The sequence below is a fragment of the Streptomyces sp. NPDC001617 genome, from assembly GCF_053596855.1.
Genome location: NZ_JBSFHA010000059.1, coordinates 1 through 57671 on the forward strand (window position 1 = coordinate 1; position 57671 = coordinate 57671).

The following is a 57671-nucleotide window of genomic DNA, read 5'->3' on the forward strand; positions in this document are numbered from 1 at the left end:
CTGGAACGAGAACCCGCAGCCCTTCACCTGGACTAAAACGGCCGACGAGATCCTCAACTCCCTCGCCGACTACCTCACCAAGGTCGGAACCACCGGCCAGAAAGCAGAGTAGAACTAACCCTCAGGATTTCTGGCGCAGCACACTAGTAGGGCTTGGTCAGGTGCGTTTGCCGGTGGCGTGTCCGGTTGAGGGGCTGTGTCGTTGACCGGTGTGTGGCACTTGGGGACTTGGATGAAGTCCGGTGCGGTCTGGAGGACTTCACGGCGGATGTGTTCGAGCCGTTCGCGCGGGCGGATCAGCGCCGGTGGGGCGGCGTCTATCTGCGGGGACTGCTGCTGGACGGGCAGCGGAAATCGGTGGAGCCGACGGCCGCCCGGGTGGGTGAGGACGGCAACCGCCAGGCCCTGGCCACTTCATCACCACCACGGCCAGGAGGCGATCGTCGCCCCGGTGGCCGCCACCTCCTGCGACGTCGACTCCGCGATCCTGGCCGGCCACGGCTTCATCGACCCGCCCTTCGCGCTGGGCCACGAGTGCGTGGCCCGGGTCGTCGAGACCGGCGACACCGTCACCACCGTCTCCCCCGGCGACCTCGTGGTCGTCCCCTGGTCCATCAACTGCGGCACCTGCGACAACTGCCGCACCGGACTGACCGCCCACTGCACGGCCGTACCGCCCATGGCCTTGTACGGCGCCCCCATCGGCGGCAGCTGGGGCGGACTCTTCTCCGACCTGGTCAGCGTCCCGTACGCGGACGCCATGCTCGTACCGCTACCGGACGGCCTCGACCCCGTCGCCATGGCCTCGGCCAGCGACAACTGGTCCCTGTCCGGGCGCCTGGTCGCACCCCACCTCAAGTCTCGCCCCGGCGCCCGGGTCATGGTCGTCGCACGCGGCAGCATCGGACTGTACGTCTGCGACATCGTCCGCGCGCTCGGCGCTTGGGACGTCCTCTACGTCGACCCGGACCCCGAACACCGCAAGCTCGCCCAGGGCTTCGGCGCCCGTACCGCCGAAACACTCGAACCCGTCCGGCACGGGTTCGACATCGCGGTGGAGGTGACGGGCCGCGTCGACCAGCTCGCACTGACCGTCAAGTGCCTTGCCCCGGAAGGCATCTGCGAGTCCGCGGGCAACCACTTCCGCCCCGGCGAGCTGCCCCTGCTCGACATGTACCTCACCGGCGTCACCCTGCGCGTCGCCCGCGACAACGTGCGCAATCACATCCCCGACGCCCTCGAACTCGCCGCCTCGGGAAAGGTGCCCCCCGAACGTGTCGTCTCCCACGTCCTCAACTGGAAGCAACTCCCCGACGCTCTGCCCGAGAAACACCTCAAGCCCGTTTTCGTACGGGACCTGTCACACGGAGAGGCCCGATGAACCTCCCCGGCACGACCAGCACAACCCCGAAACAACCGGAGGATGCCTCACTGGAACACCAGCGAGCGGCGATCGCCGCCCTCGGCCATGAACTGCGGACGCTGGAGATCACCGTGCGCACCGCGACCTCGGCCGAGGTCCTGCACCGCGTGGCGGGTGAAATCCGCAGGCTCCACGGGCAGTTGACCGGACGCCGCCGTACTCCCGCCGAGATCCCCCTGGAGGACGTGTTTCCCGGCGGCGTACGGATGTACAACCTGGCCACCGGACCCGGCAGCCCCGTCGCCCCACCGAGGCGGGTGACGGCGGCGTCGTCGGCCACTGCACCCTCGGCATCGTCCACGAAGGCCCTCCGGGCTTCGGCCACGGCGGCATGAGCGCCATGCTGCTGGACGAACTGATGCCCGCTCAGTTCTCGGCGGGGTTCACGTCGACGACCTTGCCCTTGGTGTCAGTCCTCAGGTATCCCCCCCGGCTGTACTTGTCGGAGAGGTAGACACCCAAGCCGAACTCGGGGTAGAAGGCGTTGGGCATCATCACCATGATGTACCGGCTCTCCGGGTCCTTGACGTTGAGCTTCTTGTCCGCCTCTTTCATCAGCGTGGGAACCTTGTCCCAGTTGAAGCGTTCAGGAGTGAACGGCTTGTCGAGGCTGGTCAGGCTGCCGTCGATGATGCCTTTCTCCACGCCTTTGCCCGGGCGGTAGGTGTAGCTCTCGTACGCGACGTTGCTGCCGTTGACCATCACTCTCGCCAACACGTAGTCCGAGTAGACGACGAAGTAGCCGAACCGCTTGCGGCCGGTCTCCTTCTCGATCGCCTTGATGGCGGTGCGGATGTTGTCCGGAGTGAGCATGTCCGTGTTCGCGGACTGTGTCGCGGAGTCCTGCGACTTCCGGGAGACGGGAGTGGCGCTCGGCGAGCTGGTCGCGGTGGAGGTCGAGCCGCCCGCGCCCGCCGAGTCGTTGCCGCCCAGCGGCAGCACCCACCACATCAGGGCGAGGACCCCGACGAGCGAGGTTCCCGAGAGGCTGAGCAGGACGGGTCGGGCGGGACCGCGTCGGCGGGGCCCGGTCGCGGGGGCGGTGGGCGCACCGGCCGGAGCGCCGCCGTAGGGGACGAAGGTGGGCGGGGAAGCGGGGTTTCCCGGGTGGGTCGTCGGGACGGACGGGGGCGCCGGCGGGGTCAGCTGGTACGACGTTGGCTCGTCCCGTGTGCTTGCGTGGCCGGTCGGATCCGCCTCGATCTCGGCCAGGCGGCGGTCGAGCACGGCGGCGGACAGGCGCGCCGCGGGGTCGCGTACGAGGACATCCATCAGGACCGCGCCCAGGGGGCCGGCTTGTGTCGGTGGCGGGACGTCCTCGTGGAGGACCGCGGCGAGGGTGGCCAGGGTGGTGCCCCGGCGCAATGGGTGGCGGCCCTCGACGGCGATATACAGCATCATCGCAAGGGACCACAGGTCGGAGGCGGCTCCGCCCTCGTTGCCGGTTATGCGCTCGGGTGCCATGAAGTCGGCCGTGCCGATGATGGAGCCGGTGGCGGTGAGGTTGGTCGTCTCGCGGATCGCGGCGATGCCGAAGTCGGTGAGGACGGGTCGCCCGTCGGGCCGGAGCAGGACGTTGGCGGGTTTGACGTCCCGGTGCTGGATGCCGGCGTCGTGCGCCGCGGTCAGCGCCGCGAGGACGCCGCGGCCGATCCGTGCGGCCTCGGCCGGGTGCATGGGTCCACGGGCCAGGCGGTCGGCCAGAGAGCCGCCGGCGACCAGCTCCATCACGAGCCACGGGTACGTGCCTTCGCCGCCATCGACGATGTGGTGGATGGTGACGACGTTCGGGTGGTCGATCCGGGCCAGGGCCCGAGCCTCGCGCAGGACGCGTTCGCGCAGCATCCGTGCGCTGTCGGGGTCGTACTCGGCGAGGTCCCGGTCGGGTGGGCGGACCTCCTTGACCGCCACGAAGCGGTGCAGAACCAGGTCCCTGGCTCGCCAGACCGTGCCCATCCCACCCCCGCCGAGGCGGGCCTCCAACTCGAAGCGCCCGTCGACGACTCGTCTGGCGGGACTTCCTTCTGCCTCACTCATGGGCGGGAGCTTAGTTGGCGCCGACGACATCGCTCTCCTGCCCCGCTACCGGACGCAACGGACTCCGTCCACCGGTGCGCATACGCCTCTCCCCCACTCGTCCGCGGTCCTTGGCGGGCATGTCGACCCAGGGCCGCGCGCGTCAGGAGACCCAGCAGTGTCGAGGGAAGGAGAAAGCGACTCGGCGCTGATCCGGCCGATGTGCAGCGCGGGGAATTGCTCCGCGTTGGCGCGTGTGAGCAGCAACAACGCACTGGGCGCTGAACGCGGACTCAGGAGCCAGCCGATCCGGTGAACTCGCCAGACCCGTTGGCCGGCGTGGTGGCGGGTCAGGTCCCTGGCGAACGCTCGGGAGGGCGTCGCCGGGCCGGCGTCCCGCACGGTCTGATCTCGTGTCAGTTCTCTTCCACGCAGCGGCTGTTCGTCGCCGCGGTGCCCGCGAACCGTGACCTGCAGCGCGTGGCTGCCGGGGATCCGGCGTCACTGCCCGACCGGATCGCGCACGGCTTCGTACGGCGGATGGAGACCGATGCCGTGGGCGATCCTCTCGTCGCTCTCGTGCGCAGTGCCGCGTGCGACGAGGGTGCCGCCACTCATCTGCTGGCCGCGATGCAGGAGCACAGCGTCGCCGTGTACCGATCGGTGCTCTCGCCCGACGCACCGGCAGCACCCGGTGACGCCATGGACGTTCGTGTGGAGCTGGTGGGGTCGTATCCGATCGGAGTGACCTTCAGCCGGTACATCGCGCGCACCGAACCGCTCGCCTCGATGCCGGCCGAGCAGCTCATCGAACACGTCACCCGCTAGCACGCATTCAAGGCAGCAACCACGCGCACGTGATGGGCGGGCTCGACCAAAGTGCCGGGCCCGCCCATTCCACGTCCGTTACCCAGCGGCAGGCGACTCGCCGGCCTTGTCGACCACGGCATGCTCCAACTCGGCGCTGCTGGAGAGCAGTGTGCCGGACTCTCCGTAGGACTCGTCCTTGGTGAGGTAGCTGCGGGAGCCGAGGAAGGCGTAGTCCTTCTTGTCGAAGACCCACTCGGTCCTGATGCCGTAACGGGTGTCGTCACGGGCGATGCCGAGGCCCTGGCGGCCGATGGCGTCGCGCGCCTTCGGGGCCGGGGTGACACCGGGGATCTTCGCCGCGGCCCGGTAGAGGGCGGCAGCGGTGCGGGGCGGCATCACCCCGCCGAGCAGCGAGCCGATCTGCTCGAACACCGCCTGGTCGCGCTCGCGGCCCTGGGCGTGGGGGGTCTTCGCGTACAGGTAGGTCAGCAGCTTGTCGGGGTCGGTGGGCAGGGAGCTGAGCCAGTGGTAGGTGGGCCGGTTGATGCCGGCCGCCGTGCCGTGAGTGTCGCCGAGTTCGGCGTTGATGGGGAAGGTCTCACCGTCTTCCCGGATCAGACCGAGCTTGAGCAGACGCCCCGGCTCCTGGGCGTTCCACACCTCACGGTCCGTCAGCGGGCCGAGTACGGCTTTCCCGGTGGTCAGGTCGGCGCCGCGGGTCTTCTCCTTGATATAGACGAACTGATCGTCCCGCACGGTGGGGGCAGGGTGTTCCCCGGCGGCGGCGGAGATCCGGTCGAGGAGGGCCGCGGCAGGCTGCATGTCCGTGGCCGCGCCGTGCGAGGCGGTGCCGGAGGACCCCGTGCCGCTGTCGGTCAGGGCGATTCCCGCGGTCAGTGCGCAGGCCAGGGCCAGCGCGGTCGCCGGCGCCAGGAGCGCGGGGCGCAGCAGTCGACGGGCCGGCCGGGTACGTACGGCCTGGTCGCGGTCGATGGTGTGCATCAGTAGTTCCTTGTGACGAAGGTGCTGCTCGCGCGGAACGTCCCAGTCGGCCGGGGGCGGTAGCAGGCGGGCGATCTCCTCGCGGTCGCCGCGCCGCTCCCGGGAAGTGGAGGTGGTCCTGTCCTTCATGTGAGCTCCTCCCGCACGGGCAGGGCCGCGATTGCGGCCGCACTTGTCATCTCTCCGCGGGCAGAGCCCGGTTCCAGGTTTTCTTCCGCGAGACGGGCGAGCCTCTTGCGGGCACGCGAGAGCCGGGAACGCACGGTCCCGACCGCGATGCCCAGAGCCTCGGCCGTCTGCTGGTAGTCCAGGCCGGCCCACACGCACAGGGCCAGCACCTCCCGCTCCTGGCGTCTGAGCCGGTCCAGGGCGACCTGAACGGCACGCAGGCGGCGGGCATCATCGATGCGTCCGGCCAGCTGGGGCGCGAAGTCCTCCACACTCGGCGGCGGGGGCTGACGCGCCAGGAACAGCTGGCGCCTGCGCAGGCTCCGCCGGGCGTTGTCCGCCTTGTGGGTGGCGATGCCCAGCAGCCAGGGCAGCAGGGAACCGCCGTCCTCCCGTACACGCGTGCGCGTGCGCCACGCGGCCAGGAACGTCTCGGACATGATCTCTTCGGCTGTCGACCAGTCGCCGGTCAGGCGCAACGCGTGGTTGTACACGGCGCGGGCGAACTCCTCGTACAGCTGGGCGAACGCCGCGCGGTCCCCCTCGCGCACGCGGCGGCGCACCTCGTTCTCTGAGTCCTTCACACCCTCTTCTCTCCACGAAGGGGGTGGAGTTCCTGTGGTCTGCGTCACCTGTCGGCACGACTGCTCAAGGGAATCGTGTCAGGCGGGCATCCCGCGCTCGGCACGGGCGTCGAGGCCAGGACACCCTCGCCGGTGGCGATATCGACCATCCGTCGGGTCGCACGCCTTGCAGCGGTGCCGGCCGCCGGTGCGGCGGCGCGATGAAGTGGGTCACCGCCGCCACGGACACACCCTGCTCCCCGAGGGAGTCGAGCGGCTCCGGGGTGAAGTGCCGTGCCGCGGACGGGAAGAGCGTGGCGCCGGGGGCGGGTGGCGATGGACGTCTGGTAGTACTCGGGATCCTCCGGGTCCTTGTCCTGGTAGTCGGGGTACGCGTTCTGGCCGGCTTGGGAGAGGAGGTCCATGCCTCGAGCACCGGGTCGCGGCCGTCGCAGCCGACTGGGAGCCCGTCAGGGTCCGGTGGCCCGTGTGCGGAAAGGTCGTCCGGTCCTGGCTCCAGGGACCGTCCGCGCCCTCGCCTCAGCGCAGCTTGTCCATGGCCTTGTAGTAGGCGCCTCCGAACGGCAGGAACCAGGCCGTGCCGTTGTAGAAGGGCACGGGGACCTTCGGGAAGCCGAGGCCGCGCAGTGGGTTGGCCTCCGGCTTGCCGTCCATCATCTCGGCGATCGCGCTGCCCATGTACGTGGCCATCTGGACGCCGTGTCCGCAGTAGCCCATGGAGTAGTACAGGCCGTTCGCCTCGCCGGCGTGTGGCAGGCGGTCCCAGGAGAACCCGACCATGCCGCCCCACACGTAGTCGATCCGCACATCGGACAGTTGCGGGAAGATCTCCGCCATCTCCCGCTTGAGGATGTCTCCGCTCTTGACGTCGGAGGTCGGGTTGGACGGCGCGAAGCGGGCCCGGCCGCCGAAGGCGAGACGGTGGTCGGGGGTGAGGCGGATGTAGTGGCCGATGTTCTTGGAGTCGACCACCAGGCGTGCGTTGGGGATGAGTTCGCGGGCGCGTGCCTCGCCGAGCGGCTCGGTGACGACGATGAAGCTGCCGACGTTGATCAGCCGCTTGCGGAACCACGGCATCGCCTTGTCCGTGTAGGCGTCGGTGGCGGCCATGACCTGCCGGGCGCGGATCGTGCCGTGCAGGGTCTCGACTAGGAAGCCGCCGTCCGGGAGGCGGGTGAGGCCGGTGGCCGCGTTGCGTTCGTGGATCTCCGCGCCGGCGCGTTCGGCGGCCTCCGCGAGGCCGTGGAGGTACTTGCCGACGTGCAGGCCGGCGCTGAGCGGGTCGAGCAGGGCACCGTGGTAATAGTCCGAGTCCAGCTCCGATTTCAGCTCGCCGCGGCTCAGGAGCCGGGTGTCGTGGCCGAAGTTTTCGGCCAGGTCGCGCTGGGTGGCCCGCATCGCCTCGAGGTGCTGCGGTTTGAAGGCCACACCGAGACGGCCCGCACGGTTGAAGTCGCAGTCGATCCGCTCCTTCTGTGTCAGCTCCTCCACGACGTCGACGGCCTCGCGGAAGGCGTCGTACAGCTCGCGGGCCCGCTCCTGGCCGAAGCGCCTGCGGGCCTCCCCGACACCGATGGTGATGCCCTGGGTGCACATGCTGCCGTTGCGGCCGGAGGCACCCGAGCCGACCTTGTCCTTCTCGACGAGGACGGTGCGGGCGCCCTTGCGGGCGGTGTGGTAGGCGGTGGAAAGGCCGGTGAGACCGCCGCCGACGACCACCACGTCCGCCTCCTCGGGAAGGTCCTTGCCGGACCGGTCGGGCAGGGCGGGAGCGGTGTCGAGCCAGTAGGGGATCTGCTTCATGCTGTGCGTCCTCTGCGTTCTCTGTCCGGTGTCGCGGTGGCGCCTTGTCGCTGTGTCGCCGTGGGTCAGCAGCCGAGCAGCGCCGGCAGGCCCGAGAGGTCGGGCAGTTCGTCGTAGGGCTGGTAGGCGGTGCTGCCGGGGCGGCCGTAGCGGTTGATCCACACCCGGCGCCTCAGGCCCAGGTCGCGGGTCGGGATCTGGTCGTACTCCCAGCCCTGGGCGGTGTGGACGACCTGGGACGGCTCGACGCCGATGACCTTGAGGGCGTGCTCGAAGGTCTGGCGGTCCGGCTTGTACGCGCCGGCCTGCTGGGCGGTGATGACGTGGTCGAACTCGACGCCGATGTTCTCGACGTTCCGCGCGATCAGGTTGTCGTCGGTGTTGGAGATGATGGCGATCTCGTACCTGCCCTTCAGCGCGCGCAGGGCGTCCGGAACCTCTGGGAAGGGGCCGAAGGTGGGGACGGCGTCGACGAGGGCGTCCCCGTCGGAGGTGCGGTACTCCAGGCCGTGCAGGCGCATGGCGTTGCGCAGGCTGGAGTGCAGTATCTCGTGGTAGGGGCGGTAGGCCTCCAGGACGGCCTGGAAACGCATGACGCGGAAGTCGTCGAGGAACTCCTGGACGTCCAGGTTGTCGAGGTCCAGCCGGTCAGAGAGGACCTTCAGGGTGGTGGGGCCGAGCTGGAAGTCGATGAGTGTGCCGTAGGCGTCGAAGGTGACGATCTCTCGCATGGGGGTTCTGCCTCGATTCACGGATTACCGGGGGCGTTGGCGTTGATGCCGGCGGGGGGGTGAGTGCCTCAGACGACGCGTTCGCCGGGGGTGACGATCGCGTCGAGTGCGGCCAGGTCGGTCGCGTCGGGGATCCAGTCGGCCGCCGCCGCGTTCGCGGTGACCTGCTCGGGGGTCATGGCGCCGCAGATGACGGAACCGACGGCGGGGAGTGCGGCGAGTGCGCCCACGGCTACCTGGAGGAGGGTGAGTCCGCGTTCGGTGCCGTACGCGGTGAGGGCCTCGACGCGGTCGAGGGCCGCCTCGGTGAGCCAGCCCTGCCGCCAGGAGAGCCGGCTGCCGGGCGGCGGGCGCTCGCCGCGCCGGTACTTGCCGCTGAGCAGGCCGTTGGCCAGCGGGTAGTACGGCAGCAGGCCGACGCCGTGGCGCAGACAGGCCGGGATCAGGTCCCGCTCCGCGGCTCGGTCGAGCAGGTGGTAGCGGGCCTGGGTGGAGACGAAGGCGTCGGTGAGTTGCTCGGCCGGGAGGTTGGAACAGCCGATGTAGCGGATCTTGCCCTCTGTCACCAGTTCCCGCAGTGCGGCCACCGTTTCCTCCAACGGGGTGACGCCGTCCGGCTCGTGGTACTGGTACAGGTCGATCCGGTCGGTGCCGAGGCGGCGCAGCGATGCCTCGACGGCGTGGCGGAGGTAGCCGCGGGAGCCGCGCGGTCCGTGCCGTTCGGCCTCCCCTCCTTCCGCGCGGGGGGACATCTCCATGCCGAACTTGGTGGCCAGGACGACATGGTCGCGGTGACCCTTGAGAGCGGCGCCGAGGAGGCGTTCGCCGTCGCCGCGCGAGCCACCGCGCTCGCCGGACCCGCCGTACATGTCGGCCGTGTCGAACAGGGTGATCCCGGCGTCGAGGGCGGCGTGGACGACCGCTTTCGTGGCGTCCTCGTCCAGGCGGGAGCCGAAGTTGTTGCCGCCGACGCCGACGACGGAGACGGTCGGGCCGCGATCGCCCAGCGTGCGGTACCTCATGACCGGGGGCTTCATGGGCGGGCCCTTCAGGGGCGGGTACGTCATGGCCGGTCTCCGAAGCCGATGCAGACGTTCTTGGTCTGCGTGTAGCTCGCGAGGGCCTCCAGGCCCTTCTCCCGGCCCCAGCCGCTGTGCTTGTAGCCGCCGAACGGCAGCTCGACGCCGGTGCCCACGCCGGTGGCGTTGACGTAGACCTGGCCGGCCCGGATGCCCTCGGCCAGGCGCATCGCCTTGTCGATGTCACGGGTCCAGACGTAGGAGGACAGGCCGTAGGGGCTGTCGTTGGCGATGTCGAGGGCCTCGTGCGCGTCGTCGAAGTCGAGGACGGTCACCACCGGGCCGAAGATCTCCTCACGGGCGCAGCGCGCCTGGTTGGTCAGGCCGGTGAGGACGGTCGGCTCGATGTAGTAGCCGTCGGCCATCTCCGGGTCGGCCGGCGCGCCGCCGCCGACGCGGACCGTCGCGCCCTCCTGCCGGGCCAGGTCGAGGTAGCCCAGTACCCGGTCGCGCTGCCGGGCGGCGACCAGCGGACCGATGTCCGGGTCGGACGGACCGGGACCGACCCGCAGGGCTGCGACCTTCTCCACCAGTCGGTCCAGGAACTCTTCGGCGCCGCGCTGGAGGAGCAGCCGGGTGCCCGCCGAACACATCTGTCCCGCGTTGCTGAACGAGGCACCCATGATGGCCTGGAGCGCCAGGTCGAAGTCGGCGTCGGCGAAGACGACGAAGGGCGACTTGCCGCCCAGCTCGGTGACGGAGGGCACCACGTTGGCGGCGGCCGCTTGGGCGACCTTGATGCCGGTCGGTACCGAGCCGGTGAAGGTGACCTGGTCGATGCCCGGGTGCCCGGCGAGGGCCGCGCCCGTCTCTCCGTCGCCGGGGACGACGTTCAGCACGCCCGGCGGCAGCCCGCACTCCAGCGCGATCCTGCCGATCTCCAGCGGGGTGAGCGGGGCCTCGGGCGACGGTTTGAGCACCACCGTGCAGCCCGCGGCCAGCGCCGGGGCGGAGCCCCTTGCGGTGTTCTGGAGGGGGTAGTTGAACGGGATGATCTGGCCGGAGACGCCGATCGGTTCGCGGACCGTGTAGTCGATCAGGCCGGGGCCGAGGGGGATCGTGGAGCCGCCGAGCTTGTCGGCGAAGCCCGCGTAGAACTCGAAGTAGCGGGCGGCGGCCTCGACATCGGCCTTCGCCTGGCTCAGCGGCTTGCCGGTGTCCCGTGACTCCAGGCAGGCCAGTCGCTCGCCCTCGCCGCGGATGGCGTCCGCGATGCGCAGGAGCAGCCGGCCCCGGTCGGCGGCGCGCATCCGGGCCCACTCGGGTGCGGTGAAGGCGGCTCGCGCGGCGGCCACCGCCTGGTCCACGTCGGCCGGGCCGGCCAGCGCCACCTGGGCGATGGCCGTCCCGTCGGACGGGTCGAGGACGGTGAAGGTACGTCCGTCGGCGGCCGGGACCCGCTTGCCGTCGATCAGCAGTTCCGTCGGTTCGGGTGCGCCGGTCACGGCCGGATCTCCCCCTGCACCTCACCGAAGATGACGACCTCGTCGCCCGGCCGGACCGTGCGGATCCGGCGTACCCAGAGCACGACGCCGTCCTGCGGGGCGCGGACCTCCTCCAGCGTGTTGCCGTAGTGGTCGACGACGTGGGCGATCAGGTCGCCCTCCTTGCAGTTCTCCCCCGGCTCGGCGTGCCCGACGAAGAAGCCGCCTGCGGCCGAGCGGGCGAAGGTGCCGGAGACGGTCGTGTAGGCGTCGCGCAGTGTCGCCTCGCCGTCGGTCATGCCGAGCTGCCGCATGATGTTGCGCACCGAGTCGATGTGCAGGGCGACGGTCTGCTCGCGGTAGGTGCCGCCGCCGGCCTCGATGGTGATGGCGGGCTTGCCCGCGGCGAGGGTGGGATGGCGGACCGTGCCGCCCCACTTGCCGCCCTTCCAGACCAGCTCGTGCCCGGCGGCCAGGGCGAGGTCCGTGGCCAGCTCCTCGTAGCCGCCCTGCAGGATGGCCAGCGGGGCGATCTCACCGAAGGTGCCGCCGGTGTGCAGGTCCACGAGCGCGTCGATGGCGGGCACGACCTGCTCGACGAAGGTGGCGGCCAGCCGCAGGGAGTACGAGCCGTCCGCGTCGCCGGGGAAGATCCGGTTGAGGTTCAGGTGGTCCAGGCCGCTGGTGCGGGCGGCCGCCTCGAAGGCCGGGGTGTTCATGCAGGGGATGCCGACGAGGGTGCCGCGCAGGGAGGCCGGGTCGGTCTCGGCGAGGACGCGGCGGATCGCCTCCTGGCCGTCGTACTCGTCGCCGTGCACACCCGCGTCGACGCACAGGACCGGGCCGTCCTGGGCACCGTTGACGACGATCAGGGGGATGCCGAGCTCCACACCGTAGGTGCTGGTGCCGACCGGGATGAGGCCCTGGGCGCGCTCGCCGGGGGCGACGGTCAGCGAACCGATGGAGTACATGTCATTCCTTTCAGCAGGCGGCGTCACAGGCGGGCGGACGCCTCGTCGAGGGTGGTGGCGAGGATGTCGGCGATACGGTCGAGCAGATGGCGGTCGCTGATCAGCGGGGGCGCGATCTGGACCAGCGGGGCGGCGCGGTTGTAGACGCGGGACATGAGCCCGGCCTCGCGCAGTCGGCGCGGGATCAGGTCCGCGATGAGGCCGGCCCGGGCGGGGTCGCTGAAGCCGCCGTCGTCGAGGTCGCCGACGAGTTCGCAGGCGTAGAAGAACCCGGCGCCGCGCACGTCCCCGACGATCGGCAGGTCGGTCAGAGACGCCATCCGCCCTGCCAGGTGGTCCTGGAGGCCTCGGACGTTGTCCAGGATCCGGTCGCGCTCCATGATCTCCAGGCTGCGCAGGGCGATGGCCGCGCTGAGCGGGTGACCGGCGAAGGTGTAGCCGTGGTTGAGGACCGCGCCGGGCCGGTTGATGACCTCGGTGACCTTGGTGCCGACGAGCGTCGCGCCCATGGGGGCGTATCCGGCGGTGATGCCCTTGGCGATGGTGACGATGTCGGGACGGGCGCCGTAGCGGTCGCCGCCGAACCACTCGCCGAGCCGGCCGAAGGCGGTGATGACCTCGTCGGCGACGAGCAGGAAGCCGTGACGGTCGGCCAGCGCCCGCAGTCCCTCCCAGTAGCCGGCGGGCGGGGTGATGCAGCCGCCGCGGTTCTGCACCGGCTCGGCGATGAGCATGGCGATGGTCTGCGGGCCCTCGGCCAGGATGGCGGCCTCCAGCTCCGCCAGGAGACGGGCGGTGAACACCGCGTCGTCGGCGTACTCCGGGGCCGGCGGGAACCGGTTGGTGTTGGCGACGAACCGTGTCTCGATCGCGCCGGGGCCGTACGGCTCGCGCAGTCCGGGATCGTCCGTCAGGGAGAGGGCGCCGATGGTCAGCCCGTGGTAGGCGCCGCGCCGGGCGATCGCCTTCACCCGTCCCGGTTCGCCGTTCAGGGCGTGGTAGCGGCGGGCGATCTTCCAGGCGGTCTCGACGGCTTCGGCGCCGCCGCCGGAGAAGAAGGTGTGCTCGATGTCGACGGGGGCGATGCGGGAGAGGCGTTCGGCGAGTTCGATGGCGGTCGGGTGCGCGGAGGCGGACCACAGCGGGCTGAAGCACAGCTCGCGCAGCTGCTTGTCCGCGGCCTCGGCGAACTCGGGGGCGTAGGAGTAGCCGAGCTGGCAGCAGTACAGACCGGACAGGCCGTCGATGTAGCGTCTGCCGTCCGCTCCGTGGATGTACGGGCCCTCTCCGCGCCGGACGACGAAGAGGTCGTCGCCGTCCGTGCCGACGGAGCCGTTCGGGGTCATGTTGAGCAGCAGGTGCCGGGCCGCCGAGGCGGACAGGTCCGTGCCCGGGGTGCGGGTGCTGGTGGTCATGGGGTCTCACTTCCGGCGGACAGGCCCACGGCGGGCTCGGTGGGCAGCAGGCCGTCCTGTCTGCCGGAGCCGCCGAGCCTGCGCGCCACCGCGACCAGCGCGAGCGCGACGACGGCCACGGCGATGAGGATCGCGCTGACGGCGGTCACCGACGGGTCGACGTTGTACTGGAGGACGTTGAACACCTGGACCGGCAGGGTCACGGTGTCCACGGAGGACAGGAACTGCGAGATGAAGAACTCGTCGAAGCTGGTGATGAAGGAGAAGATGCCGGCGGCCACGAGTCCGGGCAGGGCCAGCGGGAGGGTGACCCGCCGCCAGACGGTCAGCCGGCCGGCGCCCATGCTGGCGGCCGCGTCCTCCAGCCGCTCGTCGATGCCCTTCAGGGTGGCCATCAGGATCATCACGGCGATCGGCGAGGCGAGCACTGTGTGGCCGAGGGCGATGGCGATCGGGCTGCCGAGCATCGCGGCCGGTTCGAAGAGCAGGAACAGGCCCAGGGCGATGACGACCTGGGGGATCACCAGCGGAGCGAGGATCAGGCCGTAGACGGCCGAGCGCAGGGGCAGTTCGCTGCGCACCAGTGCCGTGGCCGCGGTCATGCCGAGGACGAGGGAGAAGACCGTGGTCAGCGCCGCCACCAGGGCGCTGAGCGAGAGCGCGGCGGGCCACTTGCTGCCGTCGGCGAACAGCTGCTTGTACCAGCCGAACGTCCAGGCGCTGGGCGGGAAGTCGCCGAAGGCGTCCTTGCCGAAGGAGGTGACGACGATGACGACGATCGGCAGCGCCAGGAACAGCAGGATCAGGGTCGCGAGCACCGTGAGGGTGATGCGTCCGGCGAGGGTGGGGCGAAGCTCGATCACGAGGCCGTCCCCCGGTTCCTGAGGGCCTCGCCGGCCGACTTCAGCAGCCTGAGCAGCAGCAGTCCGGCGAAGGTGAGCAGCAGCAGGATGATGCCGAGGGCCGAGGCGCCGTTCCACTGGTTCTGCTTCATGACCTGTTCGTCGATGAGCGAGGCGACCATGGTCTGCTTCTCGCCGCCCATGAGGGCGGGGGTCAGGTAGTAGCCGAGGCAGAGGATGAAGGACAGGACGCCGGCGTTGACCAGGCCGGGCGCGACGAGGGGGACGTAGACGCGGCGGAAGATGGTGATGCGCCCGGCTCCCATGCCGGCCGCGGCGGCGAGCAGGCGCCGGTCGATGCCCTTCATCACCGCGTACAGCAGCAGGACGGTGTACGGCAGCATCACGGCGGTGGTGCCGATGACGACTCCGGTCTCGTTGTAGAGCAACTGGAAGGGCGCGCCGGGGAAATGCAGGTCGGTCAGGACGTTGTTCACCACGCCGTTGTCGCCGAGCAGGATGATCCAGCCGTAGGTGCGCACCAGGGCGCTGATGAAGTGCGGGACGATCACGACGAGCATCGCCAGTCCCGCCCACAGGGGTGTGAGCCGGGAGATCGCGGAGGCCAGGGCGAATCCGACGACCAGGGCGAGCAGGGAGGTCTCGGCGGAGATCCGCAGGGTGGTGAGGAGGATCTCCAGGTTGGCGCCGCGGAAGGCGTCGGCGTACCAGTGCAGGGTGAGGCCGCCGTCCTCGCCCTTGAGGCTCAGCATCAGGGTGCTGAAGATCGGATAGACGAAGAGGATCAGCAGGTAGACGACGACGGGCGCGGCGTTGACCAGTCCGAAGCGGGTGCGGCGGTCGGACAGCGCGCGGACCGGCCGTTTCCTGCGGGCCGCCGGCGTGGCGGAGCCCGACGCGGGAGCGAGCACGGCCATGGTCGTCACCCCCCGTCTTCCGCGTCGGGGAAGACGCTGACGTTCTCGGGGTCCGCGGTGATGCCGACGCTCTCACCGACGGCCGGGGCACGTCCGGCGGGCAGTTCCAGTCGTACGGGCTCGGTCGCCGCACCGCCGGCCGGTCGGACGGTGACGCGCACGAGGGTGCCGACGTAGGTGACGGTCTCGACCGTCCCCGTACAGAACCCGTCGTCGGGCGCGCACAGGACGAGCCGGCCCGGCTGCACGGCGGCCCGGACCCGGGCTCCCTCCGCGCCCGGCCGCGGGCGCGCCGTCAGCACACCGCCGGTGTCGAGCCGTACGAGGGTGTGCGTGGACGTGAGCTGTTCCACCTGGCCCGGCAGGAAGTTGGCAGCGCCTAGGAAGTCGGCGACGAAGGGGGTGCGCGGGCGCTCGAAGAGTTCCCGCGGGGTGTCGAACTGGTCGATCCGGCCGTCCCGCATCACCGCGATCCGGTCGGACAGGACCAGTGCCTCCTCCTGGTCGTGGGTCACGTAGATGACGGTCAGTCCGAGTTCCCGCTGGATGCCCTTGATCTCGGTCTGTAGCTGGTCGCGCAGTTTCTTGTCGAGTGCGCCGAGCGGCTCGTCCATGAGGATCACCGGCGGCCGGTAGACCAGCGCCCGGCACAGCGCGACGCGCTGCTGCTGGCCGCCGGACAGCTCGCGCGGGCGGCGCCGGGCCAGGGCGGACAGCCCGGCCATCTCCAAGGTCTCGCCGACCCGGCGGCGCTGCTCCGCCCGGGACACGCCCCGCAGCTGCAGCGGAAAGGCGACGTTCTCCCAGACGGTCATGTGCGGGAAGAGCAGGTACTGCTGGAAGACGAAGCCGAGGCCGCGTTTCTGCGGGGCCAGCCGGGTCACGTCCCCGCCGCCGACGACGACACTGCCGGAGTCCGGCTCGCAGAATCCGGCGATCATCATCAGGGTGGTGGTCTTGCCGGAGCCGGAGGAGCCGAGGAAGGTGACGAACTCGCCCGCCGCGATCTCCATCGAGACCTCGTCGACGGCCGTGACTGCGCCGTAGGTCTTGCGAAGTGCCGTCACGGTGAGGGGTTTTCCGGTGCCGGCCGCCGCCTCCGGGGCCGCGAGCGACTGCTCGGGCACCACGTTCAGCTTCAGCTCAGGCATGTGTCCACTCCTGCCAGCGCTTCGACACCGCGTCCTGGTTCTTGATCCACCACTCGACGTCCAGGTCGAAGCCGGACTCCAGGTGCGCGGGCGAACTGCCCAGGTTGGCGGCCGTCTTGGCGGAGAGTTTCTTGTAAGCGGCGGGCACCGACGGGGCCATGGGGTAGATCTCGGCGTAGGCGGCCTGCACCTCGGGACGCAGCGAGAAGTCGATGAGCTGGTAGGCGGCGTCCAGGTTGGCCGCGCCCTTGGCGATACCGAGGGCGTTGCTCTGCCGTCGCGCGCCGTTCCACTGGTAGGCGAGGGGCGCGCCGCCTTTGATCAGGGCGTCCAGCCGACCGTGCCACACGCTGGAGGCGTCGACCTCCTTGCGGCCGAGCAGGACGCCGGGCAGGGCGCCGGTGTCCCAGAACTTCCGCACGTGGGGCTTGATCTCGGTCAGCACCTTGAAGGCCCGGTCCACGTCGAGCGGGTAGAGCTTGTCCAGCGCCACGCCGTCGGCGAGGAGCGCGAACTCCAGCTCGGGCAGGTCGGCGTCCAGGGCCTGCAGGGCGCGGTTGCCGGGGAAGGCCTTGGTGTCCCAGAAGTCCGCCCAGGAGGAAGGCTTCTTTCCGCCGAACGCGTCCGTGCGGTACGCCATCACGCTGGCCCAGTAGTTCTTGCCGACCGCGTTGGAGGTGACGAGGTTCTTGGCGATGCCGGCCTTCTTGAAGTTCTTCAGCCGGTCGTAGTCGAGGGCCTGGGTGGCGTGCTCCTGCTGGAAGAGCACGAAGTCGGCCATCGAGTCGTCGATGACGTCGAACTGCGGGCGGCCCTGCTTGATCTGGGCGAGCATCTGGGCGTACTCGATGTTCACCACCTTGACCTGGATGCCGGTCTCCTTGGTGAACGGGTCGTAGATCGCCTGCTGGTTGGCGTCGCCGTAGGTGCCGCCGCTGTTGCGGACCACGAGGGTCTTGGAGCTGCCGCCGCTGCTGACGGACCGGCTGGTGCCGGTGCCGCAGGCGCTGAGCGACGTGGCCGCGGCTATGCCTGCGGCGACACCGCCGACGCTGCGCAGGAACCCTCTGCGGTCTGTCCGGACATCTCTCACCGGGTGCCTCCTGGTGGTGCGGTACGTGATGAGGGGAGCGTGGGAATGCGTGCGGGTGGGTCTCGTTCTGGCCGCGCGGGCAGGGGGTGCGGGGGGCGTTTGTGGGAGGGGCGGGGACGGGATCAGATGTCGCCGGAGTCCGTGGGGGCGGGGACGGCGATGGCGGCGAGTTCGGCTCCGGGGGCGACGGTCAGGCCGCGCATCCCGTAGAAGATCCGTCCACCGGTGGGAGCGAGGACCTCGTGCTCCTGGCCGTCGGCCGGGTCGATGACGCGACCGAGGGCCTCGCCTTCCGTCACGTCGTCCCCGGCGGTGAACTCGGGGTACCACAGGCCGGTGGCCTCGGCGGTGACGCCGGCGGCCCAGATCCACTCGCGCACGGGCGCCGTGTCCTCGGTCTTGGTCTTCAGGACACCGAGGCGCTCCAACAGGCCATACAGGCCCTCGACGAGGTGACGGGCGGCGTCCGGGTCGCGTTCGCCGAGCTGGCCCGTCTCGACGAGGACGGCCGGGATGCCCCGGCGGGCCGCCGCCGCGTGACTGTTGCCGCCGTCGGTGTTCAGGCCGAGGACGACGTCCTCGACGCCGAGGGCGCCGGCCATCCGCGCGGTCATGGCGTCGAGTTCGGGGTCGCCGGTGAGGCGGTAGCCGACGAAGTCCCTCAGCACCTCGTCGATCCCTCCGGAGTGCAGGTCGGCATAGGCGTCCGCGCCGTCGAGCAGGTGGGCGAAGAGCCAGGCCGCGAGCCGTTCGGTGGGGCTGCCGTCGGGGTCGCCGGGGAAGACGCGGTTGATGTTCACACCGTCGAGCGGGGAGACGCCGAGCCGGCCCTGGTACACGGCAGGCGGGTTGGCGACCGGGCAGACGACGACCTGGCCGTGCACCTCGTCGGGGTCCAGCAGCGCCGCGAGCCGGGTGGCCGCGTCGACGCCGGTGAACTCACCGCCGTGCACTCCCGCGGTGATGACGGCGCGGGGGCCGGGGTGGGCACCGTTGACCAGGGTCAGCGGGATGTCCACGGTGAGGGTGCCGAGGTCGGCGGGGACGGTGCCGCGGGTCTTGGTCCCGGGCTCGGCACGCAGGGCGCCGATGGCGAGGACGTCGGTCACAGCGGTCACGGTCACGCCTCCGCCCGGTCGAGGGTGGAGACGAAGTCGACGGGCTGCGGCGAGGTGCCGTCCAGCGCCAGGTCGGCCGCGATGTCGCCGAAGGCGGGCGAGAGTTTGAAGCCGTGGCCGGAGAACCCGGCGAGCAGCACCACGTTGTCGGCGCCGGGCAGCGGTCCGACCAGCGGGCGGCTGCTTTCCGTATAGCCCTCCATGTAGACCGAGAGCCTCGTCGGGTCGGGGTTCAGGTCCGGCATGTGGCGGGCGATCAGCTCGGTGAAGATCTCCAGTTCCTCCGGCTCGACGGTCCGCTCCAGACGGTTGGGGTCGCCGGCCGGGCGGTGCAGGGCCCGGGAGAGGCCGAGCTTGACGGAGATTCCGTCCGGGGAGGGCAGCCCGTAGCAGTGCGTGGGGGCGGTACGGATGAACGCGGGGCGTTGCTCTCCGGACCATGCGTCGGTGGTGGGCACGTACCAGGCGTTGATCAGACGGCGGATGTCCACCTCCCACGGGAGGTCGGGCAGCAGGTCGTTGACCCACGGGCCGACGGTGACGACGGCCGTGTCGAACCGCTCGCGGCCGGAGTCGGTGCGGATGTCGACGCCGCCCGCGACGGGGACGATCTCGCGGACCGCGGTGTAGCGGTGGATACGGGCGCCGAGCTGTTCGGCGCGGTGGGCGGCGGTCTGGATCGTCAGCTCGGGCCGGATGAAGCCGGCGTGGCGGTCCAGTACGGCCGCGTCGCCGTCCTCGATGCGGAACTGCGGGAAGCGCTTGGCCAGGGATTCGGTGTCGAGCACCTCGTGGTCGAGGCCGTGCTCGGCGATGGACTTCAGGACCGTGGCCATCTGCTGGTGCTCGGTGGGGCCCATCAGCAGGCATCCGGTCAGCCGCCGCAGCTCACGACCCGTCTCCCGCTGGAGTTCCTCCCACAGGGCGTCGGCGTGCTTCAGCAGGGGGACGTAGCGCGAGTCCTCGAAGTGGGCGCTGCGGAAGATCCGGGTCTCGCCGCCTGCCGCGCCGCGGTCGTGGCCCGGGGCGAAGCGGTCGTAGCCGACCACCTCGGCCCCTCGGGCGGCCAGGCGCCAGGCGGCCTGACTGCCCATTGTTCCGACGCCGACGACGGCGACGCGCTTGCTGGCAGACACGAGGGGGTTCCTTTCGTTTCCCGAGGCGTGAATGCTGAACGCCCGGTTTTCGGACTCCGTGATTCCGGTTGCACTGGGGGTCGGAGGTCGCCGGTTCGGACTTACCGGAGGGAGGGGGCTTCTGGTTGCCTCTTCCAAACCTCCGTGCCACAATGTGGAACGCTGTGCTAGAATCTGGCACGAGAATGGCAGCGGCGCAGAGGGGAGTCAAGGGGTGTACACGAGGAGAGCCGAGAGTTAACGGGGGAAATGAGATGGAAATGAAGAGCGTGACCAGGTCGTTGCGGATCCTGGAGGCCGTCGCACAGCATCAGCCGGTGACCGTGGGAGAGCTGACCAAACTCTTCGGGCTCCCGAAATCCACCGTGCAGCGCACGTTGGTCACTCTGAACGAGGCCGGATGGCTGCGGGCCAACCGCAAGGACACCACCCGCTGGGAGATCGGTGCGCGGGTACTCGCCGTCCGGCCGGCGGCGCTTCAGGGATCGAGCCTGTTCGCGGCCGCGCGCGAGCCCATGATCCGGCTGCGGGACACACTGAACGAGACCATCCACCTGTCGGTGCCGGACGCCCTGCAGTGCATGGTGGTCGTGGACCGGGTGGACTGCGACCACGCGGTGCGGACGTACTACGGCATCGGCGACACCTCGCCCCTGCACGCCACCGCCACCGGCCGGGCCGTCCTCGCGCATCTGCCGAAGGCCGATGTCGACGAGCTGGTCGAGCACGGGCTGGAGAAATTCGGTGCGGCCACACCGACGGACGCCGAACAGTTGCGGGCCGAGCTGGCCCGGGTGCGGGCCGACGGCTACTCCGTCAACCGCAAGCAGTACCGGCCGGACGTGTGTGCCGTGGCCGCCGCCATCCTGGACGAGGGCGGGACCCCCCTGGCGACGGTCGCCGTCTCCATGCCCGAGTCGCGCTACGACGAGGCACGGCTGCCGGAACTGGGGCGCCTGGTCGTGGAGACCGCGAAGGAGATCGCGGCGCGGCGCAACGGGGCCTGAGCGCTCCGCGCGGACGGCCGGGAACCGGCATCGCCGGGAACTCCCGTCGCAACCGCGCGGGCCGATCGCGGCCGAGAACCGCGGTCGGGACGGCGCGGGTCGACCGCGGCCGGACTTGTCCACGGGGCGAAGCGGCGCCGTGCCACAGCCCGGCATGTAGCGGCCGGGCTCGGACGACGGGCCGGTCCCCCGGTGCCCTGGTCGTGGCGAACGACCGGGCACCGGGCGGCCCGTCGCGGTGCGCGAGGCGGGGTGGTCAGGGCATGACCGCCGTCATCGCACGGGCACCGCGAGGTACTGGTACTCCAGGAATTCGTCGATCCCCACCCGGCCGCCCTCACGGCCGAGCCCGGACTGCTTGACGCCGCCGAAGGGCGCGGCCGGGTTGGACACGAGACCGGTGTTGAGGCCGACCATGCCCACCTCCAGGCGTTCGCTGACGCGCAGGGCGCGGTCGAGGCCCGCGGTGAAGACGTAGCCGACCAGGCCCCAGGGGGTGTCGTTGGCGCGGCGGACCACCTCGTCCTCGTCGTCGAAGGTGAGGATCGCCGCCACCGGACCGAAGATCTCCGTGGCCATCAGCCGACTGCCGGGGTCCACATCGGCGAGCACCGTCGGCGGATAGAAGGAGCCGGGCCCCTCCGGCGTACGGCCGCCCACCAGGGTCCGGGCACCCCGCTCCACCGCGTCGGCGACGAGTTCCTCGACCTTGGCCCGCCCGGCCGTGTCGATCAGCGGCCCGACGTCGACCCCGTCCCGGGTACCGGGCCCCACGACGAGGGCGCCCATGCGCTCGGCCAGTCGCCGCCCGAACTCCTGCGCCACCGACCGGTGCACGAAGAAGCGGTTGGCGGCGGTGCACGCCTCGCCCATGTTGCGCATCTTGGCGAGCATCGCCCCGTCCACGGCCGTGTCCAGGTCGGCGTCCTGGAAGACGATGAACGGCGCGTTGCCGCCCAGCTCCATCGACGTCCGTATGACCGTGTCCGCGCACTGCGCCAGCAGCAGCCGCCCGACCTGGGTCGAACCGGTGAAGGACAGCTTGCGGATCCGCCCGCCGCGCAGGAGCGGTTCGCACACCTCCCCCGCACGGGAGGTGGTGACGACGTTCAACACGCCGTCCGGGAGCCCGGCCTCCTTGAGGATCGCGGCGAGGGCAAGGCTGGAGAGGGGAGTCTGCGGGGCCGGCTTGAGCACCATCGTGCAGCCGGCGGCGACCGCCGGGCCGATCTTGCGGGTACCCATCGCCAGCGGGAAGTTCCACGGGGTGATCAGCAGACAGGGGCCGACCGGGCGCCGGGACAGCAGCATGCGGGTGCGGCCGTCGGGCAGGAGGCCGTAGCCGCCGTCGACCCGTACGGCCTCCTCGGAGAACCAGCGGAAGAACTCGGCCGCGTATGCCACCTCTCCTCTGGCCTCGGCCAGCGGCTTGCCCATCTCGGACGTCATCAGGCGGGCGAGCTCCTCGGTGCGTTCGAGGATGATCTCGTGTGCCCGGCGCAGAATCTCGCTGCGTGCCCGCGGTGCCGTGCGCGCCCATTCCTCCTGCGCCCGAACCGCCGCGTCCTCCGCGAGCCTGGCGTCCTTGGGGCCCGCGTCGGCGACGTGGCAGATGACCTCGCCGGTCGCGGGGTCCTCGACGGGCATGGTGGTGCCGTCCACGGCGTCCACCCAGGCACCGCCGATGAACAACTGCGTGGGTGTGTCGGTCATGAGGTGTCTCCTGGTCGGTCGGCGGCGGGGTCGAGCAGTTCCGCGAGATGCAGGGCGCGGACCCCTCGGTCGCCGGCGAGGTGGTCTATCTGTGTGGCGCAGCTGAAGCCGTCGGCCACGACGACGGTCGGGGTGTCCCGGTCGATGGCGTCGAGGCGCCCGCCATGCTGGTGCCGCCGCCCCGCGCGGTGACCGGAACGCCCGTCTCCCGGCAGACCCGCAGCACGGCGCACACATCGCCGGTCCCGCGGGGGAACACCACGGCCCGCGGCGGGACGCGGTAGTTGGAGGCGTCGTAGGCGTAGAGGCCGGTGGCGCCCGGGCCGGTTTCGACCCGCAGACCGGGGGCGGCCCGGGCGAGCCCGGCGACCAGCCGATCCAGGGCCGGGGTGGTGTCGGTCGTCACCGCGACCTTCCCGAAGTACCCGCCTCCACCGCGGCCGCCCACGCCTGGAGCCCGGCGTCGATGCCCGCCTCGTCGATCACCAGCGCCGGGATCATCCGCACGACCTGGTTCCAGGCGCCGCACAGCAACAGGAGCAACCCCTCGTCCACGGCGGCGCGCTGCACCCGGGCGGCCGTCTCGGGGTCCGGGCTGCCGTCCTCGGTGATGAACTCGGAGGCGAGCATCAGCCCCAGGCCGCGTACGTCCCCGATGGCCGGCGTCCGGCCGGCCACCTCCTCCAGACCCGCCCGCAGCCGTGCGCCCATCGCCTCCGCGTTGTCGACGAGCTTCTCCTCCCGTACGACGTCCAGCGTGGCGCAGGCCGCCGCGCAGGCCACGGCGTTGGCGCCGTACGTACCGCCCTGCGAGCCCGGCCACGCCTTGCTCATCAGCTCCTCCGAGGCGGCGATGCCGGACAGCGGGAAGCCGCTGGCCAGGCCCTTGGCGGTGACCAGGATGTCGGGGGTGACGCCGAAGTGGTCGTGGCCCCAGAACCGGCCGGTGCGGCCGACGCCGGTCTGCACCTCGTCGAGGATCAGCAGGAAGCCGTGGCGGTCGGCGCGTTCGCGCAGGCCCTCCAGGAAGGCGCGGGTGGCGGGGACGTAGCCGCCCTCGCCGAGCACCGGTTCGACGACGATGGCTGCCGTGTCGGCCGGTGAGGAGATGGTCTGGAGGGTGTAGTCGAGTTCCCGCAGGGCGAATCGGGTCGCGGTGTCCTCGTCCCAGCCGTAGCGGAAGGCCGTCGGGAACGGGGTGACCACCACTCCGCTCATCAGCGGGGAGAAGCCGGAGCGGAAGCGGACGCCGGAGGTGGTCATGGAGGCGGCGGCGACCGTGCGGCCATGGAAACCGCCGTGGCAGACAACGACGTTGGGGCGTCCGGTGGCCTGGCGGGCCAGTCGCAGGGCGGCCTCGACGGCCTCGCTGCCGGAGTTGGTGAAGAACAGACTGTCCAGGCCGTCGGGCAGGACCTCGCCGAGCTTGCCGACCAGGCGGCGCAGCGGCTCGTGCATGACGGTCGTGTACTGGCCGTGGATGAGCGTGCCCACCTGCTCCTGCGCGGCCGCCACCACCCTCGGGTGGCAGTGTCCGGTGCTGGTGACGCCGATGCCGGCGGTGAAGTCCAGGTAGCGGCGGCCGTCCTCGCCGTAGAGATGGATGCCCTCGCCCCGGACCGCCACGACGGGGGTGGCCTGGCGGAGGTGCGGCGACAGTGCGGTCATGGTGGTCTCCCGGCCCGTGCGGCGTCGTCGTACATGTCCGTGTCCCCCGAGCATCTCTGCGGCCCGGGACGCCGCCAATGCGTGATCTGTCCAGCCGGGAGGCGGTGTCCGGACGTTGTGTCAACCGGCTCCGCCCGCGGACCCGGTCCAGCGCGCTCCACGACCCTCCACTCGGGCCCCTTGCGCAGGTCAGCGGCGCTTGTCAGAGTGACGGGGCATTCCCCGCTCTCGACCTGGCTCTGGCGGGTGGACCCCTAGGGAGGCAGGGTGAGCGAGAACGATCACGCGGCCGCGGGGCCGGGCACCGACGACCTCGACGGTTCCGTGCCCGACCGGGGCAGGGACGCCGTCGGTCGGCCGCCCACCGTCGCCGACGTGCTGGCCCTGCCCGTCCTGGCCGCCGGACGGCCCCAGGTCGTCACCGGAGTGGGCCGTCTCGATCGGCCCGTCCGCTGGGTGCACATCACCGAACTGACGGACCCCGCCTCCTTCCTCAAGGGCGGCGAGCTCGTCCTGACCACCGGAATGCCCCTGCCCGAGGAGCCGGCGGGTGTGCGCCGCTACGTCGACGAACTCGCGGACATCGGTGCGGCGGCCCTGGTCATCGAACTGGTCCGCCGCTACCACCGCCCGCCCGACGCCCTGGTCCAGGCGTGCCAGGCCCGCGACCTGCCCCTCGTCACTCTGGCCGAGGACGTCAACTTCCTGGAGGTCACTCAGGTCGTCCATACGCTCCTCCTCGGCAACCAGGCCGAGGCGATGCGCCGTACCCAGCGCATCCATGAGGAGTTCACCGCCCTGACCCTGCGCGGCGCGGGCCCCGGGGACGTGGTGCGGACCGCGGCGGAGACAAGCGGCCGCACCGTCGTCCTGGAGAACCTGGCTCATCAGGCACTGGTCTGCGAGTCGTCGCGCGGCACGACGGAGATCGCCCTCAGCAGCTGGGAACAGCGGTCCAGGGCGACACCGCCCGTCGACCACGCGGGCGTATCCGGTCCGGAGGGTTGGCTCGTGGCCCCAGTGGAATACCAGGGCGAACGCTGGGGCCGGGTGGCCATGCTGCCGGCCCCGGCCTCGGCCTCGGCCTCTGACTCGGCTTCGGCTTCGGCTTCGGCTTCGGCTTCGGCTTCGGACTCTGACTCTGACTCGGCCTTCGGCCCCGAGGACATCACGGTGCTGGAGAGAACCGCGATGGCTCTCACCATCGCCCGTCTCATCCACCCCACGCCCTGGGAGCGCACCGCGCACCGCAACGTCCTGCGCGACCTCGTCGAACAGCGCCACCGCTCCCCCGCGGACGCCGACGCCCGAGTGGCCGCGCTGGGCCTGACCACGAAGGACTCCCACTTCATGGTCGTTCTGGCGGACATCCCGCACGAAGTCGACTCGGCGAAGACCGAGGCCTTCCTCTCCGAGGAGCTCAGGACGAAGGGCATCCAGGCCCTCGTCGGCCTGCTCGGCCCGACCCGCCTCGGCCTTCTCCTGTCCCTGCGCCCCGACCAGCCGTGGCGTCCCGTGGTCGAGCATCTGAGCCGCACCGCGCTGAACCTGGTACCGGGCACGACGGTGAGCGTCGGAGGAGAAGCCGCGGACCTCCCTGGCGTCGCCCGCTCCTTCCGGGAGGCGACCCGCGTGGCCGAGGCGATCGAGCCCGGCCGCCCTCTTCCGACCGGACGCTCCTATCACGAGAGCGCCGACATCGGCCTGCGCCGCCTCCTCTTCGCGCTCCGCGAGGACACCCGCGTCCAGAACTACGCCGAGCAGCAACTCGGCCGACTCGTCGACCACGACACCCGGCACGGCACCAGCCTGCTGGCGACCCTGCGCCACTACCTGGACGCCGCCGGCAACAAGACCACCGCCGCCCGCCACGGCAACGTCTCCCGGGAGACCGTCTACCAACGACTGCGCACCATCGAGCGGCTGCTCGACTGCGATCTCGAATCAGGCGAACGACGCACCGAACTCCACGTCGCTCTCACGGCTCTTGACGTTCTGCGTGGCTGAACCTTCCGCGGGGAGCGTGGAGACCGTGACCGCGGGAATCAGGCGAAAGTTCCCGGATGCCGCGTGGCCGCCGCTGCTCCTCGCCATGGAGGGCTCGGGTGCTCGGCCGGGCCGGTTGCCGGGCGTGCGCCCGGGAACCGGCCCGGCGTTGTCGGTGCCGCTGCGTCCTCTACTGTCCGAAGCCGTACGCGAACAGGTGGTCGGCGCCCGTCGAGCCCGTCACCGGCAGCGTGATCGACGCCACCTGCTTGGACGCGTCCAGGGGTACCTTCGTGGCGAAGACGTATGCCTTGACGTTGTCCCGGCCCCCGCTCCCGGTGTTCCGGTAGGCCGTCGTGACGACCGTCGTGTCGCCCTCGAGCGGCTTGCTGTTACCCGCGTTGAGCGTCCAGTCCGAGAAACCGATCGTCGCCTTCGAGGAGGTGCCGTCGGTGTAGGTGACGCTGACGGTGCCCGAAACTCCGCTGCCGTCGGTCGGCGCGTTGGTCGCCGTGCCCAGCAGGCCCAGCGACGCGCCCGACGTGCCGGCCGGCATCGGGATGGTCTGGCCGGCCATCTCCAGGTTGTCCAGCTGCCCGGACGTCGCCGTAGGCCAGATGTAGGAGATGCCGTCGACCGTGACGGTGGAGCCGTTCGTGACGCCGGCCGCCGACAGCGCGTTCTGCGAGAACGCCCAGCCATCGTTGTCGAAGCCACCCGAGAAGCCGGCGCCGTCGGGGTAGATGCCCTCGTTGGTGGCGTACGGCCACAGCGCACCGGCCTTGGCCACAGCCACGCGCAGAGTCGCCCCGTTCAGGGTGGCGCCGGTGCTGTGGTCGGTCAGCGCGAAGGTGATCGGGTAGGTTCCCTCGCTCGCGCCCGCCGTCACGTGGATCTTCGCTTCGGCGCTGCCCGAGGCGGGTACCGTCAGCGAGCCGGACGACGTGTCCAGCGTGACGCCGGAGGGCGTCGTCGCCTTCCAGTCGACGGTGACGTCCTTGCTGCCGAGGTTGGTCAGGTCGAGTGTGCCGTCACCGGACGTGCCCGGCTCGAGCACCAGGCCATCGCTGGAGGGACCGGTCGCGGCCAGTACCCGGCCGCCGCCGGTGGTGTCCGACGGCGGCACTGCCGACGGGTCGGACGCCCAGGAGGTGTTGGGCTGGGTGCCGAGCGTGAAGTCGATCGTGCCCGCGCCCTTGAACTGCTGGTAGCTCAGCCAGGAGGTGTTCCACTCCTTGCTCTTGACGTGGAGCGACTGTACGTACGGCGCGTCGGGCGCGGCCTGCGGCGCGTTGATCCGCACCGTCTTGCCGCCGCCGAGGGTCACTTGGGCGACCGGGAAGGCCGGGCTGCCGAGCGCCAGGGTGTCCGTGCCGGGGGTCTCGGGGTACATGCCGAGCTCGGACCAGACGTACCAGGAGCTCATCGCGCCGAGGTCGTCGTTGCCGAACGAGCCGACCGGCGCGTTGAAGTACAGGTCCTGCTGGGCCTCACGGACGGCCGCCTGGGTCTTCCACGGCCGGCCCGTGTAGTCGTACTCCCAGGGGATCTCCACGCTGGGCTCGTTGCTCAGGTCGGCGTCGGTGTTGCCGGGGTGGGTGATGTTGTCGAGCAGGCTGTCCAGGTAGGACGAGTAGGCCTTGTCGCCGCCACGTGCCTGGATGAGCTGCTGCAGATTGAACGGGACCATCGGCGTGTACTGGGCGGACGTTCCCTCCACGAAGCCGTTGGAGGTGCCGGGGGTGAAACCGCCTGCGAACTGGCCGTCCTTGTTCTTGGCCTGCAGGTAGCCGGTCTGCGGGTTGAAGACGTTCATCCAGTCCTGGGCGCGGGTGGCGAACTTCTCGTAGGCGGTCGTCTTGCCCAGCGACTTCGCGAAGGCGGCCAGGGCGTAGTCGGCGGAGTCGTACTCCAGCTGCGTGGAGACCGGGCCGTAGAAGTTGCAGCAGCTGTAGTCGTCCTCGTCCAGGGGGAGATAGCCCTTCGCGTCCCGCACGGACTCACCGGGGCGGTCGTTGTTGGGGACGGTGGCCTCGTGCTGGAGGGCGGCAAGCGCCTTGTCCGTATCGAAGTTCGTCGCGCCGAAGGCGTACGCGTCGGCGATGATGCCGGCGGCCGGGTCACCGACCATCACGTAGCTCTCGCCGTTGTTCGAGGCCCACTTGGGCAACAGGCCTGTCTGGTCGTAGCCGTTGAGCATCGAGGTGACGACGTCGCCGGCGACCTTCGGCTCGACCATCGCCATCAGCTGGGTCTGGGAGCGGTAGGTGTCCCAGCCGGAGTAGTTGGCGTACTGGGCCTTCTGCCCCTTGGTCAGCTTGTGGACCTGGTTGTCCATCCCCATGTACTGGCCGTTGTCGTCCGAGAAGACGTTCGGGTGCAGCAGCGCGTGGTAGAGCGCGGTGTAGAACTGCACCTGCTGGTCCGAGGAGCCGCCGCCGATCTGCAGTTTGTTCAGCACCGCGTTCCAGGCGTCGTGGTTGGCCTGCTCGACGGCGTCGAGGTTCCACTTCTTGATCTCGGTGGCCAGATTGTCCGCCGCGCCTGCGTCATTCGTGTACGAGATGCCGACCTTCGCGCTGACCGTGGGGGTCGAGGAGGTGTCGAACGTCAGGTACATGCCGTTCGCACCGGTCGTGGGGGGCTGGGCGGCCTTGGCCGTGGCGGGCGATCGGGGTGCGGTGCTGGTGCTGGGTGCGGGGGACGGCGTACCGGAGGCTTTGGCACCGCCACCGTGGATCGTCGGGGCCGGCCTGGCCGGGACGGTGAAGTGCTTCTCTTTCAACGGCGCTGACTTCGTGGCCTGTGGGGTCTGCAGGACCTTGCCCGCCTTCAGCGAGGTCGCGTCGGGGTTGATGGTGCCGCCGACCCAGGTGCCGCTCGCGGTGAACGGCTGGTCGAACTTGATGTCGAAGTGCAGCGTGTACCGGTTGCTCGCGCCGCAGAAGTGACCGCTGTCGATCGCGCCGCTGATCTCCTGGTCGTTGACCACCTGCACTCGGGTTCCGTCCACCTGCGTGGCACCGCCGCTGAGCTTGAACAGCAGGTTCGCCTGCCGACCCGCGGGGAAGGTGAAGCGGCCCAGACCGGCGCGGGTGGTGTCGGTCAACTCGGTCGTGACGCCATTCGCGTCCGTGACCTTGTAAGACCCGATGCCCGCCTGCTCGTCGTGGTGGCTGAAGCCGACGGACGCGTCACCGAGGTTGCCCGACAGCGCGCCGGTCACCGGCAGGATGGGCAGGTCACCCGCGACGGGACAGCCGGGTCCCGAAACGTGGGTGAGGCTGAACCCGGAGAGCTTGTCGTCGTTGTACTCGTACCCGCCACCGTCAGGACGGTCGGGCGTCGTGTCCGGGCCCCACTGCATCATGCCGGCCGGCATGTCGGGGCCGGGGAAGGTGTCCACGGCACCGGACGTGCCGATGAGGGGGTTGACGAGGGACGCGGGGTTCTTCACGAGGCCCTGCGTCGGGGTGCTCGCGGCATAGGCGCTCCCCCCTGTCGGGAGCGAGAGGACGGCCATGCCCAACACGCAGGCCACGGCCAGGCGTTGGCGGAATCTCTTTCGGTCACGTGGCGCAGCTGAACGTCGGGGTCTCACCATCGGTTGCCTCCGCAGCAGTTCGTGCCTCGCACAACAGGTGCCGACGTGCCGGAAACCCGCGAACGCCGGCGACAGACAACAGTTCAGGTCGCCATGACGGCCTGACAACGTTGCCATTCACGAGTGTTGAGTGAAACGCGTGTGCTTGCAGCATGTCAACGAGGCCAACGAGACTTTCTGAACGCGAAGTTCACAGACAGGCGCGTGTGGCGCCACCACAAGTGCGCCTGGCCTGACTGTGTGGCGGGTGCGCCGGTGGCGACGGAGCGCTGGCATTGGGGTTGCGGGAAGGGGACGGTCAGCAGGGCGGGGAATCGAGACCGTTGGGGGTGGTGGTGACCCGCGGCCTCGACCTCCTCGCGGCCTCCGGGCGTCCGCCGTGCACGACCGGGCCCAGCCGGTTCACTGTCACTTCCGCCTCCGGACGATCTCGGTCACCAGGTGGTGGCCTCGGTACGCAGCACGACCCAGGTCTCGCCCTTGCGGGCATGGTCGGTGGCCAGTTGCAGCCGCCCGTCCCACCGGGTGCCGTACACGGTGGCGTCCGTGACAGACGAACCGGCCTGCTCTCAACGGCGCCGGCCAATCCGCCCCGGGGACCGGTGGTGTCGCGCAGTTGGTCCCTCACGAGCAACGGGCGGAGATTCGCGTTCGCACACCGGTCCCGTCTCTCGCGTCGTCCTGACTCGCCCCTTGGGGGCGTTCAGCCGACGAGGTCGGTCGGTTCCCACAGGGCGCGGTCTTCGGCCAGTTCCGCCGCGCTCTTGTCCGCCAGGGCGTTGACGGCGGCGTTGAAGCGCTCCCTCGAGGTGGGCCGGTCCGGGCCCAGGACGTACTCCTTGAGCGTGCGGCGGTGCGGGGCCATCGGATCGTGCCGCGGTGCGCGCACCGAGCGGAGGATGTCCGGCAGGCCGGTGCAGGCACGGTCGAGGAGATAGGCGCCTCCGGCGGTGGTGTAGGCAGCGCGGAAGTCTTCGTCGGGCAGGTCGTGGGCGTTGGTCAGGACGTACGGCTTGAGGCCGGCGACGAAGTCGGCGACCACGGAGGAGACATCGCTGATGAGGATGTCCGCCTGGTTGAAGCACTCGTACAGCGTGGGCAGTTGTTCGACGATCACGTGGTGCCGGAGGGGGCCGTGGCTCTCCCAGAAGAGCCGGTGCCACTCGGCGTGCAGGGCGTGCCACTCGGCCGCGTCGTCGTGTTCCGGGACGCGTGCCTCGCGGGTCTGCTGGGTGTCGTCGCCGGTTTGGCGGCCGGCCAGTAGGTCGAGCCGGGCCTGGATCTGCGTCAGCCGGGGCCGTGCCGCGGTGAGGGCCGACTGGGCCCGCGCGGTCTCCGGGCCGTCGTTGCTCGCGTGCAGCAGCTGCCGGATTCTCGCGTCGGCGGCGGCCGCTTCGGCCGAGCGCCTGCCGGTGAGCGGATGCGGCTTGTAGATGATCCGTACGTTCTCGGAGAGGAGCTTCTCGATGAGGGCAACGCCCATCGGGATCAGTGAGGTGTGGCAGTCGTCGTCGCTCCAGCCCTCCCAGGTGGGGGCGTACATGACGACCGGGCGCGGGCCCGGGATGTGGTCGGCGTGCAGCCGGATCGGCGCCAGCTGCGGGCGGCCCACCTCGACGATCGCCTCCTCGCTGATGGCGTGCCGCACGCGCTGGTAGCGGTCGCGGCCGGCCCGGCCGGCCACCCAGATCTCGTCGTAGACCTTGCTGACGCGGTTGCTGCTGGCCAGCTTGTCGCTGTCGCCGTGGCCGATGAAGACGTGCTTGGCCTCGGCCACGCGCAGCATGTGCACGTTCTTGCCGGCGTTGCCGGGGTAGAGGACGACCCGGACACCGGACAGGTCCAGTTCGGCGAGGTCATCGGCTTTGGGCACGCAGACGACGGGGAGTCGGGTACGGCTCAGATGGCGGAAGGAGGCCCGCTCGCGAAGGATGATCAGTGGGCGCCGGTCGAGCTGCTCCAAGGTCTCGATCCACATGTTGACCTGGTACATGAAATCCCGGGACACCGCGGCGAAGCTGAAATACAGCGCCACCTCGGGCCGGTAACCGGCGAGTTGGCGGTTGACCTCGGCGAACACCTCTTCCCGTACCGGCATTCTGCGCACCCGGAGGTACTGCCCCAGCAGCGCGAACACCGCCGCCGCGGTGGTGCCGGCGGTCACGGCGAGGCCGAGGTACGCCGCCCCCCAGGTTCCGGTGGCCAGCGCGGTCAACAGCCCCGCGTGGGCGGGCAGGTCCAGATGGAGGAGCTTGCGCAGGAAGCGTCGGAAGAGCAGCGCGGGCGGCTGCTGCGGCAGGGCCAGCGCGCTCATGTCGAGGTTGCGCACCACCAGGGGCAGCACCCGCCGCCGGCGTATCGCGTGGTGCAGCGCGGTGTACAGCATCACCAGCGCGAAGTGGGCGCTGAAGACGGCGAGCGCGGCGACCAGGACGACATCCGGTGCGCCCATCCGGTCGGCCAGGGCCAGCAGCATCACCGTCCGCACGGCGAACCGCAGCGTTCGGTCGAGCTGCAGCGTGGCCAGCCGGCGGACGAACCCGGGAGCCCGGACGTGCAACGCCTCATCCGCGAGATAACTCACGGCCGACGCCGCGGCGAAGCCCCTCAGCGACGGCAGCAGCGCGAAGACCGGCAGCGATGCGAAAGCGCCTGCGAGCACAAAGACAAGGAGAAGGTCAGCCGCCCCGCGTACCCGCAGGACCCCACACAACCGACGGACCATCATGAACAAGGTTCCCCCCACGGAACTCAGCACGGCAGCAACACCGTTGGTCGCCAGTTCGACATGAGGAGGCGGCACATGGTTGTACACCTTCACTCCACCAACCATTCAGTCCTGGTTCGTGCGGCGTTTGTGCCATGCGGCGGCGCGTTCCGGGCCGAGGAAGGGGGGCCGACACGGAGAAGGTCGGGCCGGGCAGCAGGGCGGGCAGGTCGGTGAAGACCGTGCACCGCCGAAGTGCGGAAGCGGGGGTTTCAACTCAGGTTCCGCAGAGCGGCCAGGTGTTCGGGGATGGGCCCGCACCAGACAGGCCACCAGGGACCGGCGTCGGCACCCTTCCGGCCGCCCCACCGCCGCCGCTAGTCCTCCGGCGTGACCGGCGCTTCCCACAGCGCGACCACCGCGTCGATGAGGCCGGTTGCGGCCTCATGCCAGCTCGCCCGGGGAGTGGGCGCGTTCTCGGCGAGAGCACGTTCCCGCTCGGCACACATCTGCGTGATCAGGTGACGCGTCATGACGGCACGCTCGACGTGCACGGCGGGCGGCAGGTCCGGCAGACACCGGCTCAGCCCCTCACGCAGCACATCCAGCGAAGGCGAGGAGGTGTAGAAGGCGTCGGCAGGGCGTCCACGCACGGAGAGCGTCCCGGTCATACGGAGGAGCCCGGCCAGGACGAGCGCGGCCTGGGGAGCGGTCGCCACGCCGGCCGTGATCTCGGCCAGTGCGGCGGACGGGTCGGGGGTGGACACGAAGAAGCGGTCACCGGGTGCCGGTTCACCCGCTGCGAGGGTCATGTCGAGGGCCTCCGCGAGCGCCATCACGTTCGGAGACAGGTCGCCGGACGCGGCCTCGGTGACCCCGACGAGGATGCGGTCGCATGCCCGGGCACGCCGGGCCGCGGCGGCGAGCGCCTCCGGGGCGGCGGGGGTGTCGAGGTCGACGGCCAGTACGGAGCCCTCCGGCCCTCCGTCCGCGTCGAGGACGAGGGCGTACGTGTTGCCGGAGACCAGTTGTGCCGGGCTGATCACGGGCGCGTCCGGCATCGGAACCCACACTCCTTCGAGGTCACGGTCATGGGAGGGGCCGCGAGTGTATCGTCAGGATCATGCCGCTTGTCGCGTCGGATTCCCGCTGGTCAGTGCCGTGAGCGTCGCCCCTGACCCGTCCGCCGACTGGGCGGCCGGCGGCGTCGTCGCACTCACCGGACGTGCGGACGGGCCGCCCCTGGTACCCCCCGGGCGCGCGGCGACGTATGCCCGGGAACTCACGGACCGTATCGACGAGTTGACCGCCCATACCCGCGCACCGGTGCGGGTCGACGGCGCCGCGCTGCTCGCCGAGCGGGCGGCGTTCACCGGTCACTCACGGCGTGGCCGCACATCGGCGGGCGGCGCGTGCCGGCTGCTTCCCAGCGCCGACGGCTGGGCGGCCGTGTCGTGCGCCCGCCCGGATGATCCGGCGCTGCTCGGCGCCCTGGTCGGGGCCCCGTTGACCGGTGATCCCTGGCCGGTGGTCACGGCATGGGTGCGCGACCACACCGGGGCCGAACTGGCGGAGCGGGCCGAACTGCTCGGGCTCGCGGCCGCCCCGGTCGCGTCACCGGCGCCGGTCCGCCCTGCCCCGTCCCCGTCTTCTCCTCTCGTGCCCCGGCCGGTCGACGGTCTCCTCGTGGTGGACTTCAGTGCCCTGTGGGCCGGACCATTGTGCGGTCACCTGCTCGGCCTGGCCGGAGCCCGCGTGGTCAAGGTGGAGACACCCACCCGCCCCGACGGGGCCCGCCGTGGGCAGCCCGAGTTCTATCGGCTGCTGCACGCGGGGCACCGGTCCGTCGTCCTCGACCCTGACACCGTGTCAGGTCGACGCGCCCTGGCCGCGCTTGTCGCGTCCGCCGACATCGTCATCGAAGCGTCCCGCCCCCGCGCGCTGGCCCGCTTCGGGCTCGACGCGCACGCGGCGGTCTCCGCCGGCGCGAACTGGATCTCCCTCACGGCGGCCGGACGCGCGAGCGAACGGATCGGATTCGGCGACGACGTCGCCGCCGCGGCCGGGCTCGTCGCCCGCGAGAGCGACGGCACTCCCCTGTTCTGCGGCGACGCCGTCGCCGACCCGCTCACCGGGCTGGCCGCCGCCGCACGGGCGCTCACCGCTCCCGCCGACGGCAGCGGCTTCCTGCACGACATCGCCATGACCGAGGTCGTCGCCTCGACGCTGGAGCATGCTCAAGGACCCGCCGCTGCCGCCCGGCGCTCCGGGACGGGGTGGGTGGTGGAGACCGCCGACGGGTTCGTCCCCGTCGCGCAACCCCGGCGGCGCGAACCGGCCGGAGACGCGCCCGGCATGGGCGAGCACACCACCGAGGTGCTGCGCGGCCTCGGGATCCCCGCGCCATGAGCCGGCTCCGCCATGTCACCGATGTGCTCCTGCACGACGCCGAGTTGATGGACGGCCGCCGGGCCGACGTACGGGTCGCCGGGGGACGGGTCGCGGAGGTCGCTCCGGCCCTGTCCCGCCGCCCTGGGGAAGAGGCCGTCGACTGCCGCGGGGGCGCTCTGTTGCCGGGCCTGGTGGACCACCATCTCCACCTGCACGCCCTCGCCGCGCACCGGCAGTCGCTCCGGTGCGGACCGCCCGCCGTACGGGACCGGGCCGGCCTCGCCGCGGCGCTCGCCTCCACGGCCCCGGACGAGCACGGCTGGATCCGTGGCGTCGGCTACCACGAGACGGTCGCCGGGAACCTCGACGCGCTCACGCTGGACCGGATCCACCCGAGCCACCCCGTACGCGTCCAGCATCGCAGCGGCGCCCTCTGGATCCTCAACTCCCTTGCCGCCGAGGCGGTTTCCCTGGCCTCCGGTGCCCATCCGGGCATCGAGCGCGGCGCCGACGGCGCACCGACCGGCCGTCTGTGGCGCGCCGACGACTGGCTGCGCCCCCGGCTTCCGCGCCCTCGCCCGCCCATCCTCGCCGCCGTCGGTGCGGAGCTGGCACGCCTCGGTGTCACCTCGGTCACCGACGCCACGCCCGACCTCGCCCCGGAAGCGCTCACCGCCATCGCCGACGACATGGCGACCGGAGTGCTCCCGCAACGGGTTCACCTGCTCGGTGCGCCCCTCGACGCTTCGCCCGCCGAGTCCTCGCCACGTCGGCCGACCGTCGGCCCGTACAAGATCGTCCTGGCCGACTCGGGGCTGCCGACCCTGGACGACCTGGTGGAACGGGTCCGTGCGGTGCACGCCGCGGGCCGTGCCGTCGCCGCGCATGTGGTGACCCGCGAGGCGCTCGTGCTGCTGCTGGTGGCGCTGCGGGAGTCGGGCGTGCTGCCCGGCGACCGGATCGAGCACGGCGCCCTGGTGCCACGGGAGTTGATCGGTGACCTCGCCGCACTGGGACTGCGGGTGGTGACCCAGCCCGGCTTTCTCGCGGACCGCGGCGACGACTACGCCCGCGAGGTGCCCGTCCGCGACCGCGCCGACCTGTATCGCTGCCGGTCCCTCGCCGACGGCGGTGTCCGGCTGGCCCTGTCGTCCGACGCCCCGTACGGGCCGCTCGACCCGTGGGCCGTCATCGCGACGGCCGTACGAAGGGCGACCCCGGCCGGGCAGGTCCTCGCCCCCGAGGAGAGGCTCAGTCCGGTCGCCGCACTCGACGCGTATCTGGGGCCTGCCGACGATCCGGGCGGGCCGCCCCGCCGGGTCCGGGTCGGGACCGTCGCCGATCTGGTGCTGCTGCACACCGGGCGGGCCGAGGCGCTCGCCGCTCCGACGGCGGAGTCCGTCCGGGCCACCCTGATCGGGGACGAGAGGAATCCGGCCGACTGAACCGGCCGAAGAGCGCAGGTCAGGAGCGAGTGGCAGGCTTCTTCGACATCTGTCGAAGAGGGCCCCGCAACGTCCTACGGTCGGCCGTACCTCCTTGCGACCACCCATGCCTACCTTGCCGACACAGGTGCTGGTGGGCACGCCGACAAGGAGCTGAGGAACCGGCGATCCGGATAGGCGTCATCATCCCGCCCGACCAGGACTGGGGCACCGACCGGAAACGCTGGGAACGCGCCGAGGCCTACGGAATCGACCACGCGTGGACCTACGACCACCAGGCCTGCCGGCCCCTGGCCGACGGGCCGTGGCACGCGACCGTGCCCACGCCGGTCGGGGCGGCGATGTTTTCGTACGCCTCTGCGACATCGACGCAAACGGCCGCTCGGCCCATGTGTGCGACAGCCTGTCGAGCCTGACCGGCGCGAACCGGGTTACCCGGACGACCGTCCGACTGTGGCCCACCGCGGCGCGGCGACCCAACTGCGCACCGCCGAGCAGCAGGTCTTCCACGACCCCGAGCATCCGTCGGCCATCGTGCTCCCTGTGGGGTGAGCGACCCGGCCCGGGCGACGCTCAACTCGTCGCCGAGCGGCCGGTGATCGCGGCGTCCGCGCCACGAGCGCCGATGCGGGTTCCGCGGGTGTCGCCGCTTGCCAACCTGGCGTAGATGCGTCCCGCGACAACCGCACAGAGGTGCGTGCGGGGCAACACCGGCCGAAGCGCCGCGAGCAGCGCCACGGTCGTCCAGCTCTCGGTGCCGAAGACGTATACCTCGACTGCGGCGGGGCACCTCCGCACGTCACCACACCCCCCTGTGCTTCTGGTCACATGGTCATCACCTTCTGTCATTTACTAGGACGTCCTAGTATCTCTTCACAGCCAGAACTCCCCCGACCTGTCCGGGAAGGCCCCGATGAGCGACCTGCACCGCCCCGTGCACCCTGTCCGCCTGGTCACCGCGTCCGCCCTGTTCGACGGGCACGACGCGTCGATCAACATCATGCGGCGCATCTTCCAGTCGCAGGGCGCCGAGGTGATCCACCTCGGGCACAACCGCTCGGTTCAGGAGGTCGTGGACGCGGCGCTGGAGGAGGACGCGCACGGCGTGGCCGTCTCCTCCTATCAGGGCGGCCATGTCGAGTACTTCGAGTACCTGGTGGAGTCGTTGCGCGCGCAGGGGGCGGACCACGTCCATGTCGTGGGCGGTGGCGGCGGTGTCATCGTGCCCGAGGAGATCGCCCGGCTGCGCGGGAACGGGGTGACCATCTTCTCCCCCGAGGACGGGCAGCGGATGGGCCTGGCCGGGATGGTCAACTCGGTGGTGAGGCAGTGCGACTTCGACCTGTGGGAGGGCAAGCCCGCCGACCCCGCCGCCGTGCTCGCCGGCGACCGGTTCGCGATCGCCCGTGCCCTCACCGGTGCCGAACTCGGCAAGTTGCCCCCGGAGTTCCTGGGCCGGCTGCGTGCCGCGGCCACGGCACGGGTGACGCCCGTGCTGGGCATCACCGGCACCGGCGGCTCCGGAAAGTCGTCGCTGACCGACGAGTTGGTGCGCCGCTTCCGGGTGGACCAGCAGGACAAACTGCGCATCGCGGTGATCGCCGTGGACCCGACCCGGCGCCGCGGCGGCGGTGCGCTGCTCGGCGACCGCATCCGCATGAACTCCCTCGACGGCAACCGGGTGTTCTTCCGGAGTCTGGCGACCCGGGGCAGCCATGAGCTGCCCGAGCACCTGTCCGACGTGATCGATGTCGTGAAGGCCGCCGGCTTCGACCTGGTGATCGTGGAGACGCCGGGTATCGGCCAGGGCGACGCGGCGATCGTGCCGTTCGTCGACACCTCGATGTACGTGATGACACCGGAGTTCGGCGCCGCCTCGCAGCTGGAGAAGATCGACATGCTCGACTTCGCCGACGTGGTGGCGATCAACAAGTTCGAGCGGCGCGGAGCCAAGGACGCGTTGCGCGACGTCGGCCGCCAACTGGTCCGCAACCGCGAGGCGTTCGACAAGCGCCCCGAGGACATGCCCGTGTACGGCACCTCGGCGGCGACCTTCAACGACGACGGCGTCACCGCGCTCCACCAGCACCTCAAGGCCGTCCTGGCCGACAACGGACTGCCCTTGTCCGAGGGCGCGCTGGCACCGGTCGACGTACGCCATTCCTCCGGCATCCGCCAGGTGGTTCCCGCGGATCGGGTGCGCTATCTCGCCGAGATCACCGACACGGTCCGCACCTACCACGGCGAGACCGACCGACTGGCCGAGGCGGCCCAGCGGGTGCAGCGTCTGGAGGCGGTCGAGGGCGAGCTCGTCGACGCCGGCTCCGACGCCGAGAACGTGCGCTCACTGCTCGACGACGCGCGCAGGCGGCTCCCGCACGCCGTCACCGAGCAGATCGAGAACTGGCCCGCCGTGGTGGCGTCGTACTCCGGCGACGAGCAGGTCGTGAGGATCCGGGACAAGGAGATCCGCACCAGGCTCACCCGCGAGTCCCTCTCCGGCAACAAGATCCCCCGCGTCGCCCTGCCCCGCTTCACCGACCACGGCGAACTTGTGCGCTTCTGGCGCCGGGAGAACCTGCCCGGCCGCTTCCCCTTCACCGCCGGGGTGTTCCCCTTCAAGCGCGACGGCGAGGACCCGGCCCGCATGTTCGCCGGGGAGGGCGACCCGTTCCGCACCAACCGCCGCTTCAAGCTGCTCTCCGAGGGCCAGCCCGCCACCCGCCTGTCCACCGCCTTCGACTCGGTCACCCTCTACGGCCGCGACCCGCACGAACGCCCGGACATCTACGGCAAGGTCGGCACCTCCGGCGTCTCGGTGGCCACGCTCGACGACATGAAGGCGCTCTACGACGGCTTCGACCTGGTCGCCCCGACCACCTCGGTCTCCATGACCATCAACGGGCCCGCGCCGACCATCCTGGCCTTCTTCCTCAACACCGCCGTCGACCAGCAACTCGACCGCTTCCGTGCCACCGAGGGCCGCGCCCCCACCCCCGAGGAGGCGGCCGAGCTGCGGGCACACGCGCTGGCCAACGTGCGCGGCACCGTCCAGGCCGACATCCTCAAGGAGGACCAGGGCCAGAACACCTGCCTGTTCTCCACCGAGTTCAGCCTGCGGATGATGGCCGACATCCAGGAGTGGTTCATCCAGCAGAAGGTTCGCAACTTCTACTCGGTGTCCATCTCCGGCTACCACATAGCCGAGGCCGGCGCGAACCCCATCAGCCAGCTCGCCTTCACCCTCGCCAACGGCTTCACCTACGTCGAGGCCTACCTCGCCCGCGGCATGCACATCGACGACTTCGCGCCCAACCTGTCGTTCTTCTTCTCCAACGGCATGGACCCCGAGTACGCCGTCCTCGGCCGCGTCGCCCGGCGCATCTGGGCGGTGGCGATGAAGGAGAAGTACGGCGCGAACGAGCGTTCCCAGAAGCTGAAGTACCACGTCCAGACCTCCGGACGGTCCCTGCACGCCCAGGAGATGGACTTCAACGACATCCGCACCACCCTGCAGGCGCTCATCGCGATCTACGACAACTGCAACAGCCTGCACACCAACGCCTACGACGAGGCCGTCACCACCCCCACCGAGGACTCCGTCCGCCGGGCCCTGGCCATCCAGCTGATCATCAACCGGGAGTGGGGCCTGGCCATGAACGAGAACCCCCTCCAGGGGTCGTTCATCATCGACGAACTCACCGACCTGGTCGAGGAGGCCGTGCTCCAGGAGTTCGAGCGCATCAGCGAGCGCGGCGGAGTCCTGGGCGCCATGGAGACCGGCTACCAACGCGGCCGTATCCAGGACGAGTCGATGCTCTACGAACAGCGCAAGCACGACGGCACCCTGCCCATCATCGGCGTCAACACCTTCCGCAGGCCCCACGCCGACACCGCCGAACCCGCCGCCATCGAGCTGGCCCGCGCCACGGAGCAGGAGAAGCAGTCCCAGCTCGCCCGCGTCCGTGACTTCCAGGCCGACCACCACGAGCCGGCCCACACCGCCATCGCCGCCCTCAAGGAGGCGGCGATGGAAGGCCACAACGTCTTCGCCGTCCTCATGGACGCCGCCCGTGTCTGCTCGCTGCAGCAGATCACCGACGCCTTCTTCGAGGTCGGCGGCCAGTACCGCCGTAACGTCTGAGCCAAGGATTGGACAACAGATGGACCCCGTCACCCGCCTCGGAGTCGTCGGCTGCGGCCTCATGGGCTCCGGCATCGCCGAGGTAGCCGCCCGCAACGGCATCGACGTCCGCGTCGCGGAGGCCACCCCCGACGCGCTGGAGGCCGGCCGCCGCCGGCTCACCGCCTCACTCGATCGAGGCGTCAAACGCGGCAAGCTCGGCGAGGACGAGCGGGAGCGGACCCTCGCCCGGCTCTCCTTCACCCACGACCTCAGCGACCTGGCCGACCGTCAGCTCGTCGTCGAGGCCGTCGCCGAGAACCGCGACATCAAGACCGACGTCCTGCGCACGCTGGACAAGGCGGTCGCGGACCCGGCGGCGATCCTGGCCACCAACACCTCGTCGATCCCCATCGTGGACCTCGCCGTCGTCACCGACCGCCCCGGCCAGGTCATCGGCATGCACTTCTTCAACCCCGTGCCCGTGCAGCAGCTGGTCGAGGTCATCCCTGCCCTCACCACCAGCCAGGAGACCGTCCAGCGCACCCGTGGCTTCGCCGCACAACTGGGCAAGCAGGCCATCCAGGCCCCCGACCGCTCCGGCTTCGTCGTCAACGCCCTGCTCGTGCCCTACCTGCTCAGCGCCGTACGGATGGTGGAATCCGGCGCCGCCCGCCCCGAGGACATCGACCAGGGCATGGAACTCGGCTGCGCCCACCCGATGGGCCCGCTGCGCCTGCTCGACCTGATCGGCCTCGACACCGCGCAGGCGGTGGCCGAGTCCATGTACGAGGAGTTCAAGGAGCCGCTGTACGCACCTCCCGCGCTGCTGCGCCGCATGGTCGCCGCGGGCCACCTCGGCCGCAAGAGCGGCCGAGGCTTCTATCCCTACGACGCCTCGTAGGCGTACGAGAGCTCAGCGCACCCGGCGGAACAGCGCGGCCAGCGCCTGCCCTCCACCGGACTGCTGCACCTCACGCCTGACCGCCGCTGAGCTCCCCGGCCCAGGCATCGGCTCACTGCGCGTGTCGCGCAACCTCCGTAACAGCAGAGCTAGTTCGAGGCGCAGGCGTGCGACACACACGGACGGACTCCTCCAGGTGAACTGGGCGGTCGTGCGCGGCCTGGCCGTGGGCACGGAGTTCGACGACACGACGGCCGCTGTGGTCGCGGTCTGCCGGGACACCGACGCGCGCCTTCACGACCAACTCCGTCGCGACGCGGCGGTACCGACACTGCGCGCGGCGGTGACGGCCCTGGACGACATCGAGGCCGAGCCCGCGCAGAAGCAGGCCGCGGTCCTCGATGTCGCGCTCGACCTGCTCACCTCCGTCCGTCCGCCGGACTGACGCGACGACACTCGACGGCCGCGGACCCGGCGGGGCGCCACTTCCGGTCGGCCGGACCTGCCTACCGTACGGAAGGATCAGCAGCTGCCCTGGAGTTCTCATGCCCCGTACTCGCCTGAAGAGAAGCAACCACCCGCTTGAGGCCATCGAGCCGCCACGCGACAGCGAGGTCGTCGCGGGCGTTCTGGCGGCGACGGCCCTGGTCCTGGTCCTCGGTGTCCTGTCGGAATCCACGGTGTGGCTGCTGGGGCTCCTGGTGTTTCTGCCGGGAACGGCATCGGCGCTGTGCACCGTCCGGCAGACGAGGTTCGTGGCCGCCTGGACCACCGTCGTCGTGACAGTCGCGGTGCTGGTGCGAGCCGTCGACGCCGGCCACTGGTTCGACCGGCTGCTGTTGGTGCTGTTCACCGTCGCCCTTGGAGCGGCCTCCGACTACGCCTGCCACCGGCGCATCCAGCGCGAGCACGAGATGCTGCGCCTGCGCTCCACCGCCGCGGCCATGCAACGGCACATCCTGCACCCCCTGCCCCTGCTCACCGACGACGTCCTGGTCAGCGGCGTCTACGAGCCCGTGCAGGAGGACCGGCTCGTCGGGGGAGACATCTACGACGTCGTGGCCACCCCATGGGGGACCCGGGTCCTCATCGGAGACGTGCAGGGCAAGGGACTGGCGGCCGTGGGGGCCGCGTTCGCCGTCATCGGCGCCTTCCGGGAGGCGGCCTACCGTGAGCCGACGCTCACCGCGCTCGTCGACGCCCTGGACGCCTCGGTCGTGCGGCACAACTCCTACGCCGAACAGACGGGCGACGACGAGCGGTTCGTCACCGCTCTCGTCATCGGCGTCGACGCGGGCGAGGAGGTGCAGGTCGTCAGCTGCGGGCACATTCCGCCCCAGGTGGTGCACGAGGGCGACATCACCACGCCGGTGCTGGACACCGGCGTCCCGCTGGGCCTCGCCGAACTCTCCGACGAGCCCGCGACGGTGGGCTGGTTCCCGTTCCCGGCCGGTTCGACGCTGCTGCTCACCACCGACGGCCTCACCGAGACCCGCGCCGCCGACGGCGCGTTCTTCCCGGTCGACGAACGGCTGAAGAGCCATGCCCACCTCAGCCCGACCGACCTGGCCCAGGCCCTCTACGACGACGCCCGCGCGTTCGCCGGGCACGACGGCCAGCACGACGACGTCGCCGTGCTGGCCGTCCGCCGGTCACCGAGGCGCTAGCTGTATTGACCCGCAGGGTTGTTCACACGGCTGATCGGTGGCTGGCCGCCGAGTGCGGTGTGGCAGCGATGGTGGTTGTAGGTGTGCAGGAAGTCTGCCAGGGCCTCGGTGCGTTCGGTGTTGCTGGTGTAGGGCCACAGGTAGGCCCACTCCTCGAGCAGGGTGCGGTTGAAGCGTTCGACCTTAGCGTTGGTCTGCGGACGGTAGGCGCGGGTGAGTTTGCCGGCCGCGCCGAGGTCGGCCAGCGCCCCTCGCCAGGCGAAGCTCTTGCGGTAGGGCCAGGCGTTGTCGGTCAGGACCCGCTCGATGCGGTCGATACCGGAGGCGGCGAAGAACGGCGCGCAGCGCACGCACGGCATGAGGGGCGCGCGAACCGTCTTGATCTTGCGAAGTCGGCTTCGCCTGAGCATCAATCGAACGTCACCCGGCGGTCGGCGTTCCGACGAGTCGACGTCGATCCGGATGACCGCCCGACCGAAGTCGACGTCCCCGCCAGCCAACGGGCAATCTCGCGAAGGAGGCACGGCAGCCAGCCCGTCCCTTCAAGACGCTGCCAGGCCGCAGCGCAGAATCACGCCCATCCGCGCACATGATGTGGTGACCGCTGGTCCATTACGCACTTATTACACAAGGGATCTTCACCATTTCCGACCTGAGTTCATATGATACGAAGATCAACAGGCCCGGCCAGAGGGAGACTTCGGCGGGCCTCTCAGGTTCCCGTGGGGGATTCATGCGTATACGCGTTGCGGCCGCCATAGTTTCCGGTGCCGTCGTTCTGTCCGCGCTCGCTCTTCCGGCTGCCGCTCAGGCGTCGGAGCGTGCGGGTGCGTCGGCCAAGCTCAGTTCCTTCGCCTCGAAGGCCGTTCGTCCGAACGACTCGCTGGGCAACACCAAGTTCTCGAACGCGGTCATCAACGGTGGCAAAGACATCGTCCTCGGCACCACCGGCACGAAGTCCGTCACCGTCACGTACACCGCCACCGACCAGAACGGCGTCGCCCTCACCGAGGCCTTCCTGTGGCAGGGCACCGACAGCTCGACCACGGACGGCATCACCGGCGGCCTGGGGACGGACGACGACCCGACCTGCACGGAGACCGCGACCCAGGGCGTCTACAACTGCAAGGCCGTCTTCAACATCCATCCGGCCACCGACATGAAGGACAACGGTGTGGCCGGTACCTGGAAGCTGTTCCTGGGCGCGTGGGACCTGTACGCGAACGCCAGCTACAACGACGACGTCGCCACCGTCTCGATCAAGAAGCTCTCCACGCTGACCGCCGATGCCACACCCGAGCCGGTCAAGAAGGGCAAGACCCTCACGGTCACGGGCAAGCTCGCCCGCGCGAACTGGTCGACGGGCAAGTACGCCGGCTACGCGTCCCAGCCCGTGAAGCTGCAGTTCCGCAAGAAGGGCAGCAGCACCTACACCACCCTCAAGACCGTCAAGACCAGCACCACCGGCGTGCTGAAGACCACCACCAAGGCCACGGTCGACGGGTACTACCGCTACGTCTTCGCAGGCACCGCCACCACCGCCGCCTCGACAGCGCCCGGCGACTTCGTCGACGTCAGGTAAGCACCGCGACGCGGAGCCACACGGGCCCGACCCCAGCGGCGCCGAACTCAACGAGTCGGCGCCGTAAGGTCGCCCTGGTCCCGGGCGACCGCAGGACCAATCGCGCGCAGAGCGCGGTGCGACTTGAGAGCGCCCGCGCACTGGACAGTCAGGCCGCCGCGCTTGGTCACGGCGACCCGACGCAACATGCTCCGCCGGACAGAACCCAGGCGGTTGTCACCAGACACCACTCTCCCGATCAGGCGTCCGGGGTCAGGCACGCCGGCAGTGGTCCCGCGGAGAGTGGCGGATCGGCGAGGCATGCGGCGGCGCGTTCCGGGCCGAGGAAGGGGGCCAGGACGGAGAAGGTCAGGCCGGGCAGCAGGGCGGGCAGTTCGGCGGTCCGGCCGGCGGCGATCCGCCGGTAGATGGCGGAATACACTCCGCCGACCACGGTGTCGACCAACTCTTCGATGGGGACGGGGAGTTCGACCTCGGGCAGGTCGGTGAAGAACGTGCGGAAGCGGGCCAGCAACGTCTCGCGGGCCTCACGCCCGGCGGGGCCGACCGCGTCGATCTCCACGATGGCCATGGCCGCGAACGCGGGAGCCTCGGCCAGGATGCCCAGCAGCGCGCCGAGCCCGGCCCGCACCCGGCTCGGCCAGTCGGCGGCCCGGGCGTGGGCCTCCTCCATCGCGCCCACGACCAACGAGGTGCCGTGCTGGTGGGCGGCGAGGAAGGCGTCCTCCTTGCCCTTGAACAGCTCGTAGAAGACCGGCCTGGTCACTCCCGCCGCCTGGCAGATGTCACTGACCCGGGTGTGGGCGTAGCCGACGCGGGCGACGGTGCGGACGAAGCCGTCGAGCAACCGGTCGCGCTGGTTGGCGGCGACCTCCTCGGGTGAGGTACGGCGCGGTCCGCGCCGTAGGGAGCGCTCCGGGTCGCGCCCCGTGCGGGTGCCGGGCAGCACCAGCGGCGCCGACGGCACCGACGAGTTCCCTGCCATGGCACACCCTTCCTCACGAACTTCCGCGCATTGCCTTGACGTTGAATACCCGTCAGGTTTACAACCTTCACAGGTTTTCCACTGGAGCGGACCTGCGGTGCAAGACCGCCGGAGCCGCCAGTTTCACGCACCCGCAAGGCCGCAACAAGTACACCCGCGTCCCTGACGCCGGGTGAGTCACCCGCACCGGTCCGCCGTTCCCCAGGGGAGCGGCTATACGCGGGTCGCTGCCTCCGCTTCCCTGTGGCGGTGCAGCGACCCGCCCGCTTTCGCCACCCCCCAGCACCAGAGGACCTGCCATGCGCAGACACACCGTCGCCGCCATAGCCGCCACCGCCGCTCTGACGGCCCTGACGTTCCTCCCCGCCACCGCCGCCTCCGCGGACGGCGCCGTACTCACCTACGGCAGTGCCGGCGGCACCGCTGTCTCCGTCGGAGACGTTCTCACCGGTTCCCTGGCGAGCGGCACCAAGGCCACCCTCGCCACCAGCAGCGGCGGCACCTCCGGCATCACCTGCACCGGCTCGACGCTCTCCGCCACCGTGACGGACAACCCGGCCGCCCCGGGCACCGCCACCGAGTCCGCGACCTCCCAGACGTTCAGCGGCTGCACCAGCAACGTCTTCGGCGTCACCGGGGTGCGCAGCATCACCGTCAACGGCCTGCCCTACACCACGTCCGCCGCCTCCGACGGTTCCGTCGCGGTGACCCCGGCCTCGGGCGGCACCATCCAGACCACGGTCGTGCTCTCCACCCTGCTGGGCTCCGTCACCTGCGTCTACCAGGCGCCCAGTCTCTCGGCGGTGAGCTCCAACAGCGCCAACAGCCTCACCTTCTCCAACCAGGCGTTCGCCAAGGTCTCCGGGTCGGGGCTGTGCGCGGCCAACGGCTACTTCACGGCCGCCTACGCCCCCGTGGTCGACAGCAGCGTCAGCGGCTCCCCCGCCGTCTATACGAACTGACCGTCAGCCCGAGTTCGCGACGTGCGTCGGCCCTCACCAGGCCGACGCATCCGGACAGCCACACTCACAGCCGTGCGAGGAAGATGTCTCCTCGCACATTGGTGTCCCCCGGCACCCAGTCGGCCTGGAAGGACTCGAACACCGCTGTGGACGCGCGCCGGTCGAACACGACGGCGTTCATGCCGGTGTCGTCGGCCAGAAGGGAGCGTGTGCGACCCGTACGTGCCTGGCGCAGGTACTCGTGGTGCCCCGTGGCGAGGACGTAGTCGCCCGCCTGGTCCACGACCGCGACCGTCCGCGTCAGCGCGCTCGGGTCGTCCGGGGCGTCCACGGTGCGTGTGCTCCCCCGCACGAGGTCGCGGAGGTAGCCGCCGACGTGGCGGGATCCGGGGACCATCCGGTCCGACGGAGAATTGAACAGGACGTATCTGCCGTGGGAGGCGATGCCGACGAGCTGTGAGGGCTTCGACGGGCGGCTGCCGTCGTAGGTGACGTCGACACGCTCGGCCCGTCCGGTGGCCCGCCGCCACGCATAGACGTACTGGATGGGCGGACCGGACACGTGGGGCGTGTTCGTCGAGTAGGCGACCGCGCTCCCGTCGGGGGCGATGTGCGGCCCGAAGGCCTCACGGTCGCCGTCCGGGCCGGGCTCGGCGCTCACCCGCCGCGTGGTGCCGGTCCTCACGTCGCGCAGGTACACGTGCACATCGCCGTGCAGGCTGGCCGGGAACCAGGGCAGGGCGCCGGCCACGAAGGCCACGTACCGTCCGTCGGCGCTGATCGACGGGTCGCGCGAGACGATGCCGAACCCCTCTTCGAGGCCCAGATTCACCTTCGTGGTGCGGCCGGTGCGCAGATCGCGGACGTAGACGTCGGACTGACGTCCGGGCGGGCCGCTGTGCACGCGGTACGGCCACTCCGCCGTGAACGCCACATAGCGGCCGTCGGCGCTCAGGGACGGTTGATACGCCTCGGCGTCGACGGGGGCGCCCGCGCTCTGGGCGGTGACCCGCACGATACGCCCGGTGTGGGCGTCCTTGACGAAGACGTCGCGCAGTCCGTTGGTGTCGCCCGGTGCGAGGTTGGTCGCGTCGGACTCGAAAGCGATGTGCCGGCCGTCGGCGCTCGCCGACGGGGCCAGTGAATCGCCGTCGCCCTGGGTGCCGTCGGCGGCGACGCTGACGCGTTCGACCGGCACCGTCGACGCGGCGGCCTCCGCGTCCGCCGCCGTCACCATGGACAGCAACGTCACCAGCACGGCACAGCCCGCCGCCCTCGCGGCTCTGGTGGCTCTGGTGGCTCTGGTGGCTCTGGACATGTTTCCCCCGAGAAACCGTCTTCCCCTCGGCCCCGCGCCAAGGGCACCGCAGGGATGCAAGCGCATCGCACACCCCGCGGCAATCGCCCCAAAGGTGTACAACCCGGGACCGAGATCAGCCGTCCGCGCACGACCCGGAACCCGCCCCGTGACGGCAGTGGCACATGTCCGGAATCGTTCGCCAGGAGGAGAGCGACCGGGCGGTTCCCCCCGACGTCCGATCAAGCCGCGCCCAGCGTCACCTCCATACGGGCGAAACCCCGTGTCACCAGCTGGTCCCGGAAGGTGGGCGGGGCGGCGAGAGCCAGGTGGGGGAAGCGTCGGAGCAGGATGGGGACGGCGACTTCGACCTGCATTCTGGCGAAGGCGGCGCCCAGGCAGTAGTGCGGGCCCAGGCCGAAGGAGAGGGGCCGGTTGTCCTTGCGGGCGATGTCGAACACGGCGGGGTCGGTGAAGCGGCGGGGGTCGCGGTTGGCGGCGGCCAGGACCAGCAGTGCCCTGGTGCCTGCGGCGACTCGGTGGCCGTGGAAGTCGATGTCCGTGCGGGCGGCGCGTGTCAGCACGTGGTTCGGTGGGTCGTGGCGCAGGGTCTCGGTGACGAAGGCGGCGACGAGGTCGTCGTCGGCGGTCAACTCCCGGGCTTCGGCAGGGTGGTTCAGCGCCAGGCGCACCGTGTTGCCGATCAGGTCGCTGGGGCTCTGCACACCTGCGATGAGGAACATCACCAGGCTGGCGACCAGTTCCTCCTCGCTCAGTGCCCCGTCCGCATCCCGGTCTCGTACCATCACGCTGACCAGGTCGTCGCCCGGCCGGCGTCGGCGTTCTCGCACCAGGTCGTCGAGGTAGTCGACCAGGACGTCCATCCCGGTGTCGGCGGGCAGCAGTTCGCCGGGGTCGAAGACGGGCTCGAACGCGGTCGTGGTCGCGGTGATGGCGGTGCGCAGTGCCATCCGGTCCGCCTCGGGGATGCCGAGCAGTTCTCCGGTGACGGTGATCGGCACGCGGATGGCGAATGCCTCGACCAGGTCGAGCGGGCCGTCGTCGGCGAGGGTGGCGAGTCGGGCCGTCCACCGCTCGGCGGCCTTGGCCGCCAGGTGCCGGCGCTCGGCGATCTGGCGGGGCGCGTAGGCCCAGCCGGCGAAGCGGCGCATGCGCTCATGGTCGGGCGAGTTGCTGAACATCATGATCTTTGTGAAGCACTGCCAGGACGAGTGGTCGATCATGCCGGTCGTCCGGTGCACGTCGGCGTCGGTGACCAGGAAACGCGGGTCCCGCAGGGCGGTGCAGATCTCGTCGTAGCCGAGGACGAGTGTCCCGGAGGGGCCCAGGGGGATGACCGGGCCGAGTTCCCACAGCGCGTCGTACAGGGGGTAGGGGTTGTGTTTGCCGGCCGGGGTGAAGAGTTCTGAGAGGGCCTCGGCCGGGCCCATGGCCGGCTCGGTCAGCCGGTGGTCTGTCGCTGGCATGACGTTGCCTCCAACAAGGCGTCTTTCAGGGCTTCTTCGCCGCCTGGAAGCCGGTGTAGAACCCCGCCTCCGTGTCGTACAGGTGCAGGTTCCGCAGGATCCACCACAGCCGGGCGAGCCTGAGGCGCTCCTCCCGGACCATTCCGGGATGGGCTGCCTTCAGGGCGAGCTGCGCCTGGGGGAGGTTGTAGAACGGGATCGCCGGAGCCACGTGGTGGGCGGTGTGGACGGAGATGTTGTGGGTCAGGAACGACAGCGCCCTCGGATACGTGTAGTCCGTGGTGAGAAGCAGCCTGCCGGCGTTGCGTGTCCAGTGCTGCGAGGTCAGGAAGGGGACGTCGGCGGCGCTGTGGTGCATGAGTGTCGTGGCGCTGAACCACAGGTGGGTCATCAGCCAGGGCAGGACGAAGTAGTACAGCAGGCCCCGTACGCCGGTGAATGCGATGAGCGCCGACAGGCCTACGACGGCGACGGGCCCGGTGACGGCGATGGACCGCCACACGTCGCGGCGCATCGACCGCTTGGGGAAGTAACCCGGCCGAAAACCCGACACGAACCAGTAGCGGACGGTGCCTCCCCAGAAGGCCCAGGTGCGGGTGCCCGCGTAGACGGCTTTCGCGAGGGGCGAGAGTCGCTGGTAGGCGGCCGGGGGCAACGGCCGCCAGTCGGTGTCGAGTTCGAGGTTGTTGGTATGGGAATGGTGCAAGTTGTGCACATGGCGCCAGGAGTGGTACGGGTACAGCAGCGGCAGCAGGGCGAAGCTTCCGACAGCGGTGTTCAGACGTCGTGAGCGGGAGAACGAGCCGTGTCCGCAGTCGTGCGCGATGCAGTGCATGCCCCAGCCGCCCAGGCCGGCCACGAACCACAGCGGGATGTCGAGCAGCCAGGACGGGGAGAACACCACTCCGGCGATCGCCCCCGCGTAGAGGGCGAGGCTCACCGCGAGCCCGAGCACCCCGCGGGCCGTGCGCGGGGTGAAGTACTCGCGGGGGATGGACTGCGTGAGGTGCCGGCCTTCCAACGCCCGCACCTTGTCCAGGAACTCCTCGAACCGCCGGTCCGGGCTGGTCGGTATGCCGCTCGTGGCCATGGTGTCCCCCGCTCTCAGCGCGTGCTCTCCTCGGCGAGCCGTCGGCCGAGATGGGCGGCCACGGCGTCGATGGACCCGTACTCGTACAACAGGGCGGGCGACAGGCGGAGTTCGACGAATTTCTCCAGCTTGCCGCACATCTGGATTCCGGTGCGGGAGTCGAGTCCGTAGTCCTCGAAGGACCGGGAGGTGTCGACCTCGGAGGAGTCGACGTCCAGTTTGTCGACCAGGTAGTCGACCATCCACGCGCGGACGGTCTCCTCGGTGACCGGGCCGTCGGAGGTGCGCTCGTTCTTGTTACGGCGAAACACGGTGAGCTCCTGTTCGTTTCCGGGCGATGCGTGCGGCTGAGGGCTCGTGCAGGTTCCAGACGATGTGCAGCCTGCCGAGGACGTTCAGCAGCCAGCCGCTCAGGTCGGGCTCCCACCACCGGGTGGCATGACGGTAGGACCCGGGAAAGGCGTGGTGGTTGTTCTGGAGGCCCTCACCGAAGGTGAGGACGGCGACCCACCAGTTGTTGGTGCTCTTGTCCCCGTTGTCGAACGGCCTGCTGCCGAAGGCGTGGCAGACGGATCCCACGCACCACGCGGCCTGGTTGGCGACGAAGATCCGGGCGAGACCGCCGAAGACGAGGCCGGAGAAGGCGGACATGGCCGTGTGCCCGACGGCGAAGCCGATCGCGGCAGGGAGGACGAGGCCGGCTGTCACCCACAGCGGGTAGAGGCGGTGGTGCAGGATCAGGCGCCGCTCACGCAGGAGGTCCGGCGCGTAGACGGACCACTTCGACGACTCGTCGCTGAGCATCCAGGGCATGTGCGCGTACCACAGGCCGCGCATACGGGCCTTGAAGCCCGTGCCGTGCAGGTTGGGCGAGTGGGGGTCGCCCTCGCGATCGGCGAACCGGTGATGGCGCCGATGGGTCGCCACCCAGAACAGCAGCGGCCCCTGCGCGGCCATCGAACCGGCTGCCATCAGGACGTCCTGGAACCACGGCGAGGTCCGAAACGCCCTGTGGGCGAGGTAGCGGTGCAGCCCGATGGTGACTCCGCCCAGGTGGACGCCGTAGAACAGGAAGAACAGGACCACATCGGTTGCCGTGAACTGCCCGGTCACCAGTAGGTATACGGCGGCGGCGGTGCCGATGAGCGGAAGGGTCATGGTGGTCAGTGCGGAGAACCTCTTGATCCGCAGGCTCCTCGGGTCGAGCCGGACGATGCCCTCCGGGGCGCTGAGAGCCGACATGGTGGGGTTTCCCTCTCTCAGGCCTTCCGGGCTTCGGTCATACGCCCGGGATAGCGGACCTCGGACACCAGTCCGGCTCGGTCCAGGAGACTGATGACCGCACCGGTGACGTCGATCTGCCAGAAGCGGTGCCGGTTGTGCGCCAGCGACGGCTGCGCGTGGTGGTTGTTGTGCCAGGACCCGCCCACCGAGACCGGCGCGAGCACGGCGAGGTTCTGACTGGAGTCCCTGGTCTCGTAAGGGCGGCGGCCCAGCGTGTGTCCCAGGGAGTTGACCGTCCAGGTGACATGGTCGAGGACGAAGATGCGGGCGAACCCGCCCCACAGCAGTCCGCCGAGCGCGTCCACCGGCCGGCCTGTCGCCGCCCAGCCCACCGCCGCCGGCAGGGCCAGCCCGAGGGCGATCCACCAGACGTAGTAGCGGTCGACCGTGTGGACATGGCGGTTGCGCAGGAGGTCCGGGACGAACTTGGCCCAGCCCTCCCGCCGTACGGTGAACAGCCAGCCGACATGGCCGTGCCACAGCCCGCGCAGGACCCCCAACCGCCCCTGACCCCGCGGGCGCGGTGAGTGCGGATCGCCGTCCCGGTCGGCGAAGGCATGGTGCTTGCGGTGCACCGACACCCAGAACAGGATCGGCCCCTGTGCCGCCATACTGCCCGCGACGCCCCACAGGAACGTCAGCACCGGGCCGGCGGAGAACGAGCGGTGGGAGAAGAACCGGTGCAGCCCGCCCTCGACACCCAGTGAGGTGACGAGGTACATGCCCACGAACAGGCCGAAGTGCAGCCAGGACCAGCCGTGGTGGACGGTGAAGACGATCGCTGCCGCGAAACCGACCGTGGATCCGCCGACCGTGGCGCAGGCGAGCACGAGCGCGGAGCGATCCCTCGGTGGCGCGGAAATGGCTTCAGCCGCACTGGCTCCAGAGGCGTCGGCTTCAGTGGCGCCGGCTCCAGAGGCGTTTGCTTCAGCGGCACTGGCCTGAGCGGCACCGGCCTGAGCGGCGTCGGCTTCAGTGTTCATGGCCCGGCTCCCCGGAGAGGTCGGAGGGCACGAGAGCCCGGCCCAAGGTGCGCTCCAGAAACGCCGCCCGCGCGGCCGCCCGGCGGAGCTTCCCGCTGGTCGTCATCGGGATGGTGCCGACCCGAACGAGGTGCACGTCGGCCGGGCGGACGCCGTGGTCGGCGGCCACCGACGCCAGCAGACTGCCGCGTAAGGCGTCGAGTTCGGCCCGGGTCCGGCGGCTGTCGCGGACCTCGGCGACGACCATGACCTGTTCCTCGGGCGAACCCGGGACGGCGAAGGCGACCGACCGGTGCACGGACGGGTGGGCGCGGTCGACCGTGCGCTCGATGTCCTGCGGGTAGAGGTTCCGGCCGGCCACCACGAGCAGACCGCTCATCCGGCCGGTGACGAACAGTTCGCCGTCACGCAGACAACCGAGGTCACCGGTCCGCAGATACCTGTCGGGACCGGCGCGGTCAGCGGGCCTCGCGCCGAACACCCTGCCGGAGGGCCCGGGTTTGCGGTGATAGCCGGCGGCGACACCCGGCCCACGTACCCAGATCTCCCCGACCTCGCCGTCGGCCAGCACTCGGCCGGAGTCCGCATCGACGACCAGCAGCTCATAGCCCTCCCCCGGGACCCCGCAACCGACGAGGGGCACCGCGTCGCCCGCCCCGCCCACCACCCGGCCGCGCGACAGCTCCCGCGGGTCCGCCCACGCGACACTGACGGCCGTCCCGGGCGCCTTGGCCGTCACGAGCAGCGTGGCCTCGGCGAGTCCGTAACACGGGATCAGTGTCTTCTCCCGGTAGCCCCGCGGCTCGAAGCGTTCCCGGAAGGCGTTCAGGGTGTCGAGTACGACCGGCTCGGACCCGCAGAAGACGTGCCGGAGTGACGACAGGTCGACGCCGGTCAGATCCTCTTCCTCCACGGTGTCGGCGCAGAGCTGGAAGGCGAAGTTCGGGGCGACGGTGATGGTCACCCGGTGGTCGGTGATCGCCCGGAGCCAGCGGGCCGGCTGCTGGACGAAGTGCTCCGGCGTCATCATCAGCAATGGCCAACCGCCGTGCAGCGCCAGCATGATGGTCCCGATGAGCCCCATGTCGTGATACGGCGGTAACCAGCTCAACCCGACGCGATCGTCCTCCGTGCCGATGAGCCGGCCGATGGCGTGGCAGTTGCTCATCAGGTTGGCGTGGGTCAGTTCCACGCCTTTCGGGTCGCCCGTGGAGCCGGACGAGTACTGGATCAGCGCTGTGCCGGTCGGCCGTACCGGATCGTCGTTCGCCGTCGAGGCACGCGCGGCGGGGGGTTTCGCGGGAGGTTCGGCGTCCAGCGGGATCAGCGGCGGCAGCATCTCCCCGTCGGCCGCCATCGCCGCGAACCGCCGCTCATGGCGGGAGTCGGCCAGGATCGCCCCGGGCGCGCAGTCGGCCAGGATCGAACGCAGTCGGGTCAGGGCCCGCCGGTTGGTCGGCGGATAGGCGGGGACGGCCGTCGCGCCGGCCTGGAGTATGCCCATCAGCCCCGCCACGAACGGCAGTCCGGGCCGGCCGGCCAGCACCACGCGGTCGCCGCTGTGTCCCCCGGACCTCAACCGCGCCGCCACGGCGTCGGAGTGTCGCTTCAGATCCTGATAGGTCCACGATTCGACGCGGTCGCTCGTCCCTTCCGGGAGGAAGCGGAACGCCGGGTGGTCGGGTGTCGATCGGGCACGCACCGCGAGGGTTCCTGGGAGCGTCGCATCAGGCCGGGACATGTACTGCCCGATCTGTGAGTGCGCCCGATCCCACTGAAGGGTCACGGCCTCCTGCTCCACCGAACCCCCCTCCTGGAGCGGCCGGTTGGGCGCTCCCGCCGCTCAGGTTGAACCCGTAGAGCCCGATGATCTTATTGACGTCGCGATCCATACCCAGGGCGGCGGACGGAAAACAGGATGCGAGGGGGAGCCAGCACCCCGGCACCCCGGCATCTGGTTGTCGGTGAAGCGCAAGCTGTCGGAAAACTACTCAGCCGTGAGGACAGTAGGTTCAGGCAGCATCGTCCGGAGCCTGCTGGAGCAGCACTCGCCGGCAGCCCTCAAATGGCGAAGTCACGAGCCGCCCGCACGAGGTCGGGCGGTGCTGGCAGCGCGAGGGCGACTGCCACTCCGCGTCTTGTCCGACACGTACATGGCCCTGATCGAGGGAGGCGCGCTCACTCGAACGGGGTGCATCGGCGACCGTAGGCGTACCACCGGCGTGCCCCGTCGCGTTGCAGCGGCATGAACAGCACCTCCACCACGACGGGGCGTCTCTTGGGCCATGAGGAGTGCCCCGAGGCATACGTCGGCCTCGCTGGTCTGCACAGGATGAACCCGCCGATCTACGCCGCCCTGGTCGTCGAATGGCTGGCCAGGGGGCGGACACTGCCGGGCTGGCCAGATCCGCAGTGGACGACTCTCACCGCCCCGCCCGTGATCGGGCGTCAGGTGACCGTGAACTCCAAGACAGACATGGGCCGATGGAAACGCGCGGCCGTGGCGGCGCCCGGTGCCGATCGGTCCGGCTGAGCGTCGGTCCTGGCTATGGGTGGGTCAGCCCTGACGGCTGCGGGAGCTGGGCTGCGCGGCCGGTGCGGGGTAGACGGCTGCTGTGCCCCGGGCGGCGGTCGGCCGTGAGGCGGAATTGATGAGCGTGGCGAGTGTCCCGGCGCCTGCAGAGGGACCAGTTCCGCGGCGACGGGAGTGTGGCGGAAGGAGTGACGCTCCATGGCGAGTTTGTGGCGCGACCTGCCGGGGCATCAGCGTGCCCCGGCCCCTGCCAGGGCAGAGCCTGCGGTCCTCGCCATCGAGAGATGGCTTTGCCGCCTCAGTGCCTGGAAGGGCTGCAGTCAATGGTTCGGAGGGCGGCACGCGGAGCGAGACCCCTTGGCGCCGCTTGTCGAGACCGCGAAACGACTCGACTACGGGGCCGGCCGGTTCAATGAGCCGCAAGACGCCGGCGCCCTCCACACCCCAACCGCCCGCCGTGGAGTTTCCGAGCCATGGTCATGGGCGGGTTCACGGAGCCAGGAGACGAGTACCGCAAGGCGGAGTCCGACCCCAAGGGCGCCCTCCCCGAGGGGAGAACGCCCAGCTCGCAGATGGCGCGCCGTCAGGGACTCGAACCCCGGACCCGCTGATGAAGAGGCGACGGTCTGTCCGGCCCCGTTGCTGCTCGGGCGGAATCCGTTTGTAGACGGGCCCTAGCCGCAGGTCAGTGTCGGTGTCGCCCAGTCGCCGTGGTCGTTGCCGTTGCCGTCGCCCGCGTCACCCACCTTCAGGTCGACGACCTGGGCGCCGCTGACGTCGACGTCGATCGGCACCGCGGCCTGTTTGCCGCGGATGGTCGGTGTGGTCACCAAGGTCTTGCCGTCGGCGATCACGGAGAACGTCACGGTTCCGGCGCCGCCTGTCTCGTCGTCCACGCCGACGTCCGCCGTCAGTCGAGAGCAGTTGCCGGCGAGGTAGAGATCGACGTCGCTGACCGAGTTGGTGCCCAGTCCCTTGGCGTAGGTGACGCCGGCGACAGTGATCGCGCGGCCGTCGCCGGCCGCCTGCTCGCCGACGCTGCTGTCGCGCTCCACCGGGCCCCACCCGTTGGTGGACGACAGGAACGGCAGGTCGCTCACCGCGCTCTTCCCGGCCGGCGGAGCGGGCGGGATCCCGCCGATGATGCGCTCGTCGCCACTGGCAGCCTGCCGTCCGTTCTGCAGGTAGTGCACCGTGGCGGTCAGCGCCGAGGCGGATGGCAGGTTCCCGGCCGGTGGCTGGACCTTCCACGTGAAGGTGGCCGTTCCGCCGGGGCTCAGGTGCTTGACGGAGGTGGGGCTGGTGGCGCTCACGCTCCAGCCGTCGGGCGCGGCGAGCGTGGCCGTCAGTCGGGAGGCGGACGGTCGGTCCTTCGGCACCTGCACCGTTGCCTGTGCCGTGAAGGCCTGTTCCGGCTGAGCGGTGTCCGGCACGTCCAGGGTGAAATCCGCTCCCGGACGCTTCGGCATCGCGTACTTCCGGTGGTCGTAGCGCGGGCTGTCGTTCTGCGCGACGCGCAGGGACGAGGCATAGCTGCCGTAGTCGGTGAGCGAGACCTGGCCGAGCCCGCCGGTGCTGCCGTCGAGGTTCCACACGGCGATGGCGATGCTGTTGTGGCCGTTCGGGTTCAGGATTCCGTCGGGGACGGGGAAGGTGTGCTGCGGGCCGAGGTAGTTGACGTAGTTGCCGACCTGCCAGCCGTTCACGAAGATCGTGGCGCGGTACTTGCGTGACGGGTCGTCGGTGAACGTCAGCCCCAGCGAGGTGTCCTGGCCGTGCGGCAGGTCCAGGTTGGCGTCGGTGCGGTACCAGGAGACGCCGGGACGGGTGTCGGTCGTCGGCAGGGTTACCCGGTCCCACTTGCCGTCCGGGTAGCCCGGCAGGGACCAGCCGGCCCGCTCGCCGTACAGGCCGCCCGTGGAGAGCGGACCGCGCACCGTGTCCTGCAGATCCTCGCCGCCTCGTACGCCCTGCACCCGCCAGGTGACCGAGGTCAGGGGTGCTCCGGTGAGGGAGGCGCTGGTCAGGCCGCGTGCGGTCTTGTTGCCGTTGGTCGAGTTGTAGTCCTCCTCGTGCCCCATGTTCACGGTGAGCACGGAGATGACGTTGTCGCCCTTGGACTTGACCGCGCCGGCCGGGAAGGTGAAGTCGGCGCTGCCTGTGGTGGAGCTGCCCAGGAAGGTGCCGTTGAGCCAGGCGGAGAAGGCCTGCGCATCTCCGCCGGAGTCCGAGACCAGGTGGATGCCGGTCTCCTTGCCGCCGGCGCGGAAGCGGCCGCGGTACCACGTGTTGCCGGTGTGGAAGCCGTAGTCGTCCGCGTAGAGCACGGGCAGCGAGTTGACGCCGGAGACGCTGTTGGTGGTCGTCTTGTCGGCCACCTGCCAGCTGGAGTCGTCGAAGCCGGGGGCCGCTTCGGGGGATTCCTGGGCGTGCTTCCAGTTGGTCAGCGTCGGCAGGTGTACGGGGGCGGCCACCGGGATCTTGCCGGTGAGGCTTCCGATGTCCGTGGCCTGGGTGTGCAATGCCCTGCCGTTCCAGGTGATGTGGCC

General features: G+C 70.5%; 44 protein-coding genes and 3 pseudogenes (1 of these 47 running past the window's edge). 15 read left to right on the plus strand and 32 right to left on the minus strand.

Features of this window, described 5'->3' with window-relative positions:
* Nucleotides 1-213: 213 nt before the first annotated feature.
* From ACWC09_RS34830 to ACWC09_RS34840, 3 genes and pseudogenes are all read left to right on the plus strand, one after another.
* Nucleotides 214-423 (plus strand): annotated as a pseudogene (locus ACWC09_RS34830) (transposase); the annotation flags it as partial.
* Between the two features lie 7 nt (nt 424-430).
* Nucleotides 431-1381, plus strand: a pseudogene (locus ACWC09_RS34835) (zinc-dependent alcohol dehydrogenase); the annotation flags it as partial.
* Nucleotides 1378-1758: a hypothetical protein gene (locus ACWC09_RS34840; RefSeq protein WP_450854979.1), complete on the plus strand. Its 381-nt coding sequence runs from the start codon at nt 1378-1380 to the stop codon at nt 1756-1758. The pseudogene ACWC09_RS34835 and the gene ACWC09_RS34840, both read left to right, overlap by 4 nt.
* 31 nt (nt 1759-1789) lie before the next feature.
* On the opposite strand, the gene ACWC09_RS34845 is transcribed toward ACWC09_RS34840, so the two are convergent.
* Nucleotides 1790-3460: a serine/threonine-protein kinase gene (locus ACWC09_RS34845; protein WP_450854932.1), complete on the minus strand. Its 1671-nt coding sequence runs from the start codon at nt 3458-3460 to the stop codon at nt 1790-1792.
* Nucleotides 3461-3892: 432 nt separating this feature from the next.
* Here ACWC09_RS34845 and ACWC09_RS34850 point away from each other — a divergent pair, with 432 nt between their 5' ends.
* Entirely contained in the window at nt 3893-4267 is a 375-nt protein-coding gene (locus ACWC09_RS34850) for a TetR/AcrR family transcriptional regulator (RefSeq protein WP_450854933.1), read from the plus strand.
* A gap of 78 nt (nt 4268-4345) precedes the next feature.
* Here ACWC09_RS34850 and ACWC09_RS34855 read toward each other — a convergent pair whose 3' ends face one another.
* The 14 genes from ACWC09_RS34855 to solA all read right to left on the minus strand — a co-directional run bounded on the left by ACWC09_RS34855 (nt 4346) and on the right by solA (nt 19704).
* Nucleotides 4346-5380 (minus strand): CU044_5270 family protein, encoded by a 1035-nt coding sequence (locus ACWC09_RS34855; protein WP_450854934.1) that lies wholly within the window; start codon nt 5378-5380, stop codon nt 4346-4348.
* Nucleotides 5377-5982: an RNA polymerase sigma factor gene (locus ACWC09_RS34860; RefSeq protein ID WP_450854975.1), complete on the minus strand. Its 606-nt coding sequence runs from the start codon at nt 5980-5982 to the stop codon at nt 5377-5379. The genes ACWC09_RS34855 and ACWC09_RS34860 overlap by 4 nt, the downstream gene beginning before the upstream one ends.
* A gap of 540 nt (nt 5983-6522) precedes the next feature.
* Nucleotides 6523-7806, minus strand: coding sequence for an NAD(P)/FAD-dependent oxidoreductase (locus ACWC09_RS34865; protein ID WP_450854935.1), 1284 nt, complete (start codon nt 7804-7806; stop codon nt 6523-6525).
* Between the two features lie 65 nt (nt 7807-7871).
* Nucleotides 7872-8537 carry a haloacid dehalogenase type II gene (locus tag ACWC09_RS34870; RefSeq protein WP_450854936.1) on the minus strand — a complete coding sequence of 222 codons (666 nt, stop codon included), beginning with the start codon at nt 8535-8537 and terminating at the stop codon, nt 7872-7874.
* Between the two features lie 68 nt (nt 8538-8605).
* A complete protein-coding gene (locus ACWC09_RS34875) occupies nt 8606-9559 on the minus strand; it encodes an aldo/keto reductase (RefSeq protein WP_450854976.1) in 954 nt (317 codons plus the stop codon).
* A 41-nt stretch (nt 9560-9600) separates the two neighbouring features.
* Complete coding sequence (locus ACWC09_RS34880; RefSeq protein ID WP_450854937.1) at nt 9601-11061, minus strand: aldehyde dehydrogenase family protein; 1461 nt, start codon at nt 11059-11061, stop codon at nt 9601-9603.
* A complete protein-coding gene (locus ACWC09_RS34885) occupies nt 11058-12011 on the minus strand; it encodes a succinylglutamate desuccinylase/aspartoacylase family protein (protein WP_450854938.1) in 954 nt (317 codons plus the stop codon). Before ACWC09_RS34885 ends, ACWC09_RS34880 begins: the two co-directional genes overlap by 4 nt.
* A gap of 23 nt (nt 12012-12034) precedes the next feature.
* The gene (locus tag ACWC09_RS34890; RefSeq protein ID WP_450854939.1) at nt 12035-13426 is read right to left on the minus strand and encodes an aminotransferase class III-fold pyridoxal phosphate-dependent enzyme; all 1392 of its coding nucleotides are present in this window, start codon (nt 13424-13426) and stop codon (nt 12035-12037) included.
* Nucleotides 13423-14289 (minus strand): ABC transporter permease, encoded by an 867-nt coding sequence (locus ACWC09_RS34895; RefSeq protein ID WP_450854940.1) that lies wholly within the window; start codon nt 14287-14289, stop codon nt 13423-13425. Before ACWC09_RS34895 ends, ACWC09_RS34890 begins: the two co-directional genes overlap by 4 nt.
* Nucleotides 14286-15206: an ABC transporter permease gene (locus ACWC09_RS34900; RefSeq protein ID WP_450854941.1), complete on the minus strand. Its 921-nt coding sequence runs from the start codon at nt 15204-15206 to the stop codon at nt 14286-14288. Before ACWC09_RS34900 ends, ACWC09_RS34895 begins: the two co-directional genes overlap by 4 nt.
* 5 nt (nt 15207-15211) lie before the next feature.
* The gene (locus tag ACWC09_RS34905) at nt 15212-16357 is read right to left on the minus strand and encodes an ABC transporter ATP-binding protein (protein ID WP_450854942.1); all 1146 of its coding nucleotides are present in this window, start codon (nt 16355-16357) and stop codon (nt 15212-15214) included.
* Nucleotides 16350-17450, minus strand: coding sequence for an ABC transporter substrate-binding protein (locus ACWC09_RS34910; RefSeq protein ID WP_450854943.1), 1101 nt, complete (start codon nt 17448-17450; stop codon nt 16350-16352). Before ACWC09_RS34910 ends, ACWC09_RS34905 begins: the two co-directional genes overlap by 8 nt.
* A gap of 122 nt (nt 17451-17572) precedes the next feature.
* Nucleotides 17573-18568 (minus strand): succinylglutamate desuccinylase/aspartoacylase family protein, encoded by a 996-nt coding sequence (locus ACWC09_RS34915; protein ID WP_450854944.1) that lies wholly within the window; start codon nt 18566-18568, stop codon nt 17573-17575.
* 2 nt (nt 18569-18570) lie between these two features.
* On the minus strand, nt 18571-19704 hold the full coding sequence (solA, locus tag ACWC09_RS34920) for an N-methyl-L-tryptophan oxidase (protein ID WP_450854945.1): 1134 nt from the start codon (nt 19702-19704) through the stop codon (nt 18571-18573).
* Between the two features lie 260 nt (nt 19705-19964).
* Between solA and ACWC09_RS34925 the strand changes: the two genes are divergently transcribed.
* Complete coding sequence (locus tag ACWC09_RS34925; RefSeq protein ID WP_450854946.1) at nt 19965-20711, plus strand: IclR family transcriptional regulator; 747 nt, start codon at nt 19965-19967, stop codon at nt 20709-20711.
* 273 nt (nt 20712-20984) lie between these two features.
* Here ACWC09_RS34925 and ACWC09_RS34930 read toward each other — a convergent pair whose 3' ends face one another.
* The 3 genes from ACWC09_RS34930 to ACWC09_RS34940 form a co-directional block, all read right to left on the minus strand.
* The gene (locus ACWC09_RS34930; RefSeq protein ID WP_450854947.1) at nt 20985-22424 is read right to left on the minus strand and encodes an NAD-dependent succinate-semialdehyde dehydrogenase; all 1440 of its coding nucleotides are present in this window, start codon (nt 22422-22424) and stop codon (nt 20985-20987) included.
* A gap of 85 nt (nt 22425-22509) precedes the next feature.
* Nucleotides 22510-22830: an FAD-binding oxidoreductase gene (locus ACWC09_RS34935; protein WP_450854948.1), complete on the minus strand. Its 321-nt coding sequence runs from the start codon at nt 22828-22830 to the stop codon at nt 22510-22512.
* Nucleotides 22827-24092 carry an aspartate aminotransferase family protein gene (locus ACWC09_RS34940; protein ID WP_450854949.1) on the minus strand — a complete coding sequence of 422 codons (1266 nt, stop codon included), beginning with the start codon at nt 24090-24092 and terminating at the stop codon, nt 22827-22829. The genes ACWC09_RS34935 and ACWC09_RS34940 overlap by 4 nt, the downstream gene beginning before the upstream one ends.
* Nucleotides 24093-24416: 324 nt before the next feature.
* Here ACWC09_RS34940 and ACWC09_RS34945 point away from each other — a divergent pair, with 324 nt between their 5' ends.
* The gene (locus tag ACWC09_RS34945; protein WP_450854977.1) at nt 24417-26099 is read left to right on the plus strand and encodes a PucR family transcriptional regulator; all 1683 of its coding nucleotides are present in this window, start codon (nt 24417-24419) and stop codon (nt 26097-26099) included.
* 169 nt (nt 26100-26268) lie between these two features.
* On the opposite strand, the gene ACWC09_RS34950 is transcribed toward ACWC09_RS34945, so the two are convergent.
* From ACWC09_RS34950 to ACWC09_RS34960, 3 genes are all read right to left on the minus strand, one after another.
* Complete coding sequence (locus tag ACWC09_RS34950) at nt 26269-29535, minus strand: lectin (protein ID WP_450854950.1); 3267 nt, start codon at nt 29533-29535, stop codon at nt 26269-26271.
* 850 nt (nt 29536-30385) lie between these two features.
* A complete protein-coding gene (locus ACWC09_RS34955; protein ID WP_450854951.1) occupies nt 30386-32344 on the minus strand; it encodes a hypothetical protein in 1959 nt (652 codons plus the stop codon).
* Between the two features lie 422 nt (nt 32345-32766).
* A complete protein-coding gene (locus tag ACWC09_RS34960) occupies nt 32767-33450 on the minus strand; it encodes a hypothetical protein (protein WP_450854952.1) in 684 nt (227 codons plus the stop codon).
* 100 nt (nt 33451-33550) lie between these two features.
* Here ACWC09_RS34960 and ACWC09_RS34965 point away from each other — a divergent pair, with 100 nt between their 5' ends.
* A complete protein-coding gene (locus tag ACWC09_RS34965; protein ID WP_450854953.1) occupies nt 33551-34798 on the plus strand; it encodes a CoA transferase in 1248 nt (415 codons plus the stop codon).
* Nucleotides 34795-36225, plus strand: coding sequence for an amidohydrolase family protein (locus ACWC09_RS34970; RefSeq protein WP_450854954.1), 1431 nt, complete (start codon nt 34795-34797; stop codon nt 36223-36225). Before ACWC09_RS34965 ends, ACWC09_RS34970 begins: the two co-directional genes overlap by 4 nt.
* A 573-nt stretch (nt 36226-36798) precedes the next feature.
* Here the strand turns inward: ACWC09_RS34970 and ACWC09_RS34975 are convergent.
* Nucleotides 36799-37023 (minus strand): hypothetical protein, encoded by a 225-nt coding sequence (locus tag ACWC09_RS34975; protein WP_450854955.1) that lies wholly within the window; start codon nt 37021-37023, stop codon nt 36799-36801.
* A gap of 115 nt (nt 37024-37138) precedes the next feature.
* On the opposite strand from ACWC09_RS34975, the gene icmF reads away from it, so the two are divergent.
* The 4 genes from icmF (at nt 37139) to ACWC09_RS34995 (ending at nt 42919) form a co-directional block, all read left to right on the plus strand.
* Nucleotides 37139-40369: a fused isobutyryl-CoA mutase/GTPase IcmF gene (gene icmF / locus ACWC09_RS34980; protein WP_450854956.1), complete on the plus strand. Its 3231-nt coding sequence runs from the start codon at nt 37139-37141 to the stop codon at nt 40367-40369.
* Nucleotides 40370-40388: 19 nt separating this feature from the next.
* On the plus strand, nt 40389-41252 hold the full coding sequence (locus ACWC09_RS34985; protein WP_450854957.1) for a 3-hydroxybutyryl-CoA dehydrogenase: 864 nt from the start codon (nt 40389-40391) through the stop codon (nt 41250-41252).
* A 196-nt stretch (nt 41253-41448) separates the two neighbouring features.
* Entirely contained in the window at nt 41449-41697 is a 249-nt protein-coding gene (locus ACWC09_RS34990; RefSeq protein ID WP_450854958.1) for a hypothetical protein, read from the plus strand.
* 100 nt (nt 41698-41797) lie between these two features.
* On the plus strand, nt 41798-42919 hold the full coding sequence (locus ACWC09_RS34995) for a PP2C family protein-serine/threonine phosphatase (protein WP_450854959.1): 1122 nt from the start codon (nt 41798-41800) through the stop codon (nt 42917-42919).
* Here the strand turns inward: ACWC09_RS34995 and ACWC09_RS35000 are convergent.
* Nucleotides 42916-43266: pseudogene (locus ACWC09_RS35000) on the minus strand (integrase core domain-containing protein); the annotation flags it as partial. The gene ACWC09_RS34995 and the pseudogene ACWC09_RS35000 overlap by 4 nt on opposite strands.
* Nucleotides 43267-43652: 386 nt before the next feature.
* Between ACWC09_RS35000 and ACWC09_RS35005 the strand changes: the two are divergent.
* Nucleotides 43653-44501, plus strand: a complete 849-nt coding sequence (locus ACWC09_RS35005; protein ID WP_450854960.1) for a hypothetical protein — start codon at nt 43653-43655, stop codon at nt 44499-44501.
* 238 nt (nt 44502-44739) lie between these two features.
* Here ACWC09_RS35005 and ACWC09_RS35010 read toward each other — a convergent pair whose 3' ends face one another.
* Nucleotides 44740-45486, minus strand: a complete 747-nt coding sequence (locus ACWC09_RS35010) for a TetR/AcrR family transcriptional regulator (RefSeq protein ID WP_450854961.1) — start codon at nt 45484-45486, stop codon at nt 44740-44742.
* Between the two features lie 299 nt (nt 45487-45785).
* Here ACWC09_RS35010 and ACWC09_RS35015 point away from each other — a divergent pair, with 299 nt between their 5' ends.
* A complete protein-coding gene (locus tag ACWC09_RS35015; protein ID WP_450854962.1) occupies nt 45786-46448 on the plus strand; it encodes a Tat pathway signal sequence domain protein in 663 nt (220 codons plus the stop codon).
* 64 nt (nt 46449-46512) lie between these two features.
* On the opposite strand, the gene ACWC09_RS35020 is transcribed toward ACWC09_RS35015, so the two are convergent.
* The 7 genes from ACWC09_RS35020 to ACWC09_RS35050 form a co-directional block, all read right to left on the minus strand.
* On the minus strand, nt 46513-47766 hold the full coding sequence (locus ACWC09_RS35020) for a TolB family protein (RefSeq protein ID WP_450854963.1): 1254 nt from the start codon (nt 47764-47766) through the stop codon (nt 46513-46515).
* A 221-nt stretch (nt 47767-47987) separates the two neighbouring features.
* Nucleotides 47988-49232 (minus strand): cytochrome P450, encoded by a 1245-nt coding sequence (locus ACWC09_RS35025; protein ID WP_450854964.1) that lies wholly within the window; start codon nt 49230-49232, stop codon nt 47988-47990.
* A gap of 25 nt (nt 49233-49257) precedes the next feature.
* The gene (locus ACWC09_RS35030) at nt 49258-50322 is read right to left on the minus strand and encodes a fatty acid desaturase (protein ID WP_450854965.1); all 1065 of its coding nucleotides are present in this window, start codon (nt 50320-50322) and stop codon (nt 49258-49260) included.
* A 14-nt stretch (nt 50323-50336) separates the two neighbouring features.
* On the minus strand, nt 50337-50633 hold the full coding sequence (locus ACWC09_RS35035) for an acyl carrier protein (RefSeq protein ID WP_450854966.1): 297 nt from the start codon (nt 50631-50633) through the stop codon (nt 50337-50339).
* Nucleotides 50620-51564 carry an acyl-CoA desaturase gene (locus ACWC09_RS35040; protein ID WP_450854967.1) on the minus strand — a complete coding sequence of 315 codons (945 nt, stop codon included), beginning with the start codon at nt 51562-51564 and terminating at the stop codon, nt 50620-50622. Before ACWC09_RS35040 ends, ACWC09_RS35035 begins: the two co-directional genes overlap by 14 nt.
* Before the next feature lie 17 nt (nt 51565-51581).
* Nucleotides 51582-52436 (minus strand): acyl-CoA desaturase, encoded by an 855-nt coding sequence (locus ACWC09_RS35045; RefSeq protein ID WP_450854968.1) that lies wholly within the window; start codon nt 52434-52436, stop codon nt 51582-51584.
* A gap of 142 nt (nt 52437-52578) precedes the next feature.
* Nucleotides 52579-54291, minus strand: a complete 1713-nt coding sequence (locus tag ACWC09_RS35050; protein ID WP_450854969.1) for a fatty acyl-AMP ligase — start codon at nt 54289-54291, stop codon at nt 52579-52581.
* Between the two features lie 543 nt (nt 54292-54834).
* Between ACWC09_RS35050 and ACWC09_RS35055 the strand changes: the two genes are divergently transcribed.
* Nucleotides 54835-55122 (plus strand): hypothetical protein, encoded by a 288-nt coding sequence (locus ACWC09_RS35055; RefSeq protein WP_450854970.1) that lies wholly within the window; start codon nt 54835-54837, stop codon nt 55120-55122.
* 674 nt (nt 55123-55796) lie between these two features.
* Here ACWC09_RS35055 and ACWC09_RS35060 read toward each other — a convergent pair.
* Nucleotides 55797-57671, minus strand: partial view of a beta-galactosidase gene (locus ACWC09_RS35060; protein ID WP_450854971.1) — the final stretch only. The gene runs 2199 nt beyond the window's last position; only the last 1875 of its 4074 coding nucleotides appear in the window; the start codon falls outside the window, past its right edge — the gene reads right to left on this strand; the stop codon is at nt 55797-55799.

Excerpts from the sequence above, each read along its gene's own strand:
- ACWC09_RS34840 (WP_450854979.1), top strand. The coding sequence starts at position 1,378 with ATGAACCTCCCCGGCACGACCAGCACAACCCCGAAACAACCGGAGGAT.
- ACWC09_RS34845 (WP_450854932.1), bottom strand. The coding sequence starts at position 3,460 with ATGAGTGAGGCAGAAGGAAGTCCCGCCAGACGAGTCGTCGACGGGCGC.
- ACWC09_RS34855 (WP_450854934.1), bottom strand. The coding sequence starts at position 5,380 with ATGAAGGACAGGACCACCTCCACTTCCCGGGAGCGGCGCGGCGACCGC.
- ACWC09_RS34865 (WP_450854935.1), bottom strand. The coding sequence starts at position 7,806 with ATGAAGCAGATCCCCTACTGGCTCGACACCGCTCCCGCCCTGCCCGAC.
- ACWC09_RS34870 (WP_450854936.1), bottom strand. The coding sequence starts at position 8,537 with ATGCGAGAGATCGTCACCTTCGACGCCTACGGCACACTCATCGACTTC.
- ACWC09_RS34875 (WP_450854976.1), bottom strand. The coding sequence starts at position 9,559 with ATGAGGTACCGCACGCTGGGCGATCGCGGCCCGACCGTCTCCGTCGTC.
- ACWC09_RS34885 (WP_450854938.1), bottom strand. The coding sequence starts at position 12,011 with ATGTACTCCATCGGTTCGCTGACCGTCGCCCCCGGCGAGCGCGCCCAG.
- ACWC09_RS34890 (WP_450854939.1), bottom strand. The coding sequence starts at position 13,426 with ATGACCACCAGCACCCGCACCCCGGGCACGGACCTGTCCGCCTCGGCG.
- ACWC09_RS34900 (WP_450854941.1), bottom strand. The coding sequence starts at position 15,206 with ATGGCCGTGCTCGCTCCCGCGTCGGGCTCCGCCACGCCGGCGGCCCGC.
- ACWC09_RS34905 (WP_450854942.1), bottom strand. The coding sequence starts at position 16,357 with ATGCCTGAGCTGAAGCTGAACGTGGTGCCCGAGCAGTCGCTCGCGGCC.
- ACWC09_RS34925 (WP_450854946.1), top strand. The coding sequence starts at position 19,965 with ATGAAGAGCGTGACCAGGTCGTTGCGGATCCTGGAGGCCGTCGCACAG.
- ACWC09_RS34930 (WP_450854947.1), bottom strand. The coding sequence starts at position 22,424 with ATGACCGACACACCCACGCAGTTGTTCATCGGCGGTGCCTGGGTGGAC.
- ACWC09_RS34940 (WP_450854949.1), bottom strand. The coding sequence starts at position 24,092 with ATGACCGCACTGTCGCCGCACCTCCGCCAGGCCACCCCCGTCGTGGCG.
- ACWC09_RS34960 (WP_450854952.1), bottom strand. The coding sequence starts at position 33,450 with ATGCCGGACGCGCCCGTGATCAGCCCGGCACAACTGGTCTCCGGCAAC.
- ACWC09_RS34970 (WP_450854954.1), top strand. The coding sequence starts at position 34,795 with ATGAGCCGGCTCCGCCATGTCACCGATGTGCTCCTGCACGACGCCGAG.
- icmF (WP_450854956.1), top strand. The coding sequence starts at position 37,139 with ATGAGCGACCTGCACCGCCCCGTGCACCCTGTCCGCCTGGTCACCGCG.
- ACWC09_RS34985 (WP_450854957.1), top strand. The coding sequence starts at position 40,389 with ATGGACCCCGTCACCCGCCTCGGAGTCGTCGGCTGCGGCCTCATGGGC.
- ACWC09_RS34995 (WP_450854959.1), top strand. The coding sequence starts at position 41,798 with ATGCCCCGTACTCGCCTGAAGAGAAGCAACCACCCGCTTGAGGCCATC.
- ACWC09_RS35005 (WP_450854960.1), top strand. The coding sequence starts at position 43,653 with ATGCGTATACGCGTTGCGGCCGCCATAGTTTCCGGTGCCGTCGTTCTG.
- ACWC09_RS35010 (WP_450854961.1), bottom strand. The coding sequence starts at position 45,486 with ATGGCAGGGAACTCGTCGGTGCCGTCGGCGCCGCTGGTGCTGCCCGGC.
- ACWC09_RS35015 (WP_450854962.1), top strand. The coding sequence starts at position 45,786 with ATGCGCAGACACACCGTCGCCGCCATAGCCGCCACCGCCGCTCTGACG.
- ACWC09_RS35020 (WP_450854963.1), bottom strand. The coding sequence starts at position 47,766 with ATGTCCAGAGCCACCAGAGCCACCAGAGCCACCAGAGCCGCGAGGGCG.
- ACWC09_RS35025 (WP_450854964.1), bottom strand. The coding sequence starts at position 49,232 with ATGCCAGCGACAGACCACCGGCTGACCGAGCCGGCCATGGGCCCGGCC.
- ACWC09_RS35030 (WP_450854965.1), bottom strand. The coding sequence starts at position 50,322 with ATGGCCACGAGCGGCATACCGACCAGCCCGGACCGGCGGTTCGAGGAG.
- ACWC09_RS35040 (WP_450854967.1), bottom strand. The coding sequence starts at position 51,564 with ATGTCGGCTCTCAGCGCCCCGGAGGGCATCGTCCGGCTCGACCCGAGG.
- ACWC09_RS35055 (WP_450854970.1), top strand. The coding sequence starts at position 54,835 with ATGAACAGCACCTCCACCACGACGGGGCGTCTCTTGGGCCATGAGGAG.